This is a genomic window from Pseudobacter sp., from assembly GCF_051955275.1.
Lineage (GTDB): Bacteria > Bacteroidota > Bacteroidia > Chitinophagales > Chitinophagaceae > Pseudobacter.
Window position 1 is genome coordinate 1 of the sequence record NZ_JBQCGW010000261.1, and the last position, 57,032, is coordinate 57,032.

56 protein-coding genes and 1 pseudogene (1 of these 57 running past the window's edge) are annotated in these 57,032 nt (G+C 47.7%); 20 read left to right on the forward strand and 37 right to left on the reverse strand.

From position 1 onward, the window contains the following. The coding region (locus ACTHMC_RS22540) for a helix-turn-helix transcriptional regulator (protein WP_440416618.1) at positions 1-408 on the reverse strand (408 nt) is incomplete at its 3' end. A gap of 111 nt (positions 409-519) precedes the next feature. On the opposite strand from ACTHMC_RS22540, the gene ACTHMC_RS22545 reads away from it, so the two are divergent. The 6 genes and pseudogenes from ACTHMC_RS22545 to ACTHMC_RS22570 all read left to right on the forward strand — a co-directional run bounded on the left by ACTHMC_RS22545 (position 520) and on the right by ACTHMC_RS22570 (position 7,221). After that, the gene (locus tag ACTHMC_RS22545; RefSeq protein WP_440416620.1) at positions 520-1,365 is read left to right on the forward strand and encodes a 3-hydroxyacyl-CoA dehydrogenase family protein; all 846 of its coding nucleotides are present in this window, start codon (positions 520-522) and stop codon (positions 1,363-1,365) included. A gap of 35 nt (positions 1,366-1,400) precedes the next feature. After that, positions 1,401-2,396, forward strand: a complete 996-nt coding sequence (locus ACTHMC_RS22550; protein WP_440416622.1) for an SDR family NAD(P)-dependent oxidoreductase — start codon at positions 1,401-1,403, stop codon at positions 2,394-2,396. Between the two features lie 11 nt (positions 2,397-2,407). Then, complete coding sequence (locus ACTHMC_RS22555) at positions 2,408-3,493, forward strand: carboxypeptidase-like regulatory domain-containing protein (RefSeq protein ID WP_440416624.1); 1,086 nt, start codon at positions 2,408-2,410, stop codon at positions 3,491-3,493. 19 nt (positions 3,494-3,512) lie between these two features. Continuing rightward, a complete protein-coding gene (locus ACTHMC_RS22560) occupies positions 3,513-4,256 on the forward strand; it encodes a LytR/AlgR family response regulator transcription factor (RefSeq protein WP_440416626.1) in 744 nt (247 codons plus the stop codon). Positions 4,257-4,269: 13 nt separating this feature from the next. After that, a pseudogene (locus tag ACTHMC_RS22565) lies at positions 4,270-4,425 on the forward strand (two-component regulator propeller domain-containing protein); the annotation flags it as partial. A gap of 705 nt (positions 4,426-5,130) precedes the next feature. Then, positions 5,131-7,221, forward strand: a complete 2,091-nt coding sequence (locus tag ACTHMC_RS22570) for a histidine kinase (RefSeq protein ID WP_440416739.1) — start codon at positions 5,131-5,133, stop codon at positions 7,219-7,221. Positions 7,222-7,251: 30 nt separating this feature from the next. Here ACTHMC_RS22570 and ACTHMC_RS22575 read toward each other — a convergent pair whose 3' ends face one another. Further along, positions 7,252-8,193 (reverse strand): UDP-3-O-(3-hydroxymyristoyl)glucosamine N-acyltransferase, encoded by a 942-nt coding sequence (locus ACTHMC_RS22575; RefSeq protein WP_440416628.1) that lies wholly within the window; start codon positions 8,191-8,193, stop codon positions 7,252-7,254. 344 nt (positions 8,194-8,537) lie between these two features. On the opposite strand from ACTHMC_RS22575, the gene ACTHMC_RS22580 reads away from it, so the two are divergent. Genes ACTHMC_RS22580 through ACTHMC_RS22600 form a run of 5 tightly spaced genes read left to right on the forward strand, consistent with a single transcriptional unit; the run spans position 8,538 to position 12,257 of the window. Then, positions 8,538-9,128, forward strand: a complete 591-nt coding sequence (locus ACTHMC_RS22580; RefSeq protein WP_440416630.1) for a pseudouridine synthase — start codon at positions 8,538-8,540, stop codon at positions 9,126-9,128. Positions 9,129-9,179: 51 nt separating this feature from the next. After that, the gene (locus ACTHMC_RS22585; RefSeq protein WP_440416632.1) at positions 9,180-10,055 is read left to right on the forward strand and encodes a YicC/YloC family endoribonuclease; all 876 of its coding nucleotides are present in this window, start codon (positions 9,180-9,182) and stop codon (positions 10,053-10,055) included. Between the two features lie 24 nt (positions 10,056-10,079). Next, the gene (locus ACTHMC_RS22590; RefSeq protein WP_440416634.1) at positions 10,080-10,565 is read left to right on the forward strand and encodes a gliding motility lipoprotein GldH; all 486 of its coding nucleotides are present in this window, start codon (positions 10,080-10,082) and stop codon (positions 10,563-10,565) included. Between the two features lie 3 nt (positions 10,566-10,568). After that, complete coding sequence (locus ACTHMC_RS22595) at positions 10,569-11,546, forward strand: sensor histidine kinase (RefSeq protein WP_440416635.1); 978 nt, start codon at positions 10,569-10,571, stop codon at positions 11,544-11,546. 9 nt (positions 11,547-11,555) lie between these two features. Continuing rightward, positions 11,556-12,257 carry a response regulator transcription factor gene (locus ACTHMC_RS22600; protein WP_440416637.1) on the forward strand — a complete coding sequence of 234 codons (702 nt, stop codon included), beginning with the start codon at positions 11,556-11,558 and terminating at the stop codon, positions 12,255-12,257. On the opposite strand, the gene ACTHMC_RS22605 is transcribed toward ACTHMC_RS22600, so the two are convergent. Then, positions 12,258-13,721, reverse strand: a complete 1,464-nt coding sequence (locus ACTHMC_RS22605; protein ID WP_440416638.1) for a BatD family protein — start codon at positions 13,719-13,721, stop codon at positions 12,258-12,260. A 59-nt stretch (positions 13,722-13,780) separates the two neighbouring features. Between ACTHMC_RS22605 and ACTHMC_RS22610 the strand changes: the two genes are divergently transcribed. Further along, on the forward strand, positions 13,781-14,185 hold the full coding sequence (locus ACTHMC_RS22610) for a hypothetical protein (RefSeq protein WP_440416640.1): 405 nt from the start codon (positions 13,781-13,783) through the stop codon (positions 14,183-14,185). A gap of 138 nt (positions 14,186-14,323) precedes the next feature. Then, positions 14,324-15,070 (forward strand): LytR/AlgR family response regulator transcription factor, encoded by a 747-nt coding sequence (locus ACTHMC_RS22615; protein WP_440416642.1) that lies wholly within the window; start codon positions 14,324-14,326, stop codon positions 15,068-15,070. Between the two features lies 1 nt (position 15,071). Here ACTHMC_RS22615 and ACTHMC_RS22620 read toward each other — a convergent pair whose 3' ends face one another. Then, positions 15,072-15,773 (reverse strand): SDR family NAD(P)-dependent oxidoreductase, encoded by a 702-nt coding sequence (locus ACTHMC_RS22620; protein WP_440416644.1) that lies wholly within the window; start codon positions 15,771-15,773, stop codon positions 15,072-15,074. A gap of 79 nt (positions 15,774-15,852) precedes the next feature. On the opposite strand from ACTHMC_RS22620, the gene ACTHMC_RS22625 reads away from it, so the two are divergent. Continuing rightward, positions 15,853-16,548 carry a YjjG family noncanonical pyrimidine nucleotidase gene (locus ACTHMC_RS22625; RefSeq protein ID WP_440416646.1) on the forward strand — a complete coding sequence of 232 codons (696 nt, stop codon included), beginning with the start codon at positions 15,853-15,855 and terminating at the stop codon, positions 16,546-16,548. A gap of 62 nt (positions 16,549-16,610) precedes the next feature. Here the strand turns inward: ACTHMC_RS22625 and ACTHMC_RS22630 are convergent, their stop codons facing one another. The 3 genes from ACTHMC_RS22630 to ACTHMC_RS22640 are packed head-to-tail and all read right to left on the reverse strand — an operon-like array spanning position 16,611 to position 19,028. After that, positions 16,611-17,267 carry a phosphatidylserine decarboxylase family protein gene (locus ACTHMC_RS22630; protein ID WP_440416648.1) on the reverse strand — a complete coding sequence of 219 codons (657 nt, stop codon included), beginning with the start codon at positions 17,265-17,267 and terminating at the stop codon, positions 16,611-16,613. 31 nt (positions 17,268-17,298) lie between these two features. Beyond that, positions 17,299-18,138, reverse strand: a complete 840-nt coding sequence (locus ACTHMC_RS22635; protein ID WP_440416650.1) for a phosphatidate cytidylyltransferase — start codon at positions 18,136-18,138, stop codon at positions 17,299-17,301. A 14-nt stretch (positions 18,139-18,152) separates the two neighbouring features. Continuing rightward, positions 18,153-19,028 (reverse strand): CPBP family glutamic-type intramembrane protease, encoded by an 876-nt coding sequence (locus ACTHMC_RS22640; RefSeq protein WP_440416652.1) that lies wholly within the window; start codon positions 19,026-19,028, stop codon positions 18,153-18,155. Positions 19,029-19,104: 76 nt separating this feature from the next. On the opposite strand from ACTHMC_RS22640, the gene dusB reads away from it, so the two are divergent. Continuing rightward, entirely contained in the window at positions 19,105-20,145 is a 1,041-nt protein-coding gene (gene dusB / locus ACTHMC_RS22645) for a tRNA dihydrouridine synthase DusB (protein WP_440416654.1), read from the forward strand. A 28-nt stretch (positions 20,146-20,173) separates the two neighbouring features. Then, positions 20,174-21,100 carry a M20/M25/M40 family metallo-hydrolase gene (locus tag ACTHMC_RS22650; protein ID WP_440416656.1) on the forward strand — a complete coding sequence of 309 codons (927 nt, stop codon included), beginning with the start codon at positions 20,174-20,176 and terminating at the stop codon, positions 21,098-21,100. 27 nt (positions 21,101-21,127) lie between these two features. On the opposite strand, the gene ACTHMC_RS22655 is transcribed toward ACTHMC_RS22650, so the two are convergent. From ACTHMC_RS22655 to ACTHMC_RS22675, 5 genes are read right to left on the reverse strand one after another with little or no spacing between them, the layout of a single operon-like run. Next, the gene (locus ACTHMC_RS22655; protein WP_440416658.1) at positions 21,128-21,655 is read right to left on the reverse strand and encodes a hypothetical protein; all 528 of its coding nucleotides are present in this window, start codon (positions 21,653-21,655) and stop codon (positions 21,128-21,130) included. Positions 21,656-21,698: 43 nt separating this feature from the next. Beyond that, positions 21,699-22,298 carry a glutathione peroxidase gene (locus ACTHMC_RS22660; RefSeq protein WP_440416660.1) on the reverse strand — a complete coding sequence of 200 codons (600 nt, stop codon included), beginning with the start codon at positions 22,296-22,298 and terminating at the stop codon, positions 21,699-21,701. Positions 22,299-22,330: 32 nt separating this feature from the next. Further along, complete coding sequence (locus ACTHMC_RS22665; protein WP_440416662.1) at positions 22,331-23,713, reverse strand: aldehyde dehydrogenase; 1,383 nt, start codon at positions 23,711-23,713, stop codon at positions 22,331-22,333. Positions 23,714-23,733: 20 nt separating this feature from the next. Further along, positions 23,734-24,885 (reverse strand): glycerate kinase, encoded by a 1,152-nt coding sequence (locus ACTHMC_RS22670; protein ID WP_440416664.1) that lies wholly within the window; start codon positions 24,883-24,885, stop codon positions 23,734-23,736. Between the two features lie 4 nt (positions 24,886-24,889). Continuing rightward, positions 24,890-26,236, reverse strand: a complete 1,347-nt coding sequence (locus ACTHMC_RS22675; protein WP_440416666.1) for a GntP family permease — start codon at positions 26,234-26,236, stop codon at positions 24,890-24,892. A 180-nt stretch (positions 26,237-26,416) separates the two neighbouring features. Between ACTHMC_RS22675 and ACTHMC_RS22680 the strand changes: the two genes are divergently transcribed. Then, positions 26,417-26,749, forward strand: coding sequence for a hypothetical protein (locus ACTHMC_RS22680; RefSeq protein WP_440416667.1), 333 nt, complete (start codon positions 26,417-26,419; stop codon positions 26,747-26,749). Between the two features lie 45 nt (positions 26,750-26,794). On the opposite strand, the gene ACTHMC_RS22685 is transcribed toward ACTHMC_RS22680, so the two are convergent. Together ACTHMC_RS22685 and ACTHMC_RS22690 are read right to left on the reverse strand one after the other, a co-directional pair. Then, entirely contained in the window at positions 26,795-27,670 is an 876-nt protein-coding gene (locus ACTHMC_RS22685; protein ID WP_440416669.1) for a HEPN domain-containing protein, read from the reverse strand. Between the two features lie 9 nt (positions 27,671-27,679). Next, positions 27,680-28,000 carry a hypothetical protein gene (locus tag ACTHMC_RS22690; protein ID WP_440416670.1) on the reverse strand — a complete coding sequence of 107 codons (321 nt, stop codon included), beginning with the start codon at positions 27,998-28,000 and terminating at the stop codon, positions 27,680-27,682. Between the two features lie 245 nt (positions 28,001-28,245). On the opposite strand from ACTHMC_RS22690, the gene ACTHMC_RS22695 reads away from it, so the two are divergent. Continuing rightward, on the forward strand, positions 28,246-28,689 hold the full coding sequence (locus ACTHMC_RS22695) for a nucleoside deaminase (RefSeq protein WP_440416672.1): 444 nt from the start codon (positions 28,246-28,248) through the stop codon (positions 28,687-28,689). A 57-nt stretch (positions 28,690-28,746) separates the two neighbouring features. Here the strand turns inward: ACTHMC_RS22695 and ACTHMC_RS22700 are convergent, their stop codons facing one another. From ACTHMC_RS22700 to ACTHMC_RS22740, 9 genes are all read right to left on the reverse strand, one after another. Continuing rightward, positions 28,747-30,258, reverse strand: a complete 1,512-nt coding sequence (locus tag ACTHMC_RS22700) for a SusD/RagB family nutrient-binding outer membrane lipoprotein (protein WP_440416674.1) — start codon at positions 30,256-30,258, stop codon at positions 28,747-28,749. Between the two features lie 11 nt (positions 30,259-30,269). After that, positions 30,270-33,875 (reverse strand): SusC/RagA family TonB-linked outer membrane protein, encoded by a 3,606-nt coding sequence (locus ACTHMC_RS22705; protein WP_440416676.1) that lies wholly within the window; start codon positions 33,873-33,875, stop codon positions 30,270-30,272. A gap of 151 nt (positions 33,876-34,026) precedes the next feature. Next, positions 34,027-35,022, reverse strand: coding sequence for a FecR family protein (locus ACTHMC_RS22710; protein ID WP_440416678.1), 996 nt, complete (start codon positions 35,020-35,022; stop codon positions 34,027-34,029). Positions 35,023-35,113: 91 nt separating this feature from the next. Next, positions 35,114-35,674 carry an RNA polymerase sigma factor gene (locus tag ACTHMC_RS22715; protein ID WP_440416680.1) on the reverse strand — a complete coding sequence of 187 codons (561 nt, stop codon included), beginning with the start codon at positions 35,672-35,674 and terminating at the stop codon, positions 35,114-35,116. 3 nt (positions 35,675-35,677) lie between these two features. Further along, positions 35,678-36,151 carry a hypothetical protein gene (locus ACTHMC_RS22720; RefSeq protein ID WP_440416682.1) on the reverse strand — a complete coding sequence of 158 codons (474 nt, stop codon included), beginning with the start codon at positions 36,149-36,151 and terminating at the stop codon, positions 35,678-35,680. A 25-nt stretch (positions 36,152-36,176) separates the two neighbouring features. Beyond that, positions 36,177-37,646, reverse strand: coding sequence for a SusD/RagB family nutrient-binding outer membrane lipoprotein (locus ACTHMC_RS22725; protein WP_440416684.1), 1,470 nt, complete (start codon positions 37,644-37,646; stop codon positions 36,177-36,179). An 11-nt stretch (positions 37,647-37,657) separates the two neighbouring features. Next, complete coding sequence (locus tag ACTHMC_RS22730) at positions 37,658-40,765, reverse strand: SusC/RagA family TonB-linked outer membrane protein (protein WP_440416685.1); 3,108 nt, start codon at positions 40,763-40,765, stop codon at positions 37,658-37,660. A gap of 248 nt (positions 40,766-41,013) precedes the next feature. Continuing rightward, complete coding sequence (locus tag ACTHMC_RS22735) at positions 41,014-41,718, reverse strand: 3-keto-disaccharide hydrolase (RefSeq protein WP_440416687.1); 705 nt, start codon at positions 41,716-41,718, stop codon at positions 41,014-41,016. Positions 41,719-41,728: 10 nt separating this feature from the next. Continuing rightward, complete coding sequence (locus tag ACTHMC_RS22740; protein WP_440416689.1) at positions 41,729-43,087, reverse strand: Gfo/Idh/MocA family protein; 1,359 nt, start codon at positions 43,085-43,087, stop codon at positions 41,729-41,731. 175 nt (positions 43,088-43,262) lie between these two features. Here ACTHMC_RS22740 and ACTHMC_RS22745 point away from each other — a divergent pair, with 175 nt between their 5' ends. Both ACTHMC_RS22745 and ACTHMC_RS22750 read left to right on the forward strand, forming a co-directional pair. Next, on the forward strand, positions 43,263-43,871 hold the full coding sequence (locus tag ACTHMC_RS22745; RefSeq protein WP_440416690.1) for a superoxide dismutase: 609 nt from the start codon (positions 43,263-43,265) through the stop codon (positions 43,869-43,871). Positions 43,872-43,910: 39 nt separating this feature from the next. Beyond that, a complete protein-coding gene (locus ACTHMC_RS22750; protein WP_440416692.1) occupies positions 43,911-44,525 on the forward strand; it encodes a hypothetical protein in 615 nt (204 codons plus the stop codon). A gap of 56 nt (positions 44,526-44,581) precedes the next feature. Here the strand turns inward: ACTHMC_RS22750 and yidD are convergent, their stop codons facing one another. The 14 genes from yidD to ACTHMC_RS22820 form a co-directional block, all read right to left on the reverse strand. Then, complete coding sequence (yidD, locus tag ACTHMC_RS22755) at positions 44,582-44,812, reverse strand: membrane protein insertion efficiency factor YidD (RefSeq protein ID WP_440416694.1); 231 nt, start codon at positions 44,810-44,812, stop codon at positions 44,582-44,584. Next, positions 44,787-45,191: a ribonuclease P protein component gene (locus tag ACTHMC_RS22760; RefSeq protein ID WP_440416696.1), complete on the reverse strand. Its 405-nt coding sequence runs from the start codon at positions 45,189-45,191 to the stop codon at positions 44,787-44,789. Before ACTHMC_RS22760 ends, yidD begins: the two co-directional genes overlap by 26 nt. 96 nt (positions 45,192-45,287) lie before the next feature. Further along, the gene (gene rpmH / locus ACTHMC_RS22765; RefSeq protein WP_026309617.1) at positions 45,288-45,443 is read right to left on the reverse strand and encodes a 50S ribosomal protein L34; all 156 of its coding nucleotides are present in this window, start codon (positions 45,441-45,443) and stop codon (positions 45,288-45,290) included. 196 nt (positions 45,444-45,639) lie between these two features. After that, positions 45,640-46,527 carry a DUF6252 family protein gene (locus ACTHMC_RS22770; RefSeq protein ID WP_440416698.1) on the reverse strand — a complete coding sequence of 296 codons (888 nt, stop codon included), beginning with the start codon at positions 46,525-46,527 and terminating at the stop codon, positions 45,640-45,642. A 127-nt stretch (positions 46,528-46,654) separates the two neighbouring features. After that, positions 46,655-47,482: a glutamate racemase gene (murI, locus tag ACTHMC_RS22775; RefSeq protein ID WP_440416699.1), complete on the reverse strand. Its 828-nt coding sequence runs from the start codon at positions 47,480-47,482 to the stop codon at positions 46,655-46,657. A 64-nt stretch (positions 47,483-47,546) separates the two neighbouring features. Beyond that, the gene (locus ACTHMC_RS22780) at positions 47,547-48,101 is read right to left on the reverse strand and encodes an OmpH family outer membrane protein (protein WP_440416701.1); all 555 of its coding nucleotides are present in this window, start codon (positions 48,099-48,101) and stop codon (positions 47,547-47,549) included. Positions 48,102-48,216: 115 nt separating this feature from the next. Then, positions 48,217-48,729, reverse strand: coding sequence for an OmpH family outer membrane protein (locus ACTHMC_RS22785; RefSeq protein WP_440416703.1), 513 nt, complete (start codon positions 48,727-48,729; stop codon positions 48,217-48,219). An 86-nt stretch (positions 48,730-48,815) separates the two neighbouring features. After that, positions 48,816-51,539, reverse strand: a complete 2,724-nt coding sequence (locus tag ACTHMC_RS22790) for a BamA/OMP85 family outer membrane protein (protein WP_440416704.1) — start codon at positions 51,537-51,539, stop codon at positions 48,816-48,818. Positions 51,540-51,661: 122 nt separating this feature from the next. After that, positions 51,662-52,426: an isoprenyl transferase gene (locus tag ACTHMC_RS22795; protein WP_440416706.1), complete on the reverse strand. Its 765-nt coding sequence runs from the start codon at positions 52,424-52,426 to the stop codon at positions 51,662-51,664. A 144-nt stretch (positions 52,427-52,570) separates the two neighbouring features. Then, positions 52,571-53,428, reverse strand: a complete 858-nt coding sequence (locus tag ACTHMC_RS22800) for a DUF6089 family protein (protein ID WP_440416707.1) — start codon at positions 53,426-53,428, stop codon at positions 52,571-52,573. Between the two features lie 108 nt (positions 53,429-53,536). Then, positions 53,537-54,415 carry an NAD kinase gene (locus ACTHMC_RS22805; RefSeq protein ID WP_440416709.1) on the reverse strand — a complete coding sequence of 293 codons (879 nt, stop codon included), beginning with the start codon at positions 54,413-54,415 and terminating at the stop codon, positions 53,537-53,539. Between the two features lie 17 nt (positions 54,416-54,432). Then, on the reverse strand, positions 54,433-55,863 hold the full coding sequence (locus tag ACTHMC_RS22810) for a POTRA domain-containing protein (RefSeq protein WP_440416710.1): 1,431 nt from the start codon (positions 55,861-55,863) through the stop codon (positions 54,433-54,435). A gap of 21 nt (positions 55,864-55,884) precedes the next feature. After that, complete coding sequence (locus tag ACTHMC_RS22815; protein ID WP_440416711.1) at positions 55,885-56,544, reverse strand: CBS domain-containing protein; 660 nt, start codon at positions 56,542-56,544, stop codon at positions 55,885-55,887. 98 nt (positions 56,545-56,642) lie between these two features. Then, positions 56,643-57,032: the 3' portion of an alpha/beta fold hydrolase gene (locus ACTHMC_RS22820; protein WP_440416713.1), read on the reverse strand. It continues 387 nt past the right edge of the window; only the last 390 of its 777 coding nucleotides appear in the window; the start codon falls outside the window, past its right edge; its stop codon occupies positions 56,643-56,645.

Genomic DNA, 57,032 nt, shown 5'->3' on the forward strand with positions numbered 1-57,032 from the left:
CGCTTCATCCTGCGGGGCCCTGAAGCGAAGCACTTCGATCTGGTTGGTGAGGCGGTCAAGATTCTCCTTATCGGTTGACCTGAGCACCGCTTTGACCTTAAAGAGGGCTGCTTCAAAATGTTGCCGCACGGAGCCGTCCGTGAGCTTTTCCGCCAGTTTGCCGCCTATCAGCAGGGCGTTGGCTTCCTGCTGGCTGAACATAACGGGCGGCAGGCGGTAACCTTCCATGATGGAATAACCGCTGCCCGCTTCACCGATCACGGGCACGCCGCTTTCGTCCAGCGCTTTTACATCCCGGTAAACGGTACGCAGGCTGATATTGAAACGGTCTGCAATTTCCTGGGCGGTGACCCTTCTTTTGCTTTGAAGATGGGTGAGAATGGCGTGGAGCCGGTCTATTCTGTTCACAACAACGGTTTATGCGAACACTAAATTACTACTATGAAATTGTATACCCGCTCTTTTCAGTACTTTTATCCCGCCAAATTTTAATGGCATTCACCAGTTCAACAGACTATTATGATTCAGACCGTTTGCGTTTGCGGGGCCGGCACTATGGGCCGGGGAATTGCCCAGGTTGCAGCCCGCTATGGATTTCATACCGTTCTTTTCGATCTGAACAGGGAGGTGCTTGAACAGGCGAAAGCCGCTCTGCAGAAAGACCTGCAGGTGCTGGTAGACAGGAACAAGCTTACTGCGGCCCAACAGCATAGCATCCTGGATCATATCCGGTTCACCAATGAGATCAACGACTGCATTGCAGATATAGTGATAGAAGCCATCGTGGAAAAGCTGCCCGCCAAAGTGGCGCTCTTCAATCAGCTGGCGGAAGTAAATCACAGCGAAACCATTTTCGCTACCAATACATCTTCTCTCTCCGTGTCGGAGATAGCCTCACAGGTGGTGCGTCCGGAGAGAGTGGCAGGCATGCACTTCTTCAATCCTGCGCCGCTGATGAAACTGGTGGAAGTAGTAGCAACCCCGCAGACCAACAAAGCAACCATCGATGCTGTGACAGCACTTACAAAACAGCTGGAAAAAACCCCCGTGCTCTGTAAAGACGCACCCGGGTTCATCGTTAACCACGTGGCAAGACCTTATTACCTGGAGGCACTTTACCTGGCGGAGCAGGAGCTCAGCAATTTCGGTGCTATCGATTCCCTGCTGGAAGCAACAGGTTTTAAAATGGGCCCTTTCAAGCTCATGGACCTGATCGGTAACGATATCAACTATGCAGTGAGTTGCTCCGTATACGATCAGCTGGGACAGCCACTGAGGTTGCGTCCTTCGCCATTGCAGCAGGAGAAAGTGAACAGTGGTGCCCTGGGAAGAAAAACAAAAAAAGGTTATTACGAGTATAACTGAGCCAGTCAGTCAGTACAGCAATAAAAAATCATCCATTGTCTAAAATCCTCATCACCGGCGGCACAGGTTTCCTGGGCGCTTACATCATCAGGGAACTCGTTCAGCAGGGCTACCAGGTCCGTGCACTGAAGCGCAGCCGCGATCTCCCATCCTTTATTCCCGCAGAGATCTTCGCAAAAGTGGAATGGGTGGATGGTGATATCCTGGATATTGTGTCGCTGGAAGACGCGCTCGAAGGCATCGACACCGTTATACATTCAGCCGCCATCGTATCCTTTGATCCGGATAAAGAACGCACTTTGTACAAAGTGAATATCGAAGGCACTGCTAATGTGGTGAATATAGCCCTGGATAAAAATGTGCGCCGTTTTGTGTACATTAGTTCTGTAGCTGCCCTCGGAAGAACGGCCAAAGAATCGAAGGTGACGGAAGAGAAGAAATGGACCAAAAGCAAATCGAACACCCATTATGCCATCAGCAAATATTTTGCTGAAATGGAAGTGTGGAGAGCCATGGGTGAAGGGATGGAAGTGATGGTGCTCAACCCAAGTACAATCCTTGGATATGGAGACTGGAACAGCAGCAGCTGCGAGATCTTTAAAACAGTATACAACGAGTTTCCCTGGTATACCAATGGTGTGAATGGATTTGTAGATGTGGAAGATGTGGCAAAGGTGGCAGTGGCGCTGATGAAATGCCCTGTCAGCAATGAACGCTTCATCGTATCCGGGGAAAACTGGCCGCTGCGGCAATTGCTTGACACCATTGCAGATAATTTCGGTAAGAAAAGACCTTCCAGGCTTGCAAGCCCTTTTCTGATGAAGCTTGCATGGCGGCTGGAAAGATTGAAATCGAAGTTCACCGGTAAAAAGCCGCTGCTGACCAGACAAAGTGCAAGGGTGGCACAAAGCAAGACCTATTTCGATAATACAAAACTGCTGAACACCTTACCGGACTTCAGTTTTACGCCACTGGCGCAAACCATCGAGAAAGCATGCAAGCGATATAAAGAGCAATTGCCCTCATCCTGAAATCAGTGACTATGAAAAAGATACTATCATTCCTTATCCTGTTGATCGCCCATTTCTCCGCCAGCTCCCAGGAAAAGAGTTTTACCATACTCGGCAAAGTAACCGACTCTGCCACTCAACAGGTATTGACCGGAGCATCTGCCTACTGCCAGAATACCACGCAAGGCACCATCACCAATAAAGAAGGCTTATTCTTTCTCCGTCTGCCAAACGGCGGCTACGATCTCGTGATCTCTTTCATGGGATATGAAAAGAAAGTGATCCGCATCAGCAATAACCTCCCGCCTGTTGATACCATGCAGATAGCACTGATCAAAGAAGAGAAGTCTCTCACCGAAGTGGCAGTTGTGGCCAGCGCTGAAGTAGCAGACGGACTTACCAAATACGGGAAATTCTTCATCGAGCATTTCATCGGTACATCGCCCAATGCCGCCCAATGCGTGATCCGCAATCCGGAAGCACTTCGTTTCTTTTTCTATAAAAAAAGGAACAGACTCAAGGTAACAGCAAGGGAAGATCTTATCATTACCAATGATGTGCTGGGCTATCATATACGTTACCAGCTGGACTCTTTCAGTTTCGATTACAGTACCAATATCAGTCAGTATACAGGCTATCCACTGTTCACAGAGATCGATACTACTGCTGAAGTAAAAGCGCAATATGAAAAGCAAAGGGCACGTACCTACCTGGGCAGCCGCCTGCATTTCATGCGTGCACTGTACGACAGCGCTGTGGAGGATGAAGGATTTGTGGTTGAAAAGATGGAAGATGACCCGCAGAGCGCCAAAGGCACCTACATCAAAGATCTTTACAATGAGAGCCTGTATGAAGCTGACAGCAGTGATGTATTCGTCAACTGGAAAGGCCGTTACCGGATCACGTACAAACTGGTGTTCCCCGACAAAAGGTATTTGCAGGATTACAAACTTCCATCTACCATCAAAGCGCAGGTATCCCTGCTCAACGTACTGGATGAAGGTTTCATCATAGAACAGAACGGATATTTCTATGACCAGCAAACCGTCATCAGCATGGGGTACTGGGCCTGGAAACAATTGGCCGAACTGCTCCCCTACGATTACGAATACCATTGATTGCAACACGTATAGCCATATGATTAAAAGCATTATTGTTGATGATGAGCCCAACAGTGTGGAGGCACTGCACGAATTGCTGATCCGTTATTGCCCGGTAGTTTCTGTTACTGCAACGGCAGACAATATCACTACTGCACGCGAACTGATCCTGCACCATCAGCCTGATCTACTGTTCATAGATATCGAAATGCCCTTCGGCAATGCATTCGACCTGCTTAACAATTTACCCGCTATCACTTTTGAAGTGATCTTTGTTACTGCCTTCGACAATTATGCATTGAATGCCATCAAACTTTCAGCGCTGGATTACCTGCTCAAACCGGTCAGCATAAAAGAGTTGCAGGCTGCGGTTAAGAAAGCGGAGGAAAAGGTGAAGTCGAAGAATATCAGCGGAAGAATTGAAAACCTTTTGTATAATCTGAAATCACCACAGACCAGTTCCAAAAGGCTTGCTCTGCCTACATTTGAAGGACTCATATTTTTAGACACCGATGACTTTGTAAGATTGGAAGCAAGCAATAACTATACTCTCATTTTTCTGAAAGACAAATCGAAGATCATCGTGTCCCGTCCATTGAAGGAATTTGAAAGCCTGCTGGATATGACCAGTTTTTCCCGTGTGCATCACTCCCATATCATTAACCATAATTATATCCGTAAGTACCACCGCGGAAGAGGTGGATATGTGGAAATGGAAGACGGAAGCAGTATTGAAGTCAGCACCAGGAAGAAGGATGAGTTCCTGTCTAAATTCATTTAGCCCTGATAATCTTATGCTCCGCCTTCTAATACTTTCTGTACTATTGCTGACAAGCCAGGTATGTTCTTCGCAGGACGTAAGCTACAGGCAATACACTATTTCCGATGGACTTCCCAGTAATACTATTTACGACATAAAGCAGGACATTGAAGGTTTCATATGGATAGCCACTGATGCAGGCCTGGTCAGGTTCGATGGCAGGAATTTTGTGACCTACACCATGCAGGATGGGCTACCAAGCAATGATATCATCATGTTGTATTCAGACACCAGGGGCCGAACCTGGATAAGTCCTATGCATAATTCCATATGTTATGTTTACAAAGGGAAGGTACATACCCAAAAAAACGATCCCTTGCTGGCAAAAATGCATTTCCGGAGTGTCGTTTATTTGGTAAGGGAAAATGAGGGAGGTGACATGTTATTTGGAACAGACGCTCTTGAAAGACAGTTTTTATATTTGCTTACAAGAAAGGACAGTATCATCGAAACTTCGGTTGAAAAAAACTCTTCTCATTTAGGATCAATCAGTTCAGGATATAACAAAGACGAATTCAGGGTATCTTTTCTTGACACATCTACTAATTACCATAATACATACTTATTTAATGCCCTTGAAAACAAGTGGTCACATCATACCAGTGTTGTTTATAATCAAAAGAATAAGACTTATTTAGTTTACCGGCCTACAGGAGACTCTCTTGTTTTAGTTCATGAATTGAATCACCCTAACCGCGATATCCTGATCCCTTCTTACATGGATGAAAAACTGAAACTACATTTTATTGAAGCTGCCAACAGAAGCCACAGGGTCAGTTGTACTTTAAATAATGGGTGGACTGTCGCATTTTATTCCACAAACTCCGGCATATTGATGTTTGACACGGTAACAGGAAAAATGATCGACCATTTATTCAAAGGCAAAGTGGTTAATCGGGGTTTTACTGATGCAGAAAACAATATCTGGATCTCCACTAACTCCGAAGGAATTTTTGTGATCCCTTCCAGGGATATCAAGTCGTTGAATTTTCAGCAACACAAAGCAATCATTCATTCTTTACACCGGGCAGGTAATATTATTTATGCGGGAAGTAGCGCCGGAAGGCTATTTCGTATAGATGGGAATAAGACAGAAGAGATCGGGTTCAATCACTATATTCCTATGGCCAATAACAAAACTATTGATAACCGTCTGCACTGGATACAACCACTAAATAGATCAGAGGTGATGCTTTGCTTTGATGACTTCATCATTAAATACAATAAGTATACCGGACAAAAACGATTCAGCAGAACAGATGTAGTAAAACATATGTTCAGGTTTGGGCAGGATACCCTGATGGCTTCAACAGGAAGAGGAACTTTGCTTATCAATGCCAGGGACATGTCCATTATTGACACTATTACTTATTTCAGAACACACTCCGGCATCAAAGATGGCAACACCTTCTATATCGGTAACCCCAGCGGGCTGTTAAAGAAAGCACCCGGGGCGCAACCAGTTAATCTGAACCAATCCATACCAGAACTTAACTCCCTCGTCAATAACATTTTGAAAGACGCTGATGGAAGCCTTTGGGTAAACACCCAGGGCAATGGCGTATTCAAAATCCGGAATGATACACTGGTCCATTGGTTCAATGCCACCAATGGGCTCAACAGCAATAACTGCAGGGCCATGTTTGCAGATGGCAGATTCGTTTGGGTAGGCACAGAGAAGGGGCTCAACAGGATCGACCAGTTGAATATTCACGCACCTGTTGATCATTACACCACCGAAGACGGGCTGGCGTCCAATAACATCCATTCCCTGTTATCAGACAGCGGAATTATTTATGTAGGCGCAGACAACTATATTACCTGGTTCGATTCATCCAAAATCAGGAACCGGTCTTTCTGTAAGCTGAATATGTTAAGTATTGAACTGGGAAATCGAACGGTTTCAGCAGACAGCCTGTACCAGCTCATGCACAATGACAATAATCTGAAGTTCAATTTCACTGGCCTTAGTTTCCGCTCCTCCAACAATATCCTTTACATGTACCGGCTCAAGGGCCTGACAGATAAATGGGATTCCACCCGCAATGCCAACCTGGAATTCCTGGCCCTGCCTCCGGGAGAATATACATTGGAAATCTTTGCCCGGAATAAGTTCGGTCAGAACAGCAATACCATAACTGTTCCTTTCAATATCAGGCCAGCTTTCTGGGGTACGTGGTGGTTTCGATTGCTGGTAATCGGTATAATCATTGCCATTGCCTGGTGGGTGATTCTCCGGCGTGTGCGGCAGGAGAAGGAAAAGTCCGCCACACAGAACCGTATCAATGAGCTGGAACAACAGGCATTGCGTTCACAAATGAACCCGCATTTCATTTTCAACTGCCTGAACTCCATTCAGAATTTTCTGCTGCAGAATGATTTCGAAAAAACAAATGAATACCTGACGGCATTTGCACATCTCATCAGGCAAACACTGGATAATTCCAGCCGGTCCACTATCAGCATTGAAGGAGAGATGAGATACCTCAACAGTTATCTTGAACTTGAAAGCATGCGCTTTGGCCATAGTTTTGAATACAGCATTGAAGTAGATCCTGAAATAGACGCCAACGATACCGATATCCCTACCATGATCCTGCAACCTTATGTGGAGAACAGTATCCGCCACGGTATCCGGTACAGCCAGGGGAGGGGTAAAGCCATTAAAGTGAATTTTCAGAAAAGAGGCAATACCCTGGTGTGCATCGTGGAAGACAATGGAGTGGGAAGAAAGAAAGCTGCGGAACTGAAATCATTTATGCATGTGGAGTACCAGTCGAAGGGAATGCGGCTTACCGGGGCAAGGCTCGAAGCGCTCAACCGTCTGCAGGACCTTCCCATTACGGTTGACGTGATCGATTTGGAAGAGGCCGGAAACGCAACCGGCACCCAGGTGATCGTTCGTTTTCCAAACATGTTCCTGTAGTGCCGGCTGCGGATTGAAACTGGTTCGTTTCTATTTCATGAGTTTTTCCCATATTTCGGGAATCCGTTTTACCCAGATAAGTTCCTTCTTCTTCACCATGGCATCTTCCGTTGGAGTACCAAAGTAGATCTTGCCTCCTTCCAGGTCAGATGGTACACCGCTCTGTGCCAGCACTACTGCATTGTTGCCGATGGTGAGTGTTTTTGAAACACCTACCTGCCCCCAGAGCACTACACCACTTCCGATCTCCACTGCTCCTGCAATACCAACCTGTGCAGCAAACAAACAGTTCGGTCCGATAATGGAATCATGTCCGATATGCACCTGGTTATCCATTTTTGTACCGCGGCCGATCCTGGTATCGTGGCTCACACCCCTGTCGATCGTACAGGATGCCCCGATCTCCACATCATCTTCAATCACTACCCTTCCCCCGCTCTCCATACGCTTGTACCACACGTCGCGGTCCTTCTTTGTATTGTAGTAAAAAGCATCTGACCCGATCACCGAGCCAGCCTGAATCACCACGTTGTTACCGATCACTGTATGATCCAGGATGGTTACGCCTGGATGGATGCGGCAATTGCTGCCAATGGTTACATTGTTCCCCACATATGCATTGGGTGCAATCCAGCTGCCTTCTCCTATGATGGCAGAATCACTTACTGCTTTGGTAGAAGGAACAAAAGGGCGGAAATGATTTACGAGCGTCTGATAGGCTTCAAAAGGACTGTCTGTGATCAATAATGCTTTCTCCTCAGGGAAGCTGGTTTCTTTATTGATGATTATAAAGGAAGCTGCTGAATTGATACACTTATCGTAATACTTAGGGTGATCTACAAACACCAGATCGCCGGGCTCTACCCTGTGAATCTCATTGATGCCTGTTGCCTGTGCCGTGGTATTGCCAACCAGCCTAGCGCCAATCAGATCAGCTATCCATTGCAATGATACCGGTGATGGAAATTTCATATCGGGAATTTGCGCAAAAATACAATACGTTTTGTTCACTGCATCATCAACTATCGTTTCCGGAAACACGGATGCTGTCAGTGTTTCTGCTGCAACAATTTCGTTTGTATCATCAGCGTTATTCATTTGCCATTGCAAAACACCAGCTCGGTTTCTTTACATACTCCCGTTTTCCTCTCCACATTTTCCACAGTATTAAAAAAAATGTGAATAAAATTTATTCAAAAATTTTTCCAGTTAGAGAAAATTATTTTTAATATTGTGTAGGGAAATTTATTTCCCGGTACTTACTAACCCATCTACATAATAAATCTCCCGAATCATCGGGAGATTTTTTTTTGAATATGCTTCAATATTTCATCATCTACAAACCATTTCAGGTACTCTCACAATTTACCTCAACCGAAGGTAAAGCAACATTGCATGATCTCTTCAAAGTAGCGCCGGACGTGTATCCTGTAGGAAGGCTGGATTATGATAGTGAAGGCTTGTTATTACTCACGAATGATAAACAGGTTAACCATTTGTTATTGCATCCTGACTTTGCACATGAGCGGGAATACTGGGTGCAGGTAGAAGGAAACATCACAGAAGATGCAATTATGGAGTTGAGCCGGGGAGTCAGTATCACCATCGATGGAAAGATCCACCGGACCAAACCTGCCCGGGCCATCCCCTTTTCTGAAGAACCTCCTGTTCATCCCCGCAATCCCCCCATCCGCTTCAGACAAAATATCCCTACCAGCTGGCTGAGCCTCTCGCTTACCGAAGGCAAGAACAGGCAGGTAAGAAGGATGACGGCTAAAACAGGCTTCCCAACATTGCGGCTTATACGATACCGGATCGGCACCCTCACCATCAGGGATCTTCAACCAGGAGAAATGATGGAGCTCAACAGAAATACTTTTTATAAAGGCACAGGCATTGGCCGCTGAATGTCAGGCCTATTAACAATTTCGTTACCTTGCTGTAAAATCGAGATACTTATGTTGAAATCAATGACCGGATTTGGAAGAACAGAGCAATCCATAGGTGATAAAACTTTCCTCGTAGATATAAAATCGCTGAATGGAAAACAGTTTGAACTATTTCTGAAAATGCCGGCGTTTCTGAAACCCTTTGAATTTGATATCAGGGCGCTCTTATCCGAAAAACTCGGACGTGGCAGCGTTGACTGTACCATCAGCCTCAAGGAAAGCGGCAGCTCAAAACCTGTGAGCATTAATACCGCCCTGGCAAAAACTTACTATCGCTCCATCGCCGAATTATCCAAAGATCTCAACCTCGATCCCTCCAGCATCCTCAGCAGCCTGCTGAAACTGCCGGAAGTTATTACCCCCACCAGCGATACGCTTACCGATACTGAATGGGAATCTTTTAAAACACTTATTCTCGCCGCTGTAGGTTCACTCAACCAGCACCGTCAGGAAGAAGGCAAAATGCTTGAAACCGACCTCCGCCTCCGCATCAGCAATATTGAAAGACTGCAACAGGAAGTGATAGCGCTCGAGCCCCTTCGTAAAGTAAAGATCCGCGAAGGTCTGGTGAAAGTCCTGGAAGATAACGTTGGAAAGGAAAACTATGACCCCAACCGCCTGGAACAGGAACTGATCTATTATATCGAAAAGATCGATCTCAGCGAAGAACAGACCCGCCTCAAAAACCACTGCGAGTATTTCAAGCAGGTACTGGACGAAGCAGAAGACAGCAAAGGCAAGAAGTTATCCTTCATCCTCCAGGAAGTAGGACGTGAGATCAATACCACGGGTGCCAAGGCCTATGACTCCACCATCCAGAAAGCCGTTGTGCAGATGAAGGACGAACTGGAAAAAGCAAAGGAGCAGGTCCTGAACGTACTGTAATTTTATATTTATAAAAATTTCCCCTTGAAAAAACAAGGCTCCGCCAGCATCCTGTTGCTCTTACTGACCGGCATTCTGCTGAATGCCTGTTCCGTAAGGACCGACCTCTTCGAAAAAAACGTTGCCATCCCCAACCATTCCTGGAGCAAAAGCTTCAAGCCGGAGATCACCGTAAATATCGAAGACACTATTTCACGGTACCATATTTACGCAGTGATCCGCCATACGGATGCATACCGCTACAAAAACCTGTGGATGAATGTTGGTATCCAGAACCCTGCCGGAGAAGTCAATACCCACCAGCTGGACCTTCTGCTGGCAACGGATGATAAAGGATGGCTCGGCTCCGGGATGGACGATATCTTTGAACAACGCATCCGCATCACCGACAAAGAGAAACCCGTTCCCCTCCGTGCAGGCACCTATAAATTCACCCTGCAGCAAACCATGAGGGAAGACCCGCTGGAAAATGTAATGAATGCAGGTATCCGCATCGAAAAAGCCAAATGATGAATGAAAGCTTCCCGTAAAAGCAAGTTGTTCCTGGCCAGCATTGTCTACTGGATACTGCTGACCTATATCATTGCCGCACTGATCTTCTGGTTCATTGCACTCAACAGGCAGGTGGAACAGATGGCCACTCACAAACTGGAAGAACTGGTACTGGATGATCCCGCCTATCTGACCAAATACGAAAAGATAATTGACGAAAAGAAAAGGAAGAACACCCAATACACCGGCGAAGGCGCCACCTTTCTGGTTCTCACACTCGTGGGGGCACTCTTTGTTTACCGGGCCGTTCGCAAACAGATCAAACTTCAGCAGCAGCAGCAACATTTCATGATGGCCGTCACTCATGAACTTAAAACACCCATCGCCGTTGCCAAACTCAACCTGGAAACCCTGCTCAAGCACCAGCTCGACGAAACCAAAAAGCAGAAGCTGCTCTCCATGACCCTGGAAGAGACCAACCGCCTCAACACCCTCGCCAATAATATCCTGGTTTCCTCACAACTTGAAGGAGGCCGCTACAGCATCGCCCGCGAAGAAATAGACCTCAGCTCCCTGATAAAATCAGCCACACAGGATTTCTGCAACCGCTTCCCTGCCAGGCAATGGGTCACCAATATCCAGCCGGATATTGAATTCACCGGCGACTCCCTGCTCCTGCAGATCCTGGTGAACAATCTGCTGGAGAATGCCGTTAAGTATTCGCCGAAGACAGCCAGCATCGAATGCAGGCTGTTCACAAAAGGCAGGCACCATATTATGCTGCAGGTTGTTGACGAAGGTCCGGGCATACCCGATAACGAAAAGAACAAAGTGTTTGAGAAATTCTATCGTATCGGTAACGAAAACACCCGCGTGGCCAAAGGCACAGGTCTCGGCCTCTTCCTCTGCCGGAAGATCGCTGAAGACCAGCATGCCACCATCCGCGTCACCGATAATGCGCCTACCGGTTGTATATTTACGGTGAACTTCACTTTGTAATTGAAAAGCATGAGCACAAAAACATCCATACTGCTGGTAGAAGACGAAGAAAATCTCCACGACGCCCTGAAGCTGAACCTGGAACTCGAGGGCTATGAAGTTACCTCAGCCTTCACAGGCAGTGAGGCCCTTCAGAAAGTGCAGGGAGAGTATTTCGATCTCATCATCCTGGATGTAATGCTCCCAGAACTGGATGGCATCACCGTTACGGAAACCATCCGTGTACAGAATAATGAAGTGCCCATTCTCATCCTCTCCGCAAAAAATGCCAGTTCAGACCGCGTGCTCGGCCTCAAGAAAGGAGCGGATGATTATCTCACCAAACCCTTTAACCTGGAAGAACTACTGCTGCGTGTAATGAAGCTCATCAATAAGAACAAGAAGATGCAGGAGAAGGACACCGTAGGCGATAATTACAGCTTCGGAAGCAATACGCTCGACTTCAAGGCACAAGAGGCCATCACCCGCAAGGGAGAGCGCATCCAGCTCAGCAAGAAGGAAGCCATGCTGCTGAAACTGCTGATAGAAAACAAGAACGAAGTAGTACCCCGCGAGAAGATCCTTCAAACGGTCTGGGGTTATAACGTTTATCCAACTACCCGCACCATCGATAATTTCATTCTCAACTTCAGAAAGTATTTTGAAGAGGACAGCCGCAATCCGCAGTACTTTCACTCCGTGCGCGGCGTAGGTTACAAGTACACAGAATAATCAGGCTTTGGGATGCAGCCCATCAAGCACCCTGCGTGCACCATCCAGCAGGATGCGGGGATCGCTTTGCTCATGCTCGGGCACATACAATGCCCATTCGCAGGTATTCAGTAAATGCAGAAGTTGTTGTACCAATGTTTCATCCACACCCTGCATGTACAATCTGGCTGCCACATTCTGCTTGTTGAGCAGGGAAGGCGGGATCTCACACCTGGTGGCTGCCATATTCCACAATACATGTTGTATCTCGTGATAGAAGAGTTTCATGTTACCACTCTGCAGCGATTCCCTGGCAGTAGCCAGCTGCTCGTCAGCACCGGGAATTGCAGGCGCTGGTTTCACAGGAACTGCAGGCACAAGCTCCGGCTTTTTCTTTCCCATCTGAATGAACTGGTAAGTGAGCCAGCCTGCAATGATAAGAACCACCAGACCGAACCAGTAGATATGACGCGGAATACCCGGCTCACCCACATTTTTCAGGGCGCTGTTCCGAAGCCTGGCCGTGCTCTCCGACTCACCGGCCACCACATGCAGCACCACGGGCGTGCTGAGCGCTTCTTTGTAGTGCTGTTGCTGCGGATCGAAGTAGGCCAGTGAAGCTGCGGGGATCACAATATTTCCCGTATCCGGCGCAGCAAAAGAGTATTCAAATGTTTTGGAGCCGCTTAGCGGAAAACTGAACCTGTCCACCATCTCCCGTACGGATGGATCAGCTGTATCCACCCCCTCAGGCCAGCGGATCTCCGGTGGCGTAAGCAGGTTCAGATTGCCCGATCCTTCCACCACCACTTTCACTTTCACCAACTCACCCTGATGTATAGCCGTATCCGGCCCCATCACTACCACCCTGTATTTTCCTACAGCACCGGTATAATGATCAGGCTGTCCTTTTACAGGCAGCGGTTTAACATGCACCGTTACCGGTTCGGAGCGCAATGTCAGCCGTTCATTCAGCACGGAAGGACCTGAACCGATATTGATCTTTACAAAATGAATGATGCTTTCCACTTCGGCGGGATCAAGTACAAAGCTTCCTTCCTGCAATGGAAACAATTGTACCTTACGAATGAGATTCACATAGTAAGGCATACCATTGAGCATTTCAACCGTAGGCTTGCTATCATAACTGTCCACCATTTCAAGCACGCTGAAACCCGTAAAGGACGGCCGTTTCATCACCTGGGAGCTGGTATTGAGCCTGGAATAAAGCTTGTACACTACTTTCAGCGGCTCGCCCACTACCGGATTGGTTTTGCTTACTTCCACCCGCAGCAGTAATCCCTTTTTTATCTTTTGCTCCAACACTTCTCCCGGGTATAAGATCGATGCAGCTTCAACATCCGGGTCCTCATTCTGCTCATTGGCAATGCCTGTCCGCTGGGCTATTGGCAACTGCGCAGACAGATCAGCACTGCAAAAGCAGCAACAGATCAGCAATAAGAAGTATAAAAGTTTGGTGTTCATTCTGATGGTAAACAAATTTAACTGATGCCGGGCTCGATTACTAATCAAAACACCGTTAAATGTCGGTTAAAAGGATGAGTGGCAATCTGCACGGAAAATTAGCAGGACATCCCTGTACAGAAGATGCCGTGATGCACCGGACAGGCAATGAAACGCAGATCCTGCAACAGAAAGCGGCCTGCGCCCTCAGGCCCCCGTTCAATAGTGTCGTTGACCCAATCGAGATCGCCATTGGTAATGGGATCGGAGGCAGTGTGGCGCAGCCGGGCATGGCGGAGATCATTCCGGATACCCCACTCGATAACCGTTATATTGTGGATGATGCATATCGTCTTTCCGTACTGTTAGTACCGGTCATCAACAACCGAAAAATGATTGGCGTGATCAACAGTAAGCGTACACAAAAAGATTTCAATACCGCAAAAACACCTGCAGGTACGCACCACTATCGCCAGCATCGTTGAAGACAACGGCATCGGCCGCCTTGCTGAAGTGAAAGACAGGTTCAACGCTGACGGTACTGCAGCAGGAACCACGGTTACATTGCAGGTTTACATAGTCAGTTAGTACCCAGGCCTCAACAAATTCCTTAACTTCGGATTGTGATAAAAGCTGTGATCATAGACGATGAACCGGCGGCTGTGAATACTTTACAGCTGATGCTGGAACGCTATGTTCCGGAAATAAGCCAGGTCAAAACTTCCAATGACCCGGCAAAATCCATCCAGCTCATTAAAACTTTCAGACCACAACTGGTTTTCCTGGACATTCAGACGCCCCTGATGAATGGTTTTGAATTACTGAATAAGCTTGCGGACATCCAGTTGAATATCATCTTCACCACTGCGAATCACAAATACGCCATCGAAGCATTACGCTTCAGCACGCTCGATTACCTGCAGAAACCCATTGAAGCGGAAGAGCTGCGCCAGGCCGTGGACAGGTTCATGACGCGTACAGTGGTGGCGCCCAGTCAGCATACACTCTACAAGAACCTGCTTCACAATATTGCTGCGCAGGACAAAAGAGATTTCAGACTGGCACTGCCAACCAGTGAAGGCACTTACTTTTTCGATCCGGAAGAGATCATCCGCCTGGAAGGAGAGATCAATTACACCTGGTTCCACTTCAGAAACAGGAAGCCCCTGCTTATCTCCAAAACATTGAAGGAATACAAAGAGATCCTGAAAGACCACGGTTTTCTGCGCATCCACAAATCACACCTCGTCAACAAACTGCATGTGGTGAATTATACACAGAATGGTACACTCACCCTGAGCGACCGTTCACAGGTTGATATTTCAAGAAGAAGAAAGGAGATTATCCTTGAAGCACTGAAGCTGAAATAAATTACAGATCCCCCAGTTGCGGACGCATTATGATATCCTCCACGCAGGCCTGCGGGCTCAGCTGTGATGCTGTATGGATCATTGCGGCAATATCACGGGCCGTCATGATACGTTCCGGATCCACGCCGCTGCCAGCCCATGAATTTGTATAGGCAGCGCCAGGATAAACAGCAGTTACCTTGATACCGTGCGGCTTCATTTCTTCGCGGAGATTGCGGCTGAATCCTGCCAACGCATATTTACTGATACTGTAAGCACCTCCATTTGGATAAGCATGGAGGGATGCAATAGAGCATATATTGAAGATATGCCCCTGCTTACGCGCCATCATAGAGGGGATCAGGGTACGTGTAAGATGATAGGCGCTGTAGAGATTTACTGCCATCATTCTTTCAAGTACTCCTTCCGGCTCATTGTGCACGCTGCCTGGCTCAAAGAGGCCGGCATTGTTCACCAGCACATCCACGGGCTGGTTGTAATCCAACACCCACTTGCCGAAAGCTTCGGCTTGCGATTGAACACTCAGGTCAGCTGGCATGGCCCTGATGCTTCGTTCCGGGTAATGCTGCATCAATGCTTCAACGGTTTTGTAAAGATCCATTTCATTGCGGCTGCACAGGAAAAGGTCATGCCCCTGTACGGCAAACGTTTCTGCTATAGCTCTTCCAAACCCCCTGGAAGCACCGGTGATCACAATATTCATGTTTCAGCAATTTTGTGTAACGAAGTAAGGATATTTCCGGGTTTCCGGCTACTAAATTTCAGTGTCGTATTTTTGCAGTATGAAGTACAGGCATCTGTTTTTTGACCTTGACCATACATTGTGGGATTTTGATGCGAATTGCCGTTTTACCCTGGAAACCATTTATAACGATATGGCGCTTGAAAGCCGTGGTGTGACCAGCTTTGAAGGCTTCTATAAACAATATATCATTCATAACGACAGGCTCTGGGAGCGCTATCGCAATGGTACCATCAAGGCAGATGAGCTGCGCTGGAAAAGAATGCACTTAAGCCTGGTGGACTTTAAGATCGGGGATGAACAGTTCGCCCGTGCGCTCAGTGATCAGTTCCTGGACATGCTGCCCAGCCGCACCATCCTCTTTCCATACACCATGGAGATCCTCACCTATCTGCGGGATAAAGGTTACGCCCTCCACCTCATCACCAATGGCTTTGAAAAAACTCAGTACAGCAAGATCAGTTACTCCGGCATCAGCCACTTCTTTGGAGAAGTGATCACTTCAGAAGGCAGCAATAGCCTGAAACCACACAAGGAAATCTTTGAATATGCTTTCCAGCGCGCAAAAGCATTGCCCGGGCATAGTATCATCCTGGGAGACAGTATCGAGGCGGATATCAAAGGAGGCATCAATGCCGGCATAGACCAGGTATTTGTAAATCACCTGAATATTACGCCGGACGTAAAACCTACTTATACTGTTTATTCATTGAAAGAACTGGAACAGATCTTCTGATACCGGTAATAAAAAACGGCCACCACCGGCAGCCGTTTCAAAAATATATCAGGTAAGTAAGATCAGAGTGTAGCCAGTACTGTTATGCCCCCCTGAACTACCTGGTTCAGCTGAACATTCACTTTAGTACCAACTGGCAGGAGCACATCCACCCGGCTTCCGAATTTAATGAAGCCAAGCTCAGCGCCCTGCTCCACTTTCTGACCAACAGTGAGATAATTTACGATACGTTTTGCCAGCGCGCCTGCAATCTGTTTCACCAGCATTTCTCCTTTGGGATAGCGGATCACTACTGAGTGACGCTCATTCTCAGTAGAAGATTTGGGATTCCAGGCCACCAGGTATTTACCCTTGTGATACTGGCTGTATACCACTTCTCCGCTAACGGGGTTGCGGTTCACGTGCACGTTAGCTGGGCTCATGAAAATAGAAACCTGCAAACGCTTGCCTTTGAAATATTCTTCATCGATCACTTCTTCTATCACCACTACTTTTCCGTCGGCAGGACAAATCACCTGGTCCTCATTACGGGTAAGTTGCCTGGCAGGGATACGGAAAAAACTCACGATAAAAAGGGTAAGTCCCAGGGTAACGATAAAGATCAGCCAGCTGAGCCATGGCAGTTGATAGCTGATGAAATAAAAAGATAGCAGGTTAATCACAGCGAATATGATGGCTGCAATGAGGATCGACTTATAGCCTTCTTTGTGTATGGTCATTGAAATCAATTAAGTTGCTAAAATAAGAAGATTATCCTTTCATAAACAGTACAACGTACAACCAAACGAAAGGAGTGGCCAGGAGCAGGGAATCAAAACGGTCCAGGAACCCACCATGACCGGGCATCATAGCGCCGCTGTCTTTTACATTGGCCATTCTTTTGAGCTTGCTTTCCAGCAGGTCTCCCGCTGTTCCGGTTACAGCAGCAAGTGCAGCTATGATCACCCAGTGGTGCACCGGGTACTTCAGCCAGTAAGCCAGCAGGCCTGCCACTACCACGGCCAGTATAGCTCCTCCGATAGTACCCTCCCAGGTCTTCTTGGGAGAGATGGGGGAAAAAGGTGTTTTTCCAATGAGCGACCCTACGATATAAGCCATGGTATCATTGATCCAGATGGAAATGATAAGTCCCAGGGGAATGAGCCAGGATACGGCATTCAGATCGATCATCATTCCCCAGCTTAAGGAAATATACAGCAATCCCAGCGCTGAGTAACCGATATTCTTTGCCTGGATTGTGCCCGCAAACAACAGTTCTATGATGGGCAGGATGAATACGCAGATCATGCCCAGCCACCAACCGATGGCATGGAGGGAAAATGTTCCGAAACTATAGGCATCACTGGTAAAGAACAGCATGATGCTCCATCCTGCGATCTGTACTCCGTATTTATGAAATGGCGTGATTGCCGCATAATCCGGATCTATCTTTCCGATCAGTTGCTGGTATTCTTTCCAGCATCCGAAATGTATAATGGTAAAAAGGAGAAAGAAACTCCAGTGATTCCACAGTAAGCCCGCCAGCATCACCACCACAAAAATGGCGGCTGAAAGTGACCGGGTTTTTAAAGTGGCCATGTTTAGAGCCATGAACGAGTTGGATTTTAAGCTATGAATTGATTGGTGGGTGTAAGCCCGTCAGTATTGTACACCTTTGACCAGGTTACGGAGGATTTATTTTTGAAATGCAGGATAATGGCCCATACGGCAACCGCGCCTACAATGGCAGACAGTACCGGCATCTGCGGATTCTCGTTCACATATTTAGGCATATAAGAAACAGCAACCACCTGCACTGCATTGATCACAAAGTGCGCAATGATGCTTGTCCATAAACTTCCGCTGTACCAGTATAATGCTCCCAGCACAATACCCAACGCAGCCCTTGGAATAAATCCGAGGAACTGGAAGTGAAGGGCGCTGAAAAGCATCCCGGCAAGAACGATCCCCATCCAGGGGCTCCTGGTCAGATAGATCAGTACGCGCTGCAGCGCTCCCCTGAAGAAGATCTCTTCACAGAAAGCAGGCACCAGCGCCACGATGAACAGATTTATGAGAACATCTGAAGTGGAGTTCACTTTCAGCAACGCTTCCATGGTTTTACCCGCTTCTTTCTCCATATTCCTCAGGGATTCCGGGATAGGAAGGCCCTGGTTCAGCTGGCCCAGGTAGAATACGGCAGGTAAGGCCACCAGGGCGCAAATACCTGATAAGATCAACATATTTGTCTTTTCCGGCTGCCGGAAACCCAGGAAAAAAAACTGCCTGCCCCTGAAGGTGAACACCGCAAAAAGGAAGGCCGGGATGAAGAAAAATGAGATCGAAGAAAAGATCTGTCCCCATTTTAATGATTCCACAATTCCGGGTTTAGTCAGATCGATCTTTACATCTGACTTAGTATCAAGCAGTATTACAGCAAGCAATGGCAATGATACAAGTACCATTACGCCCAACTGCTTCCAGGGAGATGTTATCTTCAAATGACCAATCATAAGATGGTATAAACAAATATTAGTATGTAAATTTGCAACCGGCTCAAAGATACAGTTTCAAACGATGGTACAAATCGGCAATATCACACTTCCGGATTTTCCACTGCTCCTCGCTCCCATGGAGGATGTAAGTGATCCCCCGTTCCGTTTCGTATGCAAACAGAATGGCGCAGACCTCATGTATAGTGAATTCATTTCCAGTGAAGGGCTGATCCGCGACGCCATCAAGAGCCGGCAGAAGCTGGATTTTTCCGAATTCGAAAGACCTTTCGGCATCCAGATCTTCGGTGGCGATGAAGAAGCCATGGCCATCAGCGCAAAAATTGTAGACACTGTTCAGCCTGACCTGGTGGATATCAATTTCGGTTGCCCGGTAAAGAAAGTAGTGAGCAAAGGCGCCGGCGCCGCCGTTCTCAAAGATATCGATGCCATGGTCCGCCTTACAGAAGCCGTAGTGCGCTCTACCAGTCTTCCTGTAACTGTCAAAACCAGGCTGGGCTGGGATGATGCTTCAAAGAATATTGAAGAAGTAGCGGAGCGCCTCCAGGATATTGGTATCAAAGCGCTCACCATCCATGGCAGAACCCGCGCACAATTGTACAAAGGTGAAGCAGACTGGAGCCTGATCGCCGCCGTGAAGAATAATCCCCGTATCAATATCCCCATCTTCGGGAATGGTGATATCGATTCCCCGCAGAAAGCACTGGAATATAAAAACAGGTACGGCGTGGATGGCATCATGATCGGACGAGCCGCAATCGGCTATCCGTGGATCTTCCGTGAGATCAAACAATTCCTGAAAGATTGCACCATGCTTCCGCTTCCTACCCTTGAAGAAAGGATCGAAGTCTGCAGAACACATGTACGGAAATCCGTTGAATGGAAAGGCGAGATCCTCGGCATACTTGAAATGCGCAGGCATTACACCAATTATCTGAAAGGACTGCCGCATATCAAGGAGTTCCGCACCAAACTGGTTTCTGTAAAAACATTGCAGGAGGTAGAAGCTATCCTGGAAGAAGTGGCCGTTCATTTTGCCGGACAAATACCAGTACATAGCCCTGTTCAATTAACACCGGACCAGCTGAACTCCTGCGCTTACTGATCAATTTACCGAATCAAAAAATACAGTCATGAACCGCTCCCTGGTACTCATTTTGAGCAGCCTTATCCTGCTGAGTGCATGCAAAGGAAATGCACAACAACAAGTTGCAACTCCTGCTGTTCAGCTAGACAGCGCACAACTGATCCGCGACCTGCAGTTTCTTTCCTCTCCTTCCCTTGAAGGCAGACTGGTGGGGACCGAAGGAAACAAACAGGCCCGCGATTATATCGCTGCGCGTTTCGACTCGCTGGGTCTGGCTAAGCCGGACTCCGGAAGGTTTCAGCAATTCCCGGCAAGGAATAATGCCACTGGCGTAAATGTGCTCGGTTTCATAAAAGGGTCCCAATTCCCCGGGCAGTATTATGTGATCTCTGCGCATTATGATCACCTGGGAAAGAAAGGTGATAAGATCTATACCGGCGCAGATGATAATGCTTCCGGATCAGCAGCCCTGCTGGCCATGGCAGCCTGGTTCAAACAACATCCTCCGAAACACAGTATCATCTTCGCCGCTTTTGATGCAGAAGAAGGAGGATTGATGGGCTCAAAATATTTCGCCGGAAATCCATCCGTTGACATCAAAAAGATTGTGTTCAATCTGAATATGGATATGGTGAGCAGGAGCGATAAGAATGAGATCTATGCCTCCGGAACCTTTCATTACCCATTCCTCGCTAAATATATCGATAGCATCAGGCCATTGACAAAGATTCAGGTTACACTGGGCCATGATGATTCCACAAAAGGAGCGCATGACGACTGGACCAGCCAGTCCGATCATTTTTCATTTCACCAGAAGAATATTCCATTCATTTATTTTGGAGTGGAAGACCATCCGGATTATCACCAACCCACAGACAGCTTTGAAAAAGTGAATAAGAGTTTTTACTTCCAGGTTTGTCAGATGATCGGACAGACTGCAGCACTGCTGGACAGGCAGGAGAAGTTGAAATGATTCCGAGAATCCCGGAGCGCAAAAGCATCATTGCTTTTGCGGCCAGGCCGCAAGATAGGCCGACAGCTTTCTGGTGTATTGCTTTGACCGGTGCGCGGCCATGGTTTCCAGGCCGAACATCAGCACGGATTGGATGATCAGCGTAAGCCCGAACCCAACCCAGAAAGAACGATGGGCCTGCCCATGGTAATAGATCATCAGAATGATGCCCAGTACAGCCAGTCCGATTTCAACAGTCTGATACCTCGTGAAGTTTTTATTGAGAGCCTGCATGCGTGGCAACTCCTCCGTTTTCAGTATCGGAGGGTTCATATCATAAGCATATACAATGCGCACTCTGTCTGCATCACTTCTTTTGTAAATAGTATTTCCTATAATACATTCAAACAAGCCAATGGCCAGCAACGGAACGGCCGCTCCTTTCAACAGGGTACCCTTGAATACAAAGAAGCAAAGAATGCCAATCAATACCGCAATGATGCCAATGATCAGCAATAGCAGGGCCGCCTGCTTTTCTGCCAGAAAATACCTTTCGATATCCGGTTTGTTAAGCATGGAAATTATATTTAAGTGAAACAAATCCTAAGGTTTCACAGAGCTATTCAGTAGTTTTCTTCTCTACGGCTTTCAGCACTTCATCACTCAGAGGGGAAACGGAAGGGTCGAAATAATCAGTGAGATTGCCGTTTTCATCCAGCAGGTATTTGGAAAAATTCCAGGACGGCGCCTGGTCATTCCAGCCATTCTCATCTTTTTTTGTCAACCACTGATAAACGGGATGTTGGTCCGCAGACGGGATCACTACCGATTTCCTGACCAATGGGAAAGTTACGCCAAAGTTCACTTTGCAGAACTGCGCGATCTCTTCATCATTGCCTTTTTCCTGTCCGGCAAAATCGTTGGCAGGAAAACCAATGATCTCCAGTTTGCCTTCAAACTTCTTGTATAAAGCCTGGAGGTCGTCATACTGACCGGTATAACCACAATTGGAAGCGGTATTAACGAGCAGCAGTTTCTTCCCTTTATACTGCCCCATGGAAACCTGCTTGCCATTGTTGAACTGTACATTCAGATCGTATATAGATGTCATCGGTTGTTCTTTACTGTTATGTAATGCTTTGGAATTCTTTCCTGTGGCCCTGGTGAGCTTCATTAACAAGGGATACAGGAATTTCATGAGTCTTTGCCTGAAAGTCATACTTGTAGGATTGAGGCACAAATGTCCGGCTTTTACCGGATGATTTTTTTGAATAAACCCAGTTTTCCTTTAAATGGCGGATATTTTACAGCAGGATCAAACCAGACTGGCGTTTTCATAATGCCTTTCCGATGCGTGAAAGTATCAAACCCTGCTTTTCCGTGATATGCACCGATGCCACTGGCGCCACGCCCCCCGAACGGAAGATGAGGGTTGGTAAAATGCCAGCTGGTATTGTTTACACACCCTCCGCCGAAAGCAATATTGCCCAGATAATATGCTTCATTCTTTTTACTGCCGGTGAACAGGTAAAGCGCCAGGGGGTCAGGATGTTGCTGTATTATTTGCAATGCTTCCGATGCATGCGTAAAGGCAATTACCGGCAAAACAGGACCAAAGATCTCTTCCTTCATCACAGGCGCATCCATCGGTACTTCATCCAGGATAGTGGGCTCTATGTACAATTGTTCCTTGCTTGAATGGCCTCCATGCAGCAACCTTCCCTGTTGCAGGTAGGATTGCAAACGGTCAAATTGTTTCTGGTTGATGATCTTTCCATAGCTGTAGTCACGGGAAGGATCATCCGAATAGAATGACCGGATGGTTTCTTTCAAAGCCTGTACCAGCGCATCCTTCTTTGAATGATGCACCAATACGTAATCCGGCGCAATACACATTTGCCCCGCGTTGGAGAACTTGGTAACGGCAATACGACGTGCAGCTGTTTTTATATCCGCATCAGCTTCCACTATGGCAGGGCTCTTGCCGCCCAGTTCCAGGGTAACAGGGGTCAGTTGCTCAGCAGCCATTTTGTAGACCAGCTTGCCAACCGTGCCGCCACCTGTGTAGAATACATGATCGAACCGGAAATCACTCATCATCAGCGGCACCACTTCCGCACCATCTCCTTCTACGTACAATACATATTGATCGGAGAATACGGAGCGGATCAGGGTTTTCATTATTGCGGCCGTGGCTGGCGCATGCTCACTGGGTTTCAGTACCACGCAGTTGCCTGCTGCAATAGCCGCGATCAGCGGAGCGATCAGTAACTGGAAGGGATAGTTCCAGGCGCCCATCACCAGAACCACGCCAAGTGGCTCCGCCATTACATAACTGGATGAGGGAAAGTTTACCAGGTTGGTCTTCACTGATTGGGGTTGCATCCATTGTTTCAGATTGTTCAGCGTATATCTGATCTCTGCATGAACATACCCCGTTTCTGTGACCCAGCTTTCTTCCGGACTTTTCTTCAAATCAGTATGCAAAGCCTGATGGATCTCGTTCTCATATTTCCTGACAGCAGCAGCCAGTGCCTGGAGTTGCTGCTTCCTGAATGCATATGGCCTGGTGGCCCCGCTGTTGAACCAGGCGCGCATTTGTCTGATGGATTCGGAAATGGTCAGAACTGCCATGCAAGAAGTTTGTATCTAAGTTAGTTTTTTTTGTTCTTCCCTTTTTGCAGGGCCAGCAGATTTCCTAACTGATTTGCCGTACGAACCAGGTTAACCCTGGTGTTTCTGAATGCCTCTTCCAGTTCGGAAGGTTCATTACCTATCGGGAAGATGGCATCAAAATAAGGCTCCATCACGGCTTCCTGGTGCATGGGCACTCTTCCCGCGAGACCCACAACAGGTATATTCAGGGCGCCTGCACGAACGGCCACTCCAAACGGTGCTTTCCCCTGCAGTGTCTGCTCATCCAGGCTTCCTTCTCCGGTGATCACCAGGTCGGCTTCCTTTAGGGCTTTGTCAAAATTGGTCATTTCCAGAAATTCGTCTGTACCATTGCGTAGCTCAGCATCCAGTACTGCGGCCAATCCCGCTGCCGTGCCACCTGCCGCGCCTCCATGCTCGTATGCTGCCATATCTTTTCCGAACTGCTTTAATACCACATCGCGGAATTGTTGCATGGCAGCTTCCAGTTTCTCCACTCCTTCTTTGTCTGCACCTTTTTGTGGACCGAACACCCTGGAGGCTCCCTGCTCCCCCAATAACCGGTTTTTCACATCGCAGAGAATAAGGATGCTGCACTCACGAAGACGCGCATGCGCTTTTGAGTCATCGATGGTTGCCAGCTTCTGCAGGCGCTCCGGCATAAAGAGTAATTCATTATCGTTCTTATCGAGAAAGCGATAGCCTAATGCCTGTAGGATGCCTGAGCCGCCATCAACGGTGGCACTGCCACCAATGCAGAGGAGGATAGAAGTGGCGCCCCTGTTCAATCCATCCAGCATGAGCTCTCCAGTGCCATTGGAAGAACAATGCAGGGGATCGCGCTCAGCCACAGGAAGCAGGCGAAGCCCTGATGCCGCCGCCATTTCAATAATGGCCGTTTGCGTTGAAGGCAACCAGCCATAAGTGGCCTTTACTTCTTCAGCTTTCGGTCCGTGAACAGTAAGGGCAACAGACCTTGCATTCAGGTGTTTCATCAGCAGCGGCGCTGTGCCGTCACCCCCATCGGCAACAGGAAACAATTCGTAGCTGGCCTCCAGACTGCTCCGTTCCAGGCCTTCGCGGATGGCTGCCGCCACATCATTGGCATCAAGACTGTTCTTGAATGAATTGGGAGCGATAAGTATATGCATATGATCAGTATGAGAGGAATAATGATAAAATATAAACGGTCAGTAATGTGATCAATCCCATCCAAACAGATGCCAGCGTGTATACACGGAGCATCGTCCGCATATCCAGTCCGGAGAATCTGGCGATTACCCAGAAATAAGCATCATTGGCATGCGAGATCATCATGGAACCTGCGCCCATGGAAAGCACGGCAATCAGTTTCCCATTCTCTGAGTCAAGGCCAAGTGCGGGCAGTAAAGGATGCACAATGGATGCTGCCGTAATGATGGCCACGGTAGATGATCCCTGTGCCGTTTTTAATACCGCAGTAAGCAGGAAGGGGAAGAATAATCCCAGACTGGCAAGGGCCGGTATCTGTGCCAGGTGCTTCCCCAGCCCCGTTGCTGCAAGTACGGCACCAAATGCGCCACCTGCGCCGATGATCACAAGGATACCCCCCGCTTTTTCTGCACTTTCGGAAAGCAAGCTGCCCATTGTTTCTTTTTTCCAGGATCGTCCCGCAGCAAAGGCAAGCAGGATGCCGATGGACAATGCGATCTCAGGCGTACCCATAATACTGATTATTGAATGCCATCCGGTTTCGGCAGTCTGCTCCATCACAAAGAAAGAATGCAGGGCAATGAGCAGGATGGGTATGATCACGGGCAGAAAAGCCGCTATAACAGAGGGTGAATTTTGTAATGGAGCTTCTTTCTTTTGCTCTACAGGCTGCGGAGTACCGGTTTCGCCCGGCCATTTCTTCCCGGCATATACCGCCCATATATAACCGGCAATCATAGATGGAATAGCAACAATCACTCCGGTGCTGATCAGTTTACCAAATGCCACTCCGATGGAGCCTGCAGCAGCGGCAGCGCCGGGATGCGGAGGTAACAGACAATGAACGGAATATAGACCTGTAGCCAGCGACACGGCCATGATTGAAATGGCAATGCCTGTTCTGCGCGCAATAGACTGGTTCAGTCCGCTTAAAACAATAAAGCCCGAGTCACAGAAAATGGGCAGGCCCACTACAAAACCTGTGATACTCATAGCTAATGGAGCCCGCTTCTCGCCTGTTTTCCGAAGAATAAAATCGGCCATCACTTTTGTGCATCCGGTATGCTCCAGCAATACTCCCAGTGTGGTACCCAGCACAATTACGAAACCGAGTGAACGCATGATATTACCAAACCCTTCCTTTGAAAACTTCAGAATTTCAGGCACAGGCATCTGTACACCAATACCCACCACAAAACACGCCAGCAGCAATGCATAGAATGCGTGCACACGAAACCGCGCTGTAAGTACAATGATCAATAGAATACCCAGAATAAGACAAATAGATACCTGGAGAAAGGATGGGTTCATGCCAGCATATTTCAGAAAAGATACTTATTTAACCGCTGCCCTCCTTATCTGTAGACCAATCTCCCCAAATACTTTTCTGTTTTACTGCTTCGCCGTTGCTAAAAGCTCCCCATCCTACCCGGGAACAAGATTTTTCTGCCTCTTTTCAATAGCGCTTTCCTAATTTTAAAAACACTGTATATGAAAATCAAATCCGGTTTTTTTATGCTTCTCCTGCTGGTAGTTACCACATTTGCAGAAGCAGCCCCCAATAGTAATGATCCCGTAAGGAGCAAAAAAGAAGTGGCCGCCATGACGCCAGCTGAAAAAGAAGCCAGGGTAAACGCCATTGTCAAAAGAGTGGAAGAGATCCGGGCCATGGATAAATCCAGTCTTACCAGAACGGAAAAGAAGGAATTGAAAAAAGAATTACGCTCCCTGAACAAAGAAGCAAAGGTCTTTGGCAGAGGTGGTATCTATCTTTCCGTAGGAGCCATCCTGGTGATCATCCTTTTGCTGATCCTTATTTTATAAATTATGGTCGCGCAAACCAGCAACACTGCTCCGGACTTGCCTGTGTTAGTTGTACTGACTTGACAGGTAACCCCAGGGCAGTGTTTCCTCTTCCACCTGTAAGCCACCTTCTGTTGCTTCCGGACAAAGCCTGAGCAAGAGTTTCTTCATTCGCCGGATCAGAACATTCACCTGCAAAGAACTGATGGTGTAGTCATCTTTGTAACGGGCATGTATATACGCCTTCTGCAATAGTCTGAATAGTTCTATATCAGCTTCTGTATTACGTGGGAAAAAATGGCTTACCTGATTACTGACCATGGTTGAATACCGCAACAGCTTATCAATATTATGAGTGCCGGTTCTCAGGCCGGTATGCTGCAGCATATAAGAAAGGCAGGCATGCTCGGCAGCCTGGTGCAATAAAAAAGCAGCCAGGTTGAACTCATGGCGGAGTGCATACAATTCTGCTCCGGCCAGAAACTCTCCACTTCTTTTATAGCCCCGGAAGGCTTGCTGCTTCTGCCTGAACAGGTGATCTTCCCGGAAACAGAATCCAGGCGGCGGGATCTGTGTGATCCTTGCATCATACAGTAACGGAGCCCACTCTATCACGCGCACTGCAAAGCTCTGCCCTTCTGTTAACCACTGGTAAAAACTACCGACGGGATAAACGATCAGGTGCACGGGTAAATGGTAACGCGACCGTTGCTCCAGCATATCCTGAATAGAATCCTCAGTACGTTTTTCTCCGGGCCTGGTGAGTAGCAACATAAAGTAAGCAGCAGCAGGCATGCCGCGATGGTCTGTAGGATTAAAAATAGAATTCACAGCCCGTCCTTCTGCCATTACGCCCAGCAGGAATATTTTATCAACAGCTACAGACTGATGCAGGCCATGGACCAGCTCCTCCAAAGCCCTGGTTGGTTGGTATTGAAACATAGAACAGGTTTAATGTGAATCTTGCTCCTGCTTCCTGGCAGGACTTTTCATTGGCTCAGGCAATTCCTCCTTAATCAGAAGATACGCGGCTTCCGCCATCCGTTCAATATTCTGGTAAAAAGAATACAGCGTATTCCGATCACGAGCAGATTCAAATTGCGCATTCTCCGAAGTGATGGCCGCCTCCATCCACTCCTGTAACAAATGACGCATATCACCAAGATGATACCAGGTATAAAAATCCCGGATTACCCTGGCAGGCTGCTTCTTTTGCTTCTTACTCAAACGCAAAGGCTTATTGTAAAACTTTGTTCTCTTGTAGGCTTGCATACATAATGATTTAGCATGAAAGAAAAACTTTCAGATTAATTACTGACCGGATGGATCCCTGTATGCGCCTTCCTGAAAGGACAGCAGAATTTGAAGCGAAGAACTGGCAACGACCTTATCAGTTGCCGGAGTACTAACGGTCTGTTATATACGCAATTTACTAATTTGGAAGGTATTTGCCAAATAATTTAGCATGATATTTTTGCATATACCCACTGCCACTGATTAATTACCTTAGCGGCATCATGAACAGCGATGAACAATTTATGCAGCAGGCACTCCGCGAAGCGCGACGCGCCTACGACTCGGGAGAGATCCCCGTGGGAGCCATCATTGTGATGAACAACCGTGTGATCGCCAAAGGATTCAACCAGGTGGAATTGCTGAAAGACCCAACAGCACATGCCGAGATCATTGCCCTCACCGCCGCTTTCAATTTCCTGGGCGCCAAATACCTCCCTGATGCCACGTTATATGTTACTGTGGAGCCCTGCCTCATGTGTGCAGGCGCTCTGTACTGGAGCAAGATCAGCCGCATAGTATGGGGCGCAGATGATGAAAAGAACGGCCACCAGCGCATCACCGGAGAAAACTGGCCCTTCCATCCCAAAACAACTGTTACCCGTGGTATCCTGAAAGATGAATGCGCAGCACTGATGAAGAACTTCTTTAAAGATCGTCGCTCATAAAAAAAGCGGGGCCTTACACCCCGCTTGCCAAACGTGCTATAATGAGACCTAACTGCTTTACTGTTTATCCCACCATACCCTTCCGGTGAGATCATCCTTTCCGTTGAGCCCCGGCTGATTTTTGATCGCATCCTGGTAATGCGCACCATTGATATTCTGCTCCTTCACCGGGTAAGCCTGCCGCCTTGGAATAGACGTGTTATTATTGTTGGGCGCCGGCGTCAGCTCAGGATAACCCGTTCTTCTCCATTCAGCCCACGCTTCATATCCATTGGTGTACAGGTGCAGCCACCGCTGATACCCGATCTTCTTCAAGGCATCAACAGGGTCATACGCCACCTCCGGTTTTGCCATATATGCAGGCAGTCCTGTAATATCACCTTCATCGTCCCTGCTGTAAGGCACTTTCTCTATCTGCTCATCAACATCATCATCATAATTTTTGTAACTGTTGCGGTTCCACTGACGTACCGATGCTTCCACTGCCGCATTGTAATGTTGCTCCGCCACAGCATCGCCTCCGGCTATCCAGTTTATCTTAGCTCCCTCTGCAAGAGCAAATTCAACCTGTGCATAGGTTAGAATATAACAAGGCGCATTCTGTGTGCGTACATGCACCCCCGTGAGCGAAACACTGGCAGAAGGGATAAGTCCCACCGCGTTGCCATCAAGACCGTAAGGAACTCCGTTATAACCGGTTCCATCAGGAGCGGGATCTGCAAAGATGGGAAGGCGCGGATCGTTCAGGGCCTTCATGTAATCCACGATCGTTTTGCTTGCCCAGTTCCACTGACGGCCCTGCACGTTAAATACGTAATACCAGTAGTTTTGGTTGGCCGCATTGGCCAGATGAATATATACAGCGCTTTCCGAGTTGTCTTCCATCAATTCTGCTGCAGCCGCATCGGCAAATTCCGGCTTTCCTTTTGCTTCATCCACTTTTGATAACCGGAGCGCCATGAGCAGTCTCATGGAATTCGCAAACCGCTTCCACAGGTTCATATTGCCATTGAAGAGGATATCGCCTTTCACAGGATTGGCATCCTCATCTATCTGTGCAGCTGCTTCTTTCAGTTCTTTCAGCAGATCATAATAGATATCTTTCTGGCTGGTATAAGCAGGTGTAAAATTTTCCCTTCCCAGCAGTGCATCGTTGTAAGGAACATCACCCCAGCGGTCCGTTGTATGCCAGTAGAACCAGGCCCTGAGGATCCTGGCTACAGCCAGCTGGTTCTCTTTGGAGCCATCATTAACATTGAACTCTTTGGTGTCGAGGATGGTCTTGAGATTCATCAGCGGATTAGAGTAGATCCCATAGAAATCAAAGTTGACTGTAAGATACCGGCTCGCATCCGTGTATGGCTTTTCCGCCCATTGCTGTACATACAGGATGCCTGTGGTTGATTCCACATAAGCAGGTATCTGGTTGATGGCATAGGTGAGCAGCTGCGCATTGGATGCCTTTGACGGAAGATTGGGATTGATATTGAGATTCTCGTTGAATTTGGTGCAACCTGTTCCCATTACCAGCAGTGTCGCAACAAATATTAAGGATGTTGTTCTTTTCATGATGGTAATTTTTAGAAGGATATATTCAGGTTAAGTCCGAATGAACGGACGGTGGCCAGCTGCCCTGTTTCCAGCCAGTTGAGGGAACTTGATCCGGTGGCCAGTTCGCCGGGGTTCAGCCCCTTTGGTGCTTTCTGCCAGATCATGAAAGGGTTTCTTGCAATCAGTGCGATATTGATGCTCTTCACCGGCAGTTTCTCAATGAGCTTGCTGCCCAGGGAGTAGCCAAGCCTTATCTCACGCATACGTATATACGAAGCATCATAACACCATTCTTCATAGATCCTTGTTCCCACCACATTCCTGTAATAAGTCCTTGCATTCACATAAGCCGTTACCTCCTGCTTGGTAGCGTTGGAGATGCCGGTGATCTTGTATCCGCCGCCATCAGCCAGCGGATCACGGATATTCTTTCCATTGTCATTCATGGCCGCGGTTATAGCATGCTGCCCGGATTTTACAGCCAGCATCTGCGTCCAGCTGAAGAACTTGCCGCCTTTCTGAAAATCGATCACGGCACTGAGATCGAAATTACCCACCGTGAAACTGTTGGTCCAGCCGCCGGTGAAATCAGGCACAGCAGAGCCGAGTTTCTGATTGGGGCTCCACAGCGGCATATTGTCCGTACCCAACAATATCTTGCCGGTTTCCGGATCACGCTGATAGCCATTTCCAATCAGCGTACCGAAGGCTTCGTTCACATTGGCAAGAAGAAACACGCTGACTCCTGCGTATGTATTCTGATCCAGGGTAAGTGTATTGTTACCGGGGATCAACTCCGTTACCTTGCTTTCATTCTTTGCAAAATTGAATGCGGTGGTCCATTTGAAGAGCTTCGACTGCACAGGCGTTGCGTTTACGGTCAGTTCAATGCCTTTGTTACGGATATTGCCTGCATTGATCACATAGCTGGTGAAACCACTGGTACCTGGCACATCAAGATCAAACACGGCCTTCTTGTTCTCCTGGTGATAGTAGGTAAGATTGAAGCCTACCCTGTCTCTGAGGAAACGCATGTCAAGACCTACTTCATAACCGGTAGCCAGCGATGGCTCCAATGCCGGATTGTTGAGGTTATTGGGAACATACATCGGGAAGTCCTTGTCGTAAGGATCTCCCAGTACAAAAGAATTAGCCGTTTGATAGATATCGATATCGGAACCCGACTGTGCATAACTGGCACGCAGCTTACCAAAACTGATGGCAGGTATTTCCATCAGTTCACTGAACACCAGGCTGGCGCCAACTGATGGATAGAGGTAGGCATTGTTATTCAATGGCAGTGCAGAGGAAATATCGCGGCGGAGGGACGCTTCTACAAAGTATGTATTGTTGTAACCAAGACTAACTGATCCGAATGCACTTCGCACTTCTTTTCTTCTTAGGATATTCGACACATCGGGTCTTTCCAGCGAGTTGGAAATATTGTAAAAGCCGGGCGTTACCAGCCCGCCTACTGTTGCTTCGCGCAGGTAGGTATATTTCTGCGTCATGATGTTTCCGCCGAGGTTGGCCTGCACGGAGAGCTTGCCAAACTCTTTGATATATTGAGCTATCAGCTCATAGTTCATTTCCTTGTTTTCATACTTTCCGATCCAGAAGGATGGCACACCACGGCCACCTACTGCGTTTCGTCCATCAAGGTTCTGCGTAAATCCATCCCGGCGTATAAAGCCGTTCACCGTGAGCCCGGGAAGGATGGTGTAAGTGATTCCAACATCTCCGAAGAAACGCTCCCGTGAATCATGGGATGGATTTTCATAAGCATCAAAGAACGGGTTGTTCCAGTCGATCGGGGTCATATCTTCATACACCCCTTCTGAGTTCGGATCATTCACATTCCACTGATAATATGTGCCATCAGCATACTTGTACTGACGCAGCCTGTTCATATCCAGGTTACGCTGGAACCACTGGTACATATTACGCGAACCGAGCGCCTGGTAGCCCTGCGATGGCCGCACAGCCTCATTATTGGCATAGTTGAGATGCGTTGATAAAAGCAGGTTGTCCGTAATATTCAGCGTACCGGTAAAGGAAAGATTATTTCTTTTCAGGTGAGTATTGGGCTCAATGCCTTTGATATTAGTGTTGTTGTACGAAAGGCGGAATGTTGTGTTATTACCGCCACCCGTAAAGGAGATGCCGTTGTTGAGGGTTGTGCCTGTCTCGAAATAATCTTTGATATTATCCGGTTGCGGAATGAATGGAGTGGCTTTCCCAAAGTCAGGGTCTCCGGGATAGAAACTGTATTGGTGCCTTACGGGCGTGCCGTCCATTTTTGGTCCCCAGCTTTCATCCCAGGTACCATCCACATATTTTGTGGATACGCCATTGATATTGATGGTAGGGAAATTCAGACTGGATCCTGACCCGTAGATATCCTGCAATGGCATCCAGTTGCCGGGTTTTTCAACGGAGAAGGCGGAACTGATATTCACGGAAGGCTTCTTCTTACTTCCTTTTTTTGTAGTGATGAGGATCACGCCATACTGACCGCGCAAACCATAGAGCGCAGATGCAGCAGGGCCTTTCAGTACTGAAACGGTTTCGATATCATCCGGGTTGATATCCTGCGCCAGGTTTCCATAATCCTTGCCTCCCTTGCTGGCATAGTTGGTATTGGATATGATGATATTATCCACAACGATCAACGGCTCTCCTCCACCAGTAACCGAATTCACGCCGCGGATCTGTATCTTTTGTGTTCCACCCATACTTGCGGCTGAAGAACCTGAAACCTGCACACCAGCTATCTTTCCACCGAGTGAGCCCAGCACATTCTGTTCTTTGGCAATGGTGAGATTATCTCCTTTCAGCTCCTGTGTTGAATAACCAAGTGATCGCTGTTTGCGATTGATACCAAGAGCTGTTACTACAATTTCCTGCATCTTGTTATCTGTTTCCATCAGTTGCACATTCACCACGGTGGTCTCATTATCCTTGATGGTAACAGACCTGATGAAAGTATTGAAGCCGACAGCAGACACCGAAATTTCGTATGTACCAGCCTTTAGCCCGGTGATGGAATATTCTCCGGTCTGGTTGGCGGCAGCGCCCTTGATGCCCGGCTCTACCATTACCGAGGCATTGGGAATTGCCTGGCTCTTGCTGTCTGTGATCTTTCCACGGATACCGCCATCAAAAACCAGTTGAAGCGGTTGAACAGACATCGCAGGGATCTCTGCAGCGGAATAATTCCTCACCTTCTTGATGATGATATTACTATTGACCAGCTCGTACCTGAGCGCTGTATTGTTCAGCAGCATCTCAAGCACTTTCGACAGGGCCATTTTCTCCACCTTGAGATTGATATTGTCATAAACGGATACTTCCGCATTCCGGTAGGTGAAAGGTACTTTGGAAGCCGTTTCAATAGCGCGGAGGGCAGATTTCATGCTCGCATTCTTCAGTTCCACGGAAATGAAGATCTTGTCCAGCTCCTGCCCGGTGGATGTGCCGGCAATCAGTATTCCGTTGATGGTGAGCAATATAGTCAGTACGAAAATTCTCATGAGCATATGCTTGTTCAGAAACAACCAGGCATTTCGCCGGCCATGCAATGAAGCGCAGGCGCCTGGCTGGGCAGGGGCATGCGATTGTGCAGACAAATTCATAGTTTTGGTCTGTTTAATGAATTCTGAAAGAGGATTTGTTTTAACGCAGGGCCATTACCAGGTCGCAACTGGTAAGGCCCTTTTTGTTTGTTGTTGTTATCCGGGTGCTGAATGAGTTGCTTTCATTTTTTATGATTTTGGATGAAGGTATTTATTGGATCAGGTACTTACCGTTCCGCTGAACCAGTTTGCATTCCATCAGGTTGCAAAGGATCTGCAGCGCCTGCTCTACCCCGGTCTGCCGGCTGAAGCTGGTAGTAATTCGCATATTCCTAAACGTTATACCCGGCACTTCGATCCTCACATTGTACATCCGCTCCAGATCAGCAATCACATCCAGCAGGGGTTCATCATCATACATGAGATTGCCCTCCTGCCAGGCAGCCACCTGGTTGATGCCCGACCTGCGGTCGGCAATGCCTTCCCCATTATTGTTCACTTTCACCTGCTGCCCCTGCGTAAGGGTAGCCACTTCTTTATCCATGAACTGAACTTTCACCTTTCCCCTTCGCACTGCCACCGTTACATTACTTAGATCATCATAAGCCTTGATATTGAAGGCAGTGCCCAATACCGTGGTAGAAATTTTTCCTGTTCGGATGACAAATGGAACCCTGTCTGCATGTTTCACATCAAAGTAAGCTTCGCCGGAAAGAAAAACTTCGCGCTTTCCGTTCCCGAAGACTGGCGGAAACTCCAGTGTACTGGCGGCATTCAGCCAAACCTGCGTACTGTCTGGCAGGAGTACGTATCTGAATTCAGATCTTTCAGTTGATGACACTTGCATCTGCTTACCCGGCTTAGCATGGTCCGTATCCTTACCCGGTATCAGCCAGATGAAGCCGCAGATAGCTGCTGCAATGCCTGCACCAATCCAAAGCCTGCTGCTTTTTTTGCCTGTTGGGGTTTCAGTATCCTCTGGTATATGTTTGGAAAACCATTCCGGTTCAGGTAATACCAGGTTCCCGCTTTCATCCACATAAGTGATAGAGTTCTGTCCAAGTTCACTGTAAGCCTTACTGATCAGGTTGCGGAGGGTTTCATCCCGCGAGGCATCACGCAGCAGTGCAAAGAATTCATCGAACTCCTTGCGGGTGCAATTATTCCCGAGATATTGCCTGAAAAGGTATCTGATCCTTTCTTCCATAATTTGTATCTGAATGAGGGCAAAAAGAGATGCCTGCTTCTGGTAGACGAAGCAGGCATCTGTAAGTTCCTATCCGTTCCGGATATATTTTTTATGGGAATATGATCCGGGATGTGCCATTCAGGAAACGCCTGATGGATTGCAGTGCAGACGAAAGCTGATTCTTAACGGTATGCTTCGATATCTGCAGTGTCTGCGCTATCTCCTGGTAATTCAGGCCTTTTTCCCTGTTCAACTCGTAGATCAGTTTTCGCTGTGCAGGCAGGCTGTCAATGGCCTTGCGGATGATCTGGTGGTATTCCTTTGTTTCAATCAGCACTTCAGGATTTTCCTGCTGATTGGGCAGGTTCTTCCAGATGGCTTCTTTCAAACGTCCGTCTGCAGCCGCTTTCCGGAGGAAGTCGATCACCTTGTTCTCAGTCATCCGGTAAAGCCAGGCTTCGATATTTTCGATCCTGTCGAGATCCTGGCGGCGTTCCCATAATTTGATGAATACTTCCTGGATCACATCTTTGGCATACTGCTCGGATTTGGTGAGCTGTTGCGCCAGAGTGTACAACCGGTACTCATGCCTGCGGAACAACTCCTCGAAAAGCAATTCCAATGCTTTATCGTTGAGCGGCCGGTTGATATGGTGTCGGTTGTTATCCATCTGCTACTGCACTTTTACATAAACTGTTCTGATCACGTTCAGCGCATTCTGATTAAGGATCTCATATTCCAGTTTCACTACGGTGTTGGAAGCAACGGCAGGCATAACATAGGGTACAACCAGGGTGTCCAGTTTCTTGGCTGTGGAATATGCTTTTGCATAGGGCCATGTACCCACTTTGGTCCTTGTTCCTGCACCTATCGTATTGAATAAATTGATCTCCTTAACAGTGCTTTCTGAGAAGTACTGCAGCTCAGCCTTTACTTCATAACCGGCCGCAAACACAGTGGCAGAACCGGCTGAAGTGGCCAGTGTTTTTTTGGATGGAAGGTCCACCAGGCCATTGGTACTTACCGGATAATAACCAACGCCGCTTGGCGCCACATTATCCCGGTTAAAATCCAGTTTATCTTTATCACAAGCTGCCAGCACACCCAGCAACAGTGAACAGACGATGATATATTGAATCTTTTTCATGATCAATTTTTTTAGTTGACAATGATTATTGATCCCACCATAATTTTTCATTCATTGGCTTCAGGGAGCCCTGAGCATTGGGATTTCTGTTGATCTCCTCCAGCGGATACAGGGCGCGCCTGATGAACTGGCCATTCATGACAGGGTCCTGGTTGGAAGGCAGTGCAAAACCGATGAAGAGATTCGGATTGTAATCATACCTTCTTACATCCACCCACATATCAGGATGCAGGAACATGGCCACCATCTTTTCACGCATGATATGTTCCAGCCTGAGGCCTGCCGCTCCCACACTCACCTGCGCATTGTTAATGTAGTTATCAATATCCCCGGAGGCTACGCCCACCTTTGTCATGTTGGCGCGGATGGCCGCCAGGTAAGCATCATAAGCCTCCTGGGTGCTGCCTGTTGAAACAGCAGTGCCTCCATTGGCAATGAAGCGCGCTTCTGCCTCAATCAGCTTCTGTTCAGCATAGGAGGCCATCACCAGCGGTGAAAGTCTGGTTGCGTAATAAGTGGCATCTGTGAGGTCTGCCGTATTACCGGTGAGCGATGCGCCATTCACAATGCCTGTGTACTGCGCCTGGGCGGCGGGTTTGGAAATTATCTTCGATATCCTTGGATCAACCAACCCGGGATAAGCTGTTCCGTTGATGGCATCCACAAAACGTTTGGAAGGCCCGATCGTGTAAGTGGCGCTTCCGGAGATCCTGCCGGATACGTTCACAAACCACGGATTGGGATTACGTTCACTGAAGATCAGCTGGTAATCTTTTGCGCCGGGAGCATATGCATTGGCCACTGCGGCCAGCGCGTTATTGGCGGCTGTTGCAGCTCCTTTTTTGGTAGTGTGCATGTAAAGTCTTGCCTTCAATAGCCAGGCTGTTTTTTTCCATGCATCCATATCACCTGCAAAGATCAGGTCATCGGTACCGGGTTTGAGGCCCGCAGGGTTCGTCTGTGCAATTTCATCAACGGCAGAGTCGAGATATTTGTGCATGAACGCATAGATATCTTCCTGTTTATCGTACCTGGGCTGGAGGATTTCCGGCGCCCTGAAAGCTTCTGTCAGTGGGAGATCGCCATAGGTATCTGTTGCCAGCGACATATTGGTTACAAATAGCACGCGTGCAATGGCGCGGTAATGCGGCGAACCCTGTTCCCTGGCCAGTTCCACCATCAGTTTGGAATTGGTAAGGGCAAGGAACAGACTTTCAAAACCAGAGTTGACCCGCACATCCTGGTTACGGTCGTCGTTGATCGGACCGCCCGGATAGGATGCCATCTGCTGACTGAACATAGTGGTCACATATCCGAGTAACGTATGGCTGTTGGCTGTTGTATACTGTACTGCCGGCAATGCCGTTGCCAGTGTCAGAAAGGGAGCCCTGTTCGGGTTGATGTTCACATTGTCGTGCTCCACAAATTTTTTACAACCTGCCATCAGTACCAGTACACAGAGCAGTGCAATTCCTGTTTTTATTTTCTTGCTCATGTTGTCAGGTTTTAAAAATTAATATTCAGGTTGAAGATCCAGCTGCTGAAATTGGGAATATTACTTCCTGTAAAGCCGTAAGCATTATAGCCTGTGGCAAAGGCGCTGCTCTGGGGATCATATCCGCTGTAGCGCGTCCACAAAATGAAGTTGCTTCCGGTTACTCCAACAGTTGCATTCTTTATGAAGCGGGTTTTTTCCAGCACTTTCTTCGGCAGTGAGTAACTCACCGACACGTTCCTCAATCTCAGCCAGCTTGCGTCCTGAATGATTATGTCTGTGATATTGTTGAAGAAGTTGTTGTTACGGTAGAAGTTATGATCCAGCACAACAGGGATATCGTTCTCCTTACCATCCGAGATCTTTATTCCATTGTATACGATCTGCTGGTACCTGTTCTCTGTGATCTTCAATACGCCGTTACGGATAGCATTACGCATGGTCACGTCAAAGAGATCGCCTCCTTTCTTGTATTCAAGCAGTCCGCTGACACTCCAGTTCTTCCAGGTGAGTGTGGTAGACACGCTTCCCAGCCAGTCAGGGAATGCATTGCCCGACTTCACAAACTGTTTGGTGAAATCAGGGAATCCGCTGGGAAGGATCAGCAGCCTGCCGTTCTCGTCACGCCTGTAGGCCGTTCCCCAGAGATCACCCGCAGAACCGCCGACGGTGAGCTTGTTGATCACACGACCTTCATCATAGAAGATGATATCCGAAATACCCTGTCTGATCTCCACAACCGTATTCCTGTTGCGGCTCCAGTTGGCAGTGATGCTCCAGTTGAGATCTTTTTGTTTTATTGGAGTGCCCGTGATCTCCACTTCAATGCCTTCATTCCTGATACTTCCGGCATTGGTGATATAAGAGGAGTATCCTGCTGTGTTGGAAATGGGTACAGGAATGATCTGATCAACGTTCTTACTGTTGTAATAAGTGAAGTCGAGGTTGATCCTGTCTTTCAGGAAATGCAGTTCCGTTCCCACTTCAAATGATTTCTGCATCTCAGGTTTGAGATTGGGATCCGAGAACTGTGTGGCTCTCAGGAAACCCACCTGGGTGGAAGCTCCGCTGATGAAAGGAAATCCTCTCGGAGCAGCGTAGTAAGGGCCATTGCTGTATGGCGGTGCGTCTTTACCAACCTGCGCATAAGAGGCACGTAGCTTTCCGAAGTTGAGAATATTGTTACCGATATTATGAAGATCGGTGAAGATATAACTGAGGCTCACGGCCGGATAGAAGAATGAATTGTTGCCGGAGGGAAGTGTGGAGCTCCAGTCGTTACGGCCGGTAAGCTCTACATACACTGCGTTCCTGAACCCGAACTTTGCGCTTCCGAAAATACCTGCATATCTTCTCCTGGTGGTTGCTCTTGCGTTGAACTGGTTCAGCGTATTGCTGAGATCATAGAAGCCAGCAAGACCAAATCTTTCACCACGGTTATTGATGATATCGGTGTAAGTAACCTGTGCATTATTACCAGCCATCAATGTATAATCGAAATCTTCATTGATCTGATCCTGCCAGGTGAGGAAGGCGTTACTGTTCACATCCCGGCTGGTGATCCTTTCCTCCACAATGAAACCTCCGTTTGCAATAGCAAGGTCAAGTGTGGTAGGGTCGCCGGGATACCTGGGACCAGGCACTACGCGTGTGCGGTTATCACTGAAGAAATCACCACCGATCTTATAATCGAATTTCAGGCGTGGAATGATGGTCCAGGTAAGGCCCATATTTCCCACGATCCTGAACACATTGCTTTTCATCTGGCTGAAACGGGCAACGTACAGTGGGTTATCGATAATGCCGGGAGCATACACTTTCATACTTCCATCAGCATTCATATAATCACGCACATCGATGGTGGTGGTATGATAAGATAAGGAAGTCATAACTCCTTTATCACCAGCTGAAGGTTGCGTATTCTGCGAAGTAGTGAGTGTTGCGGAAGCACTCACACTGAATTTCTCAGACACCTGTGTCTGCCCTGCGAGCTTGAACGTGTACCTGTCGAATTTGGTGGAAGGCAGGATACCCGACTGGTTCAATGCAGATACAGAACTGTAATAAGATGTTCTGCCGCTGCCTCCCTGCAATGTTACAGAGTTATTGTAACGATGCCCGGTTTCAAATGCTCCTTTGAAATTGTTAAATACAGGATCTGCATCTGTGCGCAGTGGTCCGAATGTCTGGAACCTGTTGGGCGATCCGTCTGAGTTGAATGCAAGCCTGCCCTGCTGACCTTCCCGGTATTTTGTTTGAATATCCGGATACTTGGTCAGGTAATCCCATGAGGCTGAAGTGCTCAAACCCACGCTGAGCTTGCCTGTTGAACCACGCTTGGTGGTGATCACCAGCACACCGTTGGCGGCCTTGAGACCATAGAGAGCGGTAGCACCTGCGCCTTTCAGCACAGAGATGGATTCGATATCATCCGGGTTGATATCCAGACCGCGGTTGCCGTAAGCAAACTGATCGTTGCTGGCGGCCTGCAGCAGGTTGGTGCCGGTGCTGGGTGTCATGGTGCCCGAGCTGGTAGAGTTGTTCACAGGCACCCCGTCGATAACGATCAATGGCTGGTTGTCTGCACCCGGGCTGAGTGAACTCATACCACGGATAATGATATCCGTACCTGCCCCGGGAGCGCCGCCGGAAGAAGTGATGTTCACGCCACTTACTTTTCCCTGAATGGCATTGATGAAACTGTTCTCACGTCCCTTGGTAAGCTCTGCGGAAGTAACTTCCTGCACGTTGTAACCCAGTGTTTTCTTTTTCTGTTTGAAACCGAATGCGGCGGTAACCACCACTTCGGATAAGTTGGCGCTGCCCTGCAAAACAACCGTGTAATCAGTACTGTCGGTCAGTTCGATCTCACGGGTGGAGAAACCAGAAGAAGAAACCACCAGTACTGCTTTGCCCGCAGGTACTGTGATGAGGAACCGGCCGTCATCAGCAGCTGATACGCCTGATTTGGAACCCTTGAGAAGAATGGTAGCGAGTGGAATGGGTGCACCTTTATCATCGGTGACCTTGCCTGTGATCTGTCTTGATTGACCAAAGAGAGTTAATGGGAGAAGGAATAATAGTAATATCCCCCACTGGTACAGCAGTCTTCCTTTCATTGCAGTTAGTTTATGTTTGGAATGGGATTACTGTAAGTTAAGGGATAGAGCTTACAATACCGCAATTTGCTGCATGATTATGCACGGTAATTCTTACTTCTTCCGGATTTATGCCGTGTTCTGTCTGCATCATGGGGAAACTGCCCCGTGCCGGTCAGGCCGCCTGCAAAAAACTGCAAGGATTTGGATATAAAAAGCAACGCTGCCGCAAAAGACCTGCGGCAGCGTTGCGGTTAACCACATTATTTTCAGAGCGGTCTGACCTTGATATTCCTGAACCAGATGCCGCCACCATGGTCCTGCAATGCAAGATGCCCTGTTTTACGCATGCCGTAATCAGGTTTGTCTTTCCACTTGCCGTTGGCTTTACGTTGCTCCCAGTCCGGCGTCCAGAGATCGAAGTCAACCACTTTTTCTCCGTTGAGCCAGTGCTCTACGTGGGCACCTTTTACAATGATCCTGCTGTGATTGTATTCACCGGCAGGTTTGGCCATTATCTTTGCAGGAGGATGCATGGCATAGTCTGAACCACTTTTCTGCCAGTCTTCTAACTGTTCCGGGTAACCGAGATCATCGATAAGCTGGTATTCCGGTCCTGTTTCAAAAGTGGCGCCATGATCTTCGCTCACATGGTACATGGCCCCGGAATTGGCGCCCTTCGCCACTTTCCAGTCGAAAGCAAATTCAAAGCTGCCGTACTGGTTGTTGGTAACCAGGTCAGCGCGATGCTGCACACCGGTTTCTTTGCAGTGCAGTTCTCCGTTCACTACTTCCCAACCATCTGAACTGGCATTTTTATAAGGTCTCCACTGGTGGGTATTCTTTCCGTTGAAGAGCAGTTGCCAACCTTCTTTTTTTTCTTTCGTTGAAAGCGTGTTGTGTTTGTCCTGCATAAAAAGCGTCATACTGGTTAGCGTGATCACTCCTGCGAGAGGTAGGATGAAGAGTTTCATTTGCAATATTTTATCCGATGAGTTTCATGTTTACAGGATCCCATTTGATGGCCTTCTCTTTATAATAGCTATCGTTACAAAGCAGTGCCGGCGCAGCTGCGCGATAACCGAACACAGCATCTTCAATCACGGGCTTTCCGCCGCGGATAGCTCGGATCCAGTTGAAGTGGTGATCATAATGCGCGCCTTTATAACCATCTTCCACTTTGAAAACAGTTGTTTCCGCTTCTTTTATTTTCTTCCTGTCATAGTCCTTGTCGTACCTTCTTTCTGCAAAGTATTTGGCGTATTCATCAGGAGGCCAGAATTTGTTTTTGATGAGCGTTACCTTATCCCATTCTACCAGCATGGCTCCTTCATTACCTACAAGTCGCAGGGAGTTATCTCCACTGGTGCCATCCACAAAGTTTACGCGAAGGCTGAGGTTGAAAGCAGGGTGTGCTAACGCCTGGGGATAATCGAACATGCCGAGCAGTATATCGGGGACTTCGCGTCCGTCTTTCCAGTAGCGCAGTCCGCCGGTGCTCATGATCTTGTTGGGGCCATTGGAACCAACGATATAATGAAGGCTGGAGAAAAGGTGGATGAAGAGGTCGCCGGAAACGCCGGTGCCATAATCTTTGAAGCAGCGCCAGCGGAAGAAACGTTTTGGATCGAAGGGGCGGTCGGGCTTACCGTGCAGGAAGGTTTTCCAGTCAACGGTCTGCGGATTTCCATCTTCCGGCATATTGTACTGCCAGGCGCCTCCGGGTGTATTGCGGGCCCAGAAGCCTTCAGCATAATTGAGCTGACCGATGGCTCCGGCTTCAAAGAGTTCTTTTGCTTTTTCGTTGCCCAGTGAGCTCATGCCCTGGCTGCCAACCTGGAATACCACTTTGTTCTTAGCCTGTGCGGCAATCACTGCCGGGCCTTCGGTAATATCGTGCACCATGGGTTTTTCGCAGTATACGGCCTTGCCACTGTTCATGGCATCCACGGAAATATCCTTGTGCCAGTGATCCGGAGTGGCAACTATAACGGCATCGATGTCTTTGCGGGCAATGATCTCGCGATAATCCTTTGTGGTGAAGATATCGTTGCCATACTTCTTTTTAGCCTGGTCCAGGCGGCCGGTGTAGAGGTCGCAGGCGGCAACCAGCTTAACGCCGGGGATGCTGATGGCGGTTTGTGCATCTCCATTACCCATATCGCCGGCGCCGATGAGGGCGATCTGGATATTATCGTTGGGCGACTGGTACTTTCTGGTCAGCTGTTCCGTGTGTGGAAGGTTTTCAGCAGCATTGGCAATGCCTGGCAGTAATGCGGATGCAGCCACGCCTTTACTGAGCTTCTGTATAAAGGCGCGCCTCGCATGCGTGGATTTGCTCATGGGAATGATGTCTGGTTAGGTGAACGGTTTGTGTAATCGGAAACTAATTTACAATAAAATGGTGAGTTGCCTGCCTGGCTTATCAGTCAGAGTTGGTCAATCCGGCAATGACCTGTAAATTTGTTTCCCTATAGCTTTGAGCGCAAGTAATCTCATCATTAAAAATTTTAATAGTATGGCATTCACATTAGCACCTCTTCCATATGCTGCAGATGCATTGGAACCTCATATTGACGCAACTACCATGCAGATCCACCATGGTAAACACCATCAGGCATATGTAGATAATCTTAATAAGGCAATTGCCGGCACTCCCAACGAGAACAAATCCCTGGAAGAGCTGGTAGCGGCTGCCGGTTCCATCAGCCCTGCTGTCAGGAACAATGGTGGCGGTCACTGGAATCACACTTTCTTCTGGGAATCCCTGGCTCCGAATGCCGGTGGTGCACCTTCAGGCGCGCTGGCTGATGCCATCAATGCCGCCTTCGGTTCTTTCGATACATTCAAAGAGAAATTCAACAACGCAGGTATGACCCGCTTCGGAAGCGGCTGGGCATGGCTGATTGTGAAAGACGGCAAGCTGGATGTTTCTTCCACTCCCAACCAGGACAATCCCCTGATGGATGTGGCAGAAGTGAAAGGACAGCCTATCCTTGGCGCTGACGTGTGGGAGCATGCTTATTACCTGAAGTACCAGAACAAACGTGCCGATTATCTGGCCGCTTTCTGGAATGTGGTGAACTGGAGCAAGGTGGCTGAGCGTTTCGCAGCTGCATCCAAATAGCAAAAGCAACCCATCCCTTTCATAAAACTTATGCAACGAATGAAGTATTCAATCATCACCGCCTGTACGGTGGCATTACTGGCAACGGCTTGTTCCGGCGGCTCCTCTGACGTTAAAAAATTAGTGGTCATGAGCAGCGGCAAAATCTCTGCAGCAGGTAAAGACAGCAAAGAGATCAATTTTGAACCAGGTACCCAGCACAACGAAATGGAATTTCAGTACGTGGGTACAGAACCAGTTAAGATCACCGTGAAAAGCAAGGATGGTGATAAGACCTATGACCTCCCCGAAAGCGGAGCGTATATACTCAACCTGAAAGGCACTGACACACTGATCGGCAGCATCGTTAATTACGGTGATTCCGGTATTCCGCCTTCTATCACCACTGAGAAATTACAGCATATGGTAGACAGTGCGCAGCAGCTCATCATGGGACTCAATGCCAGTGATGAAGCAAGGACCTATTTCCTGGTCCCTGGTGCTGTAAAGAAGGTGAGCAAGAATTATAACTCCAGGCTGATCGGGCCGTTCAATGGTATTCCGAATACTGTAGAAGTTGATAAGGATGGAAAAGCTCCAGAGGTATACAAGTTCAATACCACCAAACAAAAGCGCGAAGAGCTGTACAAGCTTGTAGACCGCATGAATAAATAAGGGGAAGTGATTTCTCCGGAGGAAAGCATGAAGCACCCGCTTCGTGCTTTTTTCGTTTATGGCACCGGGTCATATCCGTGGCCGCCCCAGGGGTGACAGCGGCTGATCCTTTTTACTGCCAGCCAGAAACCTTTGAAGAGCCCGTATTTTTTAAAGGCCTGCAATGCATAGTGAGAACAGGATGGTGTATAGCGGCACTTGGGCCCCAGTAAAGGAGAAATGCCCCATTGATAGATCTTGATCAGGGCAATGAAAGGCCAGCTAAGTATTCTCAGGATCTGCTTCATGAACGATGCCGGTAAGTCTTTGTAAAATTACACCGATCTTTTCACTCAGCGTTGCGTAATCCGGCAACTCTTTACCTGTATACACAAAGAAGAGCGCGAGTTTGATATTCTTCTGAACGGTGATCTCCTGCAGAGGATCCTTCTGCAATCTGTATGCCTCGCGGAGGAGCCGCTTGATGCGGTTGCGGTCCGTTGACCTGCCGAAGTTACGGCTGCTGGCGCTGAAGCCGGCCTGAAGGGATGATTCAATATATGGCACAAAGGCAAAGGATACCCTCACAGGGAATACAGAGAAGCTCTTCCCCTTCCTGAACACCTGGTCAATGGCCTTCCGCCGCTTGAGGCGTTCAAATTTTCCGAGTGTATGCTTTTGCGTCATTGCCGGAATAAAAATAAAATAGCTCCGTCAGACACGGAGCTATCAATATAGTATGGAACGAAGACCAGGAGCCTGAACTGCTGGTCCGGTCTCAGTTTATTTCAATTTCCTTTCATCAGAAACAGTCAGTTTCTTACGGCCTTTAGCTCTGCGGCTGGCCAGTACCTTACGGCCATTGGCAGTTTGCATACGCTTGCGGAAACCATGCACGGTTTTACGACGACGGCGGTGAGGTTGGAATGTACGTTTCATATTTGTTTGCTTTTACACTTTTTGCACTTCGATTTTGCGAAGTTTTGTTGAATGCGGCCTGGGAGAACAGACCTGGTTTCTTTTTCAGTCCAACAGGTCACCACACCCGTCGGATTGTGAAAGGACGGCAAAGGTAGGGTAAATCAATCCTTTTTCCAACCACCCGGTAGTAATTTTCCGTAGAACCTTGCTGAAATCAGTAAGTTACTGAAAATGAACCGCTGGTTACGGCAACATCAGGCCCTGGCGGTGTGCTCTGGTCCTCTCCCGTAAAGGAAAAAGTACCCTTTACTGTCCGGTTTGCCACATCATGTTGGGTGATCGTGAGAGAGCCGCCTGCGCCCGCTCCATACACCAAGGTGGCGTTCTGATAGAAGGCGGTATAAAAGTTGGCGTTATCAAGTGTATAGGTACCTTGAGTGATAGTAGCGGGAAAACCAAGCGTCACTCCTTTGATACCACCGGCATCCTGAGCCGTGATCACTATCATTCCCAGCGCTTCATTGCCATCCACCGAAGTACCGGTAAAGTCACCCCCATCTACTTTCATGGTCAGCGTGTTGCTGCCTCCCGGGTTAGGCGTTGTTGTGGTATAGGTAAGATTTTCGAAGAATCCTTCTGTGATCATCAGGGTCTTGTCGTCTGTTGCCCGGTACACTTTCATACTGAAATTACCGGAGATCCTTTTGGTGGCATTTTCGATACTGGTGATATTCACCGTACCGCCAGCAATGCTGGAGTTAGCGCCCTGATTGGTAGTATAAGCAACCGGGGAAGCTTCATTGATATCCAGTACAGTGGCCACATGAGTGCTGGCCTGATCAAGCTGAAATGTACCGGTAGTGGCTGTTTCTAACTGTATCACCAGCGTGATATCATCCTGGCTTACGCCGGTGATCACCACCAGGTCGTTGGTAACAACAGCAGAAACCGCTTTGTTGGCGGTCCATTGCTTACCATCTATTTTCATGCGGAGAATACCCGTGCCTCCATCTTCAGTGGAATCAACACTTTTTTCTTTCAAACAAGATGCCAGGCCTAATACCATCAGGACCGGCAGGCAAAAACGAAGGAACCTGCTCATACGGTTAATTTGATCAATGATTAATGAAACCTACGGTACGGATCGGGCTTTACAAGTATACTGGATTTGGGAGAATTATCTCCTGAAGGTGGCTGGAATCTTAAGGGATAACGAAAATATTCACTTTTTATTGAACCTCAAGCGCAACATGACGGGATTCCAGCGGCTCCCCAAAGAATATACTGGCCTGGCTGTTGAAATCGTTGGGGTCATCAGTAGTGAAAAACCGGCGGCTGCCTCCCTTGCTGCAACGCTGTTCCATTTCCGGATGCCTTTGCAGATAATCCACCAGGCTTTCGGCCACTATTGGGCCCTGGCTGAGTACCTGGATATTTTCAGGAATGAACTGTCTGATCTTATCCATCAGCAACGGGTAATGCGTGCAGGCCAGCAGAAGCAGATCGATTCCTTTTTCTCTTTCCAGGATACTGTTCAGGTTCTGCTGAATGAAATAATCAGCACCGGGTTTCAGGTGTTCATTGTTCTCCACCAGCGGCACCCACATGGGGCAGGCCTCCTGGTGCACTTCAATATCAGGAAAGAATTTATCTATCTCTATGCGGTAGGATTCGGAATTCACAGTACCCCTTGTGGCAAGGATCCCGATCTTTTTATTCTTTGTATAGGAACCGATGATCTCCGAGGTTGGACGGATCACGCCTAACACGCGATTATCAGGAGCGATTTTCGGAAGGTCCTGCTGCTGGATGGTGCGCAGTGCTTTGGCCGATGCCGTATTACATGCAAGAATCACCAGCGGGCATCCCTGTTCAAAGAACCATTTTACGCACTGCAGCGTATAATGGTATACGGTATCAAAGCTCCGGTTGCCATATGGAGCCCTCGCATTATCGCCGAGGTATACATAATCGTATTGTGGAAGTTTGTGCAGGATCTCCTTCATTACGGTAAGACCGCCATATCCTGAGTCGAAGATTCCAATAGGTGCTTGCATATTCAAAAGTACAACAAAAAGCCCCGCCGGATGGCAGGGCTTTTCAATATGGTGCAGTAATTACTTACGGCTTCTTTGCGGGTGCAGGAGCATTGGCGCCAGCTGCATTCGGCAATTTGATATTCAGTTTTTTTGCAACAAGGGGAAGGATGTCTTCGCCTGTAGGAGCTACCAGCAGAGCTTCTTTCTCAAATACATAAGTGTATCCTGCTTCTTTGGCAACAGCCTGGATTGCTTCAAATGCTTTCTTGTTGATAGGCATGATCAGCTCATCACGTTTTTGCTGAAGTGCATTCTGGATGCGCTCTTCTTCACCACCGAGTTCAGTGCTGAGTTTATTCAGTTCTTGTTTCTTTACAGATTTAACTGCTTCAGACATGGTAGTGGAATCCTTTGCGAATTTCTCGTAAGCTGCATAGAAAGCTGCTTGTTTTTCCTGCGCGCTAGCCAGCAGTGCATTACGGAAATCAGTGAGGAGTGTATCAGCTTTGCGGGTTTCAGGCATGATACCGATAACTTCCTGTGAGCTGATATAACCAATCTTGGTTTGAGCCTGAGCGTGTGCAGCAACCATCATAAGCCCTGAAGCGAACAACACTACTGTAAAAAACTTTTTCATGTGTTTCATTTTTGTTGTTTAGGACACCCGAAACCCGAAACAAGGGTGGGCATATTTTAGTTTTAAAGTTGAAAATTCACAACAATAAGTTGTTCCCTTGATGGCGCTTTCACGATTATTTAACACCCAGTTCTTTGAGAATGTCTTCGCTGCGATCCAGCTTGGGGTCGGCAAAGATAACAGTAATTCCTTCACTTTTATCCAAAATAAAATCGTATGCACGGTTGACCGCGATTTTCTGGATGGCGTTGAAAACCTTATCCTGTACGGGTTTCACCAGTTCCTGCCTCTTCTTGAACAGATCCCCTTCATAACCAAAGCGTTTGCGCTGAAGGTCTCTCAGTTCTTTTTCCTTAATGAAAAGTTCATCTTCCCTTTTTTTCTTCAGTTCATCTGTGAGCATCACCTGTTCAGCGTCATAATCCTTGTACATCTTGTCCAGAATGGCCTGCTTGTCGTCGATCTCTTTCTGCCAGGCCGCACTGAACTGATCCAGTTTCTTCTGGGCATCTTTGTACTCAGGCATCTTGTCGAGAATATACCTTGTATCTACAATAGCATAACGTTGCGCATTGGCCAGTTGGGCCACCAGCATCACTCCCAGGAGGATAAAGAGTATTTTTTTCATAGCACTTCTTTTTAAGTTTATGAGAAAGGATATAAATATCCAGATAATCTCTGAAATTCCGGGGTCAAACGGCTGTTAAAAAATGATTATTCCGGTTCAAAGCCCAGCATGAATGTAAACCTCGCTGCATCACGCAGTTTGCCTTCGGGTTTGAGACGGTCGAAACCAACACCGTAATCAAATCCAAGCAGACCGAACATTGGCAGGAAGAAACGCATACCCACACCGGCACTTCTTCTCAGGCGGAAAGGATTATAGTCCTTGTAATCATACCATCCGTTGGCAGCCTCAAACCAGAGCATACCATAAATGGTGCTGCTTGGATTGGTAGTGAACGGATAGCGAAGTTCCAGGGTATACTTATTGAACATCGTGAAGAACTGAGTAGCCGATTGCTGATCGGGATTCACCTTCGGATCTGAATTCTCATATACCGGGTAACCACGGTGCGCAATGATATCGTAACCTAAGATAAAGTTACCATTGGCCAGCCCCGCGTCACCCACCTGGAAGCGCTCGAATGGTGAATAATCCAACTTGCGGTTGTATCGTCCCATGAAGCCATATTTGGCTGCCGCGCGCAGAACAAACTGCCTGCTCCTGTCAGCACCCATTGCCTTACCAATGGGAATGAACCATTCCGCATTGAATCTCCACTTGTGGAACTCAGGCAATTTATAGTTGTCTTCGTTGGTTATATTCTTATTGAATAATGAATACGGAGGAGTCAGCTGCACACTGGCCAGAAAGTTGGATCCGCTTACAGGGAACATCGGGTTAGGTCCCGCAGAGTTACGCGCAAGCGCCAGTTTGAAGCTGAGGTTGTTGGATGTACCATCCGAGAAAGACGAAATGAAATACGGATAGTTGATCAGCTTGTATTGAGTGAAGCTGATTGAATAGATCAGTGTAAAGAAGTCATCAGGCCATTTCAGTTGCTTACCCAATGATACACTGGCACTGAAACTTTTCAGTTTGTTGGTATCACTGTACACATAACGGTTACCATCATACCCACCTGTGCGGAACAGGGTCTTTGATGCACTCACAGTAAGTGAGTTCCTCTTCTTTCCACCCAGCCAAGGCTCGGTGAATGAAGCGGTATAACTCTGGAATGCACGTCCGTTCGACTGGATACGCAGACTGAGTTTCTGACCGTCGCCCGTAGGTAACGGGTCCCATGCCTTCTTATTAAAGATATTACGGATCGAAAAGTTATTGAAGGATACACCCACAGTACCGGTCAGACCGATACCACCACCCCAACCGGCGCTGAGCTCCAGCTGGTCGGAAGATTTTTCTTCCAATGTATAATGGATATCCACGGTACCATCCTCCTGGTTGGGAACGGGGTTGATACCGATCTTCTCCTGGTTGAAGTAACCCAGCTGCGAGATCTCACGCTGTGAACGTATAAGATCACTGCGGCTGAATTTATCACCGGGCAATGTACGGAGCTCACGACGGATCACGTGCTCTTTCGTTTTATCGTTACCGGCAATGGTAACATTCTTGATAGTGGCCTGGGGACCTTCGCGCATGCGGATCTCAAAATCGATGGTATCGTTATATACCGCCGTTTCAACAGGATCCACCTGGAAGAAGAGATAACCATCGTCCATATACAGGCTACCGATATCACCACCTTCCTGTGATAATTGCTTACCCAGTTTCCTGTTGAGGGTTTCAAGATTATAGGTGTCTCCTTTTTTGATACCCAGGAGCATATTCAGAATGGAGTCGGAATATTTTGTATTTCCTTTCCAGGAGATATTACCGAAATAGTATTTGCTGCCTTCAGCCATTTTCAGGTCAACCTTCAGGTTGCCTTTGTTGTTGAAGTACTGAGTATCTGCAGCGATAGCAGCATCGCGGAAACCGAGGGAGTTGTAATATTCCAGTACACGGTCCTTGTCTTCGTTATATTTCTTCTCGTTGAATTTAGCAGAGCTGAATAATTTGAAACGGAAATACGGATCAAGGAATTCTTTTGTTTTGGTAAGAGAGAGGAAACCAGCGTCTTTCAGGTATGAATTGAAATCGATCTGTTTGTTCACACCATAAGGGCTGTTCTCTTTTGCAGGGAAGAGTGTGATCTTGGTCATCTCTTTGGTTCCCTTCATTTGCTTCTTCAGCTTCATTTCACCCACTTCTTCGTTGCCGTAGAAGTTCACTCCGTCGATACGTACTTTATTACCTTTTGCTACGGTGATGGTAAGGATCACTGAATTGGGAAGTGCCGGATCAGGTGTGGTTTGAATATCCACGGAAGCGCCCCTGTTTCCTTTTTCAGTATAATATTTCTGAATGGCATCTACTGCATTGCGTTTTACGTTCTCTGTAACCACTTTACCAACGGTGAGATCGGTTTTTGGCTTCAGCTCATCTTCGTCAGATTTCCTTACACCTTTAATATAATACTTGGAGAGGGTGGGCATTTCGGTAACGTGAATTTCCACGTAGAGATTGGCGCCTTCCAGTTTAGTGAGGTATATCTGGACGTTGGAAAAGAGACGTTGCTTCCAGAGATTGTTGATAGCTTTTGAGAAGTTGTCTGCTCCCGGGAGAATGATCCTGTCGCCAATATTGAACCCGGCGATGGAGATGAGCAGTTGTTCGTCGTATCGTTTAGTACCGGTAACCGTTACACCGGCCAGTATATATTCTTTTTGTTGTCTTGAGGTTAGTATTGCTTCCAGTTCAGGATCCACAGTGCCGGGGATGGTGTCCCTTTCCTGCCCATAAGCCGAACCTGCGATTAACAGTACAAAAGCCAATAAAAATACAGGGGAAGTAAACGTACGCTGCATTCCGGGTTGTTTAAGCTGGAGCAAATTAAAGGGATTTATTAATTGTCTTTTAAAACTGTTTGTTAAAACGCGTTGCACTTGCATGAATTTTTATGGCAGGAAGGGTAGATCATGCAAAAGATTTATTGATTGATGACTGGTTCCGTCTGAACCTGGTCCCCGGTTTTACCGAATCTCCTTTCTCTTTTCTGGAAGTCAATAATGGCCTCATACAGGTTTTCTTTCCTGAAGTCGGGCCAGCGTACATTGGTAAAATAAAGTTCTGCATAAGCCAGTTGGTAAAGCAGGAAGTTGCTGATACGGTATTCACCACTGGTTCTGATCATGAGTTCCGGATCAGGGAAGCTTCCTGTGGTGAGGTAACCTGCGAGCGTATCCTGTGTGATGGAAGCAGGGTCAATTTTTCCCTCCTTTACATCTTCTGCGATATGTTTCACTGCCTGAACCAGTTCCCAGCGGCTGCTGTAGCTGAGCGCCATGATCAGGTTGAGCCCGGTATTGCGACTGGTGATATCGAGTGATTCGCGCAGCGCCTGCTTGGCATATTCAGGCAGCATACCCATATCACCGATCACATGCAGTTTGATGTTATTCCTGTTCAGGGTTTCCGTTTCCTTCCGGATGGTTTCCACCAGCAACTCCATCAGGCCTGTCACTTCCTGCTGGGGCCTGTCCCAGTTCTCAGTGGAAAAAGCATAGAGTGTGAGGTATCCCACGCCCAGTTCAGCGCAGCCCTCCACTATATTGCGCACACTTTCCACTCCATGAAAGTGACCATAGAGGCGGTCCTGCCCCTTTTCTTTAGCCCAACGCCCATTGCCATCCATGATGATGGCGATGTGACTGGGAAGTCGCTGCAGGTCTATATGGTCCTTTCGGCTCCTCATACCTTATTTTTTGAAGGGACCAAAGGTACAAAAATTTAAATCCGATGCTGATTTCATGGAAATTTTATCTACTTATTATGAACATTTGCCCATAATCCTTAAAAATTTCACGACAGGCTTGTGAATTTCTTAATATGGAAACTGTTAATTGGCCGACGGGCACCTGTATGAGCTGAGGTTGAAAGAGAAGGTGATCTCAGCAAAAATGTACTGGTCTTTTTGTTTGGAGAACCCGCGCTGTCTTCCTTCGATACCGATGATATCCCCGGTTTCATAAGACCTGTCCTGCAGCAGCCTGGCCACCGATGGCGTACCATCCGGCAGGTCCGGGAACTTATCTGCTCCCACGTAGGTCTTGCTTACATCATCCAGGTAATCGGTACCTGTGAAGCGGTGCACAACTTCAAAACCGATATTCATTCTTTCATTCAGTGCATACTTCACACCTACGCCGAAGGGAATAGCGAGGGCCATATTGTTATAGGCCTTTCTTTCCGGATAGGCAGCGGAACCCTGCCCTTCCGTTCCGAGCGGACGAAGGAAATATTTTTTACCGCCCAGGTAGGCAAATGGATCGTAATTGAAAACACCCACCCCGAAGGTTACATAGGGGGTGAAACGGTGATAAGGATCAGCAGGGATGAATTTGAAGAAATTGAAATCCCCCTGTACGGCCAGTTCAAATATATTGGTATTGAAACTGAGGTTTCGCCGTTGCTGGTATACATTGGAGGTATTGTAAATATCAGAGTAGCCCAGCTGTGCAAAGTGGCCGGCCACGCGGAGTGCAACATAATTACCGAACTGTTTACGGAAGAAAACGCCGGCTGTGACCTTGGGCCTGTTCAGGCGTGCCCTGGTATTCAGGTCCCCGAAATAATGTGCGCCCCCCAAAGAAAGCCCGAACTCACCTACGTGAACATAGCTCTCGTACTGGGCCATAACCTGGGATGTCTGGAGGAGGGTACCTGCCAGAAGCATCGAAACAACCAGCTTCTTCATATACTGCAATATAAGGATTAAGTATGTTGCCAATAACGGCTAAGCCTGGTTTTTCAGTCTATTGGAAAAGTTAAAATGCCGCTTCACGGCGGGTTTCACAGGATAGGGCTAGTTCCTGGTATCCAATCCCCAGGAGAGTTTATTACGAAGCGTTTGAAGGAAATTGTTCTCATTCAAACGTACAAGGCTGATGTTGAACGATTCACGCCTTACTGCAAGTTGCACTTTCTTTTCCACAATCTCCTTGCGGGAATCAAGTGCACAGATAAAATGATCGGCGCGGCTCTCCACTTCAAAAGATATTACGTTGTCATCGGGCACAACGATGGGTCTTACATTAAGATTATGTGGGGCAACCGGTGTGATCACAAAACTGGAAGACTCCGGGAAAACGATCGGCCCGTTGCAACTCAAAGAATAACCGGTAGAGCCGGTTGGAGTAGCAACAATCAGACCATCCGCCCAGTACGTATTCAAAAAATCTCCATTCAAATACGTATGGATCTTGATCATCGGAGAAGTATCCGTTTTGTGTATCGCAAACTCATTGAGCCCGTAAGGCGTATTCCCGAATAAAGGCTTGTCTGCATCCAGGTGGATCAACGACCGTTTGTCTATCACAATATTCCTCTTCACCAAAGACTGTACCGCAGTGTAGAGCTCATCCCTGCCGATACTGGCCAGGAAACCCAGGCGGCCGAAATTGATACCGAGAACAGGTATGTTCTTATCGCGAACAAGTGTAACGGTATCCAGCAATGTGCCGTCACCGCCCAGGCTGATCACAAAATCGATGGACTCGCCCAGGTCTGCAGGATCAGTGAAAATAGCGGTCTTCTCCGGGAAACGGAAAGAACTTTTGATGGCTTCAAAGAACGGATGATAGATCACCGGTTCTATATTCTCCTTGTCCAGTTCATCGAGCAATTGCTGCACATCGGCCTTTTGCTCATTGTCGATGATCCGGCTGTAGATCGCTACTTTCATAATTAAGTTGCTGTTTCTTAAAAATCGTTCTTGATGTGTAAAAATAGCCCCTTTTGTCCTAATTGGTTAAAGCTGTAGTCAAACCTGAAGATAAAATCATAAAAAGTAACCACATCCACACCAAAACCGCCGGTGTACAGCATTTTATTGACGAGGGAGTTTTCGAGCATGTTCTTGTTATAGGCATAACCCATATCCCCAAACGTTCTTGCATAGATGCGGAAAGGGATCCTGTCGTGGGATTTTGAGCGGATGAAAGTGGGTATGCTGAAACGGAACATCTCGCGGCGGAAGGTCTGCCGGGTAAGCAAGGCCGCTACTCCATCGATCACATATCTTTCCATACCTCTCAGGTAAAGCTCGCCGTACCCGAAGAGCCGCTGGTTGATATAAGGCTGATCAAAAGGCAGGCGCACCACCCCGTTGGCCTGCCAGCCGAAATAGTATTTCTTTCCCAGTTTCCATCCCTTGAAGAACTTGCCGGAGAACTGCCACATATTGTTCTCTTTGCCAAAGCCACGCTTGAGCAGGCTCACTTCACTCTGAATGCCCGTCAGCGGGAAATGGATATAATCCACGTTCACATAATTGAGGGTATAGGACAGTTCAGGAAAATGAATGCTGGTGGCCTGGCGGCCGAAGTACTTCGGGTTCAGTTGCAGGATACCGCTGTCAACCTCCTGTTTGGTATAGGATAAGCGAACGGCGTGGAATGTGCGGAGACCTGGCCTGTAGGTATAGTCTACATACCCTGAATATTTTTTTGTGCCTTCTTTCAGACTGTCGGTGAAACGCTGCTGATTATCCGCAGTGATGTAATTGATCTCTTTATTACTGCTGTATGTGAAGCCAACGCGGTAGCCATGTTTCAGGCTTTTGTCGGCATAAGGCTGGTCGTACTGGAATTGTAACTGTTTGGTATAACCGGTAATGAACCAGAGCCGGAGTTTATCGTTGCGACCTGTGAAATTGTACCAGGTGAATTTGAAGCCGTAATTGATCCGGTCTGTGCTGTATCCCTGTTTGCCCCATTCCACCAGGTTACGGTCAACAGGCTTTACATAAGGAAGGGGGAAGATATACCATCTTTCTTTAAGCTCTATGTTCACATCCACTTCATATCCTCTGAAGGATTTGAGCGACACTACCACTTCATTGAAAAGGCCGGTATTGAACAGCTGTCTTCTCGCAATTTCAAATCCGCTGACGAGATCGGGGAGATAAATGGAGTCGCCGGTTTTAAAGGGAAGTTCGCGCTCAACGATATAAGACTTGGTACGGCGGTTGCCATCGATATAGATCTTACCTACTATAAAAGGGGTAGGCTTTGTTTTATCGATGTACCTGTTGGAATTGTGGGGAGACAAAGTATCGGAGTCTGAAGTTTGCGCAAAGGAAACGATACAGCAAAACAACAGCATAACAGTAACCTGATATTTGTTTCCCATCAGCATGCAGGCTTGGCGCAGCTATATATTGAGATAATTCATGAGGTGATCATAGTTACTCCTGAGTTCATTCTCATACAATTCTTCTCCGAAGTAATATTTCACCTGGTATTCGTAGCGCTGGAAGGTAGCTACAATATCCGATATCTCGAATTTACTGACTTTGATGGTAACGTAAAAGGCTCCGTTATTGTTATCCCAGTGGGTATTGAGTTGTGTGATCTGGGCATCATTGGTTTCAACCAGCTTGCTTATTTCCGAGAAGGAGAAACTGCGTTGTTCCATTTCCAGTACAATGATACCTCCGGGCTCATTTGCTCCGGTGGTTTTGCCGAGTTGTTTGAGCAGATCGCTGGCCGTGATCACACCTGTGAACTCGCTGTCTTTTTCGATTACGGGAACCAGGGACAGGTTATGTTCATTGGCCATCTGAACGGCTTCCAGGAAATGGGAATTTGCCTTTGCGGCTATGCGGGAAAAATGCTGACTGATGCTTTCGAGGGTGGCATTTTCATCTGCATTCATCAGATCGTCTTCTGAAGCCATACCCAGGTATTTGTCTTCAGCTACCACAGGCAGCTGCATTACATGGAACTCCTGCATCAGTTCCATAGCCTGAAACACGGTGTCGCCCGGATTGAGCGTTGGAATGGCGGATGATATGAGTTCTTTGTTTAGCACGGGAAATGTTTACTGTTTGTAATGCAACACCAGAGCGGTTTACCCGCTGCCACTGCAGTCAGGTGAACTGTTCCTTTACATTACTAAGACGGAAAGAATCAGGCAACCGCTGCGGGCTCGTTCAATTTTGTCAGAAATTTATGTAGGATCCGGTTGAATTCCTGTGGCACCTCCATCATGGGCGCGTGACCACATTTGTCAATAAAATGCAGTTCGCTGTTGGGAATCAATCGCTGAAACTCTCTTGCAACAAATGGCGGAGTTACCGTATCGTTGTTTCCCCATATCAATAACGTGGGCTGTTTGATCTGATTGAGCTCTTCCCCAAGATTATTCCTGATAGCGCTTTTGGCCAGGGCGATGATCTTGATCACTTTCAGACGGTTATTGGTGGTATCGAACACCTCATCAACGATCTCTTTGGTAGCTGTTGCAGGATCGTAGAACGTCTGTTCAGTTTTTTTCTTAATATATTCGTAATCGCCTCT

What these genes read in the sequence shown, in the direction of transcription:
- ACTHMC_RS22805 (WP_440416709.1), bottom strand. Translation starts at nt 54,415, where the DNA reads ATGAAAGTAGCGATCTACAGCCGGATCATCGACAATGAGCAAAAGGCC.
- ACTHMC_RS22800 (WP_440416707.1), bottom strand. Translation starts at nt 53,428, where the DNA reads ATGAAGAAGCTGGTTGTTTCGATGCTTCTGGCAGGTACCCTCCTCCAG.
- ACTHMC_RS22770 (WP_440416698.1), bottom strand. Translation starts at nt 46,527, where the DNA reads ATGAGCAGGTTCCTTCGTTTTTGCCTGCCGGTCCTGATGGTATTAGGC.
- ACTHMC_RS22715 (WP_440416680.1), bottom strand. Translation starts at nt 35,674, where the DNA reads ATGGATAACAACCGACACCATATCAACCGGCCGCTCAACGATAAAGCA.
- ACTHMC_RS22705 (WP_440416676.1), bottom strand. Translation starts at nt 33,875, where the DNA reads ATGAATTTGTCTGCACAATCGCATGCCCCTGCCCAGCCAGGCGCCTGC.
- ACTHMC_RS22610 (WP_440416640.1), top strand. Translation starts at nt 13,781, where the DNA reads ATGTCGGTTAAAAGGATGAGTGGCAATCTGCACGGAAAATTAGCAGGA.
- ACTHMC_RS22785 (WP_440416703.1), bottom strand. Translation starts at nt 48,729, where the DNA reads ATGAAAAAAATACTCTTTATCCTCCTGGGAGTGATGCTGGTGGCCCAA.
- murI (WP_440416699.1), bottom strand. Translation starts at nt 47,482, where the DNA reads ATGCAAGCACCTATTGGAATCTTCGACTCAGGATATGGCGGTCTTACC.
- rpmH (WP_026309617.1), bottom strand. Translation starts at nt 45,443, where the DNA reads ATGAAACGTACATTCCAACCTCACCGCCGTCGTCGTAAAACCGTGCAT.
- ACTHMC_RS22560 (WP_440416626.1), top strand. Translation starts at nt 3,513, where the DNA reads ATGATTAAAAGCATTATTGTTGATGATGAGCCCAACAGTGTGGAGGCA.
- ACTHMC_RS22725 (WP_440416684.1), bottom strand. Translation starts at nt 37,646, where the DNA reads ATGAGCAAGAAAATAAAAACAGGAATTGCACTGCTCTGTGTACTGGTA.
- ACTHMC_RS22650 (WP_440416656.1), top strand. Translation starts at nt 20,174, where the DNA reads ATGAACCGCTCCCTGGTACTCATTTTGAGCAGCCTTATCCTGCTGAGT.
- ACTHMC_RS22745 (WP_440416690.1), top strand. Translation starts at nt 43,263, where the DNA reads ATGGCATTCACATTAGCACCTCTTCCATATGCTGCAGATGCATTGGAA.
- ACTHMC_RS22700 (WP_440416674.1), bottom strand. Translation starts at nt 30,258, where the DNA reads ATGAAAAGAACAACATCCTTAATATTTGTTGCGACACTGCTGGTAATG.
- ACTHMC_RS22630 (WP_440416648.1), bottom strand. Translation starts at nt 17,267, where the DNA reads ATGACCATACACAAAGAAGGCTATAAGTCGATCCTCATTGCAGCCATC.
- ACTHMC_RS22580 (WP_440416630.1), top strand. Translation starts at nt 8,538, where the DNA reads ATGCTTCAATATTTCATCATCTACAAACCATTTCAGGTACTCTCACAA.
- ACTHMC_RS22670 (WP_440416664.1), bottom strand. Translation starts at nt 24,885, where the DNA reads ATGCATATACTTATCGCTCCCAATTCATTCAAGAACAGTCTTGATGCC.
- ACTHMC_RS22690 (WP_440416670.1), bottom strand. Translation starts at nt 28,000, where the DNA reads ATGCAAGCCTACAAGAGAACAAAGTTTTACAATAAGCCTTTGCGTTTG.
- ACTHMC_RS22795 (WP_440416706.1), bottom strand. Translation starts at nt 52,426, where the DNA reads ATGAGGAGCCGAAAGGACCATATAGACCTGCAGCGACTTCCCAGTCAC.
- ACTHMC_RS22545 (WP_440416620.1), top strand. Translation starts at nt 520, where the DNA reads ATGATTCAGACCGTTTGCGTTTGCGGGGCCGGCACTATGGGCCGGGGA.
- ACTHMC_RS22600 (WP_440416637.1), top strand. Translation starts at nt 11,556, where the DNA reads ATGAGCACAAAAACATCCATACTGCTGGTAGAAGACGAAGAAAATCTC.
- ACTHMC_RS22585 (WP_440416632.1), top strand. Translation starts at nt 9,180, where the DNA reads ATGTTGAAATCAATGACCGGATTTGGAAGAACAGAGCAATCCATAGGT.
- ACTHMC_RS22635 (WP_440416650.1), bottom strand. Translation starts at nt 18,138, where the DNA reads ATGGCTCTAAACATGGCCACTTTAAAAACCCGGTCACTTTCAGCCGCC.
- ACTHMC_RS22780 (WP_440416701.1), bottom strand. Translation starts at nt 48,101, where the DNA reads ATGAAAAAGTTTTTTACAGTAGTGTTGTTCGCTTCAGGGCTTATGATG.
- ACTHMC_RS22625 (WP_440416646.1), top strand. Translation starts at nt 15,853, where the DNA reads ATGAAGTACAGGCATCTGTTTTTTGACCTTGACCATACATTGTGGGAT.
- ACTHMC_RS22620 (WP_440416644.1), bottom strand. Translation starts at nt 15,773, where the DNA reads ATGAATATTGTGATCACCGGTGCTTCCAGGGGGTTTGGAAGAGCTATA.
- ACTHMC_RS22685 (WP_440416669.1), bottom strand. Translation starts at nt 27,670, where the DNA reads ATGTTTCAATACCAACCAACCAGGGCTTTGGAGGAGCTGGTCCATGGC.
- ACTHMC_RS22720 (WP_440416682.1), bottom strand. Translation starts at nt 36,151, where the DNA reads ATGAAAAAGATTCAATATATCATCGTCTGTTCACTGTTGCTGGGTGTG.
- ACTHMC_RS22695 (WP_440416672.1), top strand. Translation starts at nt 28,246, where the DNA reads ATGAACAGCGATGAACAATTTATGCAGCAGGCACTCCGCGAAGCGCGA.
- ACTHMC_RS22760 (WP_440416696.1), bottom strand. Translation starts at nt 45,191, where the DNA reads ATGACGCAAAAGCATACACTCGGAAAATTTGAACGCCTCAAGCGGCGG.
- ACTHMC_RS22730 (WP_440416685.1), bottom strand. Translation starts at nt 40,765, where the DNA reads ATGAAAGGAAGACTGCTGTACCAGTGGGGGATATTACTATTATTCCTT.
- yidD (WP_440416694.1), bottom strand. Translation starts at nt 44,812, where the DNA reads ATGAAGCAGATCCTGAGAATACTTAGCTGGCCTTTCATTGCCCTGATC.
- ACTHMC_RS22680 (WP_440416667.1), top strand. Translation starts at nt 26,417, where the DNA reads ATGAAAATCAAATCCGGTTTTTTTATGCTTCTCCTGCTGGTAGTTACC.
- ACTHMC_RS22575 (WP_440416628.1), bottom strand. Translation starts at nt 8,193, where the DNA reads ATGAAATTTCCATCACCGGTATCATTGCAATGGATAGCTGATCTGATT.
- ACTHMC_RS22660 (WP_440416660.1), bottom strand. Translation starts at nt 22,298, where the DNA reads ATGACTTTCAGGCAAAGACTCATGAAATTCCTGTATCCCTTGTTAATG.
- ACTHMC_RS22750 (WP_440416692.1), top strand. Translation starts at nt 43,911, where the DNA reads ATGAAGTATTCAATCATCACCGCCTGTACGGTGGCATTACTGGCAACG.
- ACTHMC_RS22675 (WP_440416666.1), bottom strand. Translation starts at nt 26,236, where the DNA reads ATGAACCCATCCTTTCTCCAGGTATCTATTTGTCTTATTCTGGGTATT.
- ACTHMC_RS22790 (WP_440416704.1), bottom strand. Translation starts at nt 51,539, where the DNA reads ATGCAGCGTACGTTTACTTCCCCTGTATTTTTATTGGCTTTTGTACTG.
- ACTHMC_RS22595 (WP_440416635.1), top strand. Translation starts at nt 10,569, where the DNA reads ATGAAAGCTTCCCGTAAAAGCAAGTTGTTCCTGGCCAGCATTGTCTAC.
- ACTHMC_RS22655 (WP_440416658.1), bottom strand. Translation starts at nt 21,655, where the DNA reads ATGCTTAACAAACCGGATATCGAAAGGTATTTTCTGGCAGAAAAGCAG.
- ACTHMC_RS22605 (WP_440416638.1), bottom strand. Translation starts at nt 13,721, where the DNA reads ATGAACACCAAACTTTTATACTTCTTATTGCTGATCTGTTGCTGCTTT.
- ACTHMC_RS22735 (WP_440416687.1), bottom strand. Translation starts at nt 41,718, where the DNA reads ATGAAACTCTTCATCCTACCTCTCGCAGGAGTGATCACGCTAACCAGT.
- ACTHMC_RS22710 (WP_440416678.1), bottom strand. Translation starts at nt 35,022, where the DNA reads ATGGAAGAAAGGATCAGATACCTTTTCAGGCAATATCTCGGGAATAAT.
- dusB (WP_440416654.1), top strand. Translation starts at nt 19,105, where the DNA reads ATGGTACAAATCGGCAATATCACACTTCCGGATTTTCCACTGCTCCTC.
- ACTHMC_RS22570 (WP_440416739.1), top strand. Translation starts at nt 5,131, where the DNA reads ATGTTTGACACGGTAACAGGAAAAATGATCGACCATTTATTCAAAGGC.
- ACTHMC_RS22740 (WP_440416689.1), bottom strand. Translation starts at nt 43,087, where the DNA reads ATGAGCAAATCCACGCATGCGAGGCGCGCCTTTATACAGAAGCTCAGT.
- ACTHMC_RS22665 (WP_440416662.1), bottom strand. Translation starts at nt 23,713, where the DNA reads ATGGCAGTTCTGACCATTTCCGAATCCATCAGACAAATGCGCGCCTGG.
- ACTHMC_RS22555 (WP_440416624.1), top strand. Translation starts at nt 2,408, where the DNA reads ATGAAAAAGATACTATCATTCCTTATCCTGTTGATCGCCCATTTCTCC.
- ACTHMC_RS22810 (WP_440416710.1), bottom strand. Translation starts at nt 55,863, where the DNA reads ATGGGAAACAAATATCAGGTTACTGTTATGCTGTTGTTTTGCTGTATC.